Annotated in this window: 44 protein-coding genes and 2 pseudogenes (1 of these 46 only partly in view); 34 read left to right on the top strand and 12 right to left on the bottom strand. The window is 41.0% G+C overall.

Going from position 1 to position 51542, the window contains the following annotated elements; translation table 11 throughout:
• The 6 genes from I8748_RS07040 to I8748_RS07015 all read left to right on the top strand — a co-directional run.
• Nucleotides 1–1511 (top strand): RtcB family protein (locus I8748_RS07040; protein ID WP_318781197.1); only part of this gene is annotated, 1511 nt, incomplete at its 5' end.
• A 731-nt stretch (nucleotides 1512–2242) separates the two neighbouring features.
• The gene (locus tag I8748_RS07035) at nucleotides 2243–2434 is read left to right on the top strand and encodes a hypothetical protein (protein ID WP_096559289.1); all 192 of its coding nucleotides are present in this window, start codon (nucleotides 2243–2245) and stop codon (nucleotides 2432–2434) included.
• A 241-nt stretch (nucleotides 2435–2675) separates the two neighbouring features.
• Nucleotides 2676–3197, top strand: a complete 522-nt coding sequence (locus I8748_RS07030) for a hypothetical protein (protein WP_198123932.1) — start codon at nucleotides 2676–2678, stop codon at nucleotides 3195–3197.
• A 433-nt stretch (nucleotides 3198–3630) separates the two neighbouring features.
• Nucleotides 3631–5823: a metallophosphoesterase gene (locus I8748_RS07025; protein ID WP_198123931.1), complete on the top strand. Its 2193-nt coding sequence runs from the start codon at nucleotides 3631–3633 to the stop codon at nucleotides 5821–5823.
• Between the two features lie 14 nt (nucleotides 5824–5837).
• A complete protein-coding gene (locus I8748_RS07020; protein ID WP_198123930.1) occupies nucleotides 5838–9878 on the top strand; it encodes an NACHT and WD repeat domain-containing protein in 4041 nt (1346 codons plus the stop codon).
• 189 nt (nucleotides 9879–10067) lie between these two features.
• The gene (locus I8748_RS07015; RefSeq protein ID WP_198123929.1) at nucleotides 10068–11222 is read left to right on the top strand and encodes a tRNA-dependent cyclodipeptide synthase; all 1155 of its coding nucleotides are present in this window, start codon (nucleotides 10068–10070) and stop codon (nucleotides 11220–11222) included.
• Nucleotides 11223–11297: 75 nt separating this feature from the next.
• Here the strand turns inward: I8748_RS07015 and I8748_RS07010 are convergent, their stop codons facing one another.
• The 5 genes from I8748_RS07010 to I8748_RS06990 form a co-directional block, all read right to left on the bottom strand.
• The gene (locus I8748_RS07010; RefSeq protein ID WP_198123928.1) at nucleotides 11298–14042 is read right to left on the bottom strand and encodes a UPF0182 family membrane protein; all 2745 of its coding nucleotides are present in this window, start codon (nucleotides 14040–14042) and stop codon (nucleotides 11298–11300) included.
• Between the two features lie 24 nt (nucleotides 14043–14066).
• Nucleotides 14067–15083 carry a CapA family protein gene (locus tag I8748_RS07005; protein WP_198123927.1) on the bottom strand — a complete coding sequence of 339 codons (1017 nt, stop codon included), beginning with the start codon at nucleotides 15081–15083 and terminating at the stop codon, nucleotides 14067–14069.
• Between the two features lie 129 nt (nucleotides 15084–15212).
• Entirely contained in the window at nucleotides 15213–15683 is a 471-nt protein-coding gene (locus I8748_RS07000; RefSeq protein WP_198123926.1) for an Hsp20/alpha crystallin family protein, read from the bottom strand.
• 239 nt (nucleotides 15684–15922) lie between these two features.
• Nucleotides 15923–16489, bottom strand: a complete 567-nt coding sequence (locus tag I8748_RS06995) for an HPF/RaiA family ribosome-associated protein (protein ID WP_198123925.1) — start codon at nucleotides 16487–16489, stop codon at nucleotides 15923–15925.
• A 63-nt stretch (nucleotides 16490–16552) separates the two neighbouring features.
• Entirely contained in the window at nucleotides 16553–16717 is a 165-nt protein-coding gene (locus I8748_RS06990) for a hypothetical protein (RefSeq protein WP_198123924.1), read from the bottom strand.
• Between the two features lie 368 nt (nucleotides 16718–17085).
• Between I8748_RS06990 and I8748_RS06985 the strand changes: the two genes are divergently transcribed.
• Together I8748_RS06985 and I8748_RS06980 are read left to right on the top strand one after the other, a co-directional pair.
• Nucleotides 17086–17421, top strand: coding sequence for a peptidase dimerization domain-containing protein (locus I8748_RS06985; RefSeq protein WP_225896341.1), 336 nt, complete (start codon nucleotides 17086–17088; stop codon nucleotides 17419–17421).
• Nucleotides 17422–17423: 2 nt separating this feature from the next.
• A complete protein-coding gene (locus I8748_RS06980) occupies nucleotides 17424–17615 on the top strand; it encodes a hypothetical protein (protein WP_198123923.1) in 192 nt (63 codons plus the stop codon).
• A gap of 3 nt (nucleotides 17616–17618) precedes the next feature.
• Here I8748_RS06980 and I8748_RS06975 read toward each other — a convergent pair whose 3' ends face one another.
• The 6 genes from I8748_RS06975 to I8748_RS06950 all read right to left on the bottom strand — a co-directional run bounded on the left by I8748_RS06975 (nucleotide 17619) and on the right by I8748_RS06950 (nucleotide 21654).
• Nucleotides 17619–18203 (bottom strand): helicase HerA domain-containing protein, encoded by a 585-nt coding sequence (locus I8748_RS06975; RefSeq protein ID WP_225896340.1) that lies wholly within the window; start codon nucleotides 18201–18203, stop codon nucleotides 17619–17621.
• Nucleotides 18193–18798, bottom strand: coding sequence for a metal-dependent hydrolase (locus I8748_RS06970; protein WP_225896339.1), 606 nt, complete (start codon nucleotides 18796–18798; stop codon nucleotides 18193–18195). Before I8748_RS06970 ends, I8748_RS06975 begins: the two co-directional genes overlap by 11 nt.
• Nucleotides 18798–19775, bottom strand: coding sequence for an ATP-binding protein (locus tag I8748_RS06965; RefSeq protein WP_198123922.1), 978 nt, complete (start codon nucleotides 19773–19775; stop codon nucleotides 18798–18800). The genes I8748_RS06970 and I8748_RS06965 overlap by 1 nt, the downstream gene beginning before the upstream one ends.
• Nucleotides 19776–19786: 11 nt before the next feature.
• Nucleotides 19787–20377, bottom strand: coding sequence for a hypothetical protein (locus I8748_RS06960; protein ID WP_198123921.1), 591 nt, complete (start codon nucleotides 20375–20377; stop codon nucleotides 19787–19789).
• Nucleotides 20378–20568: 191 nt separating this feature from the next.
• Entirely contained in the window at nucleotides 20569–21177 is a 609-nt protein-coding gene (locus I8748_RS06955; protein WP_198123920.1) for a J domain-containing protein, read from the bottom strand.
• A gap of 114 nt (nucleotides 21178–21291) precedes the next feature.
• Entirely contained in the window at nucleotides 21292–21654 is a 363-nt protein-coding gene (locus I8748_RS06950; RefSeq protein ID WP_198123919.1) for a hypothetical protein, read from the bottom strand.
• A gap of 136 nt (nucleotides 21655–21790) precedes the next feature.
• On the opposite strand from I8748_RS06950, the pseudogene I8748_RS34985 reads away from it, so the two are divergent.
• Nucleotides 21791–21910: pseudogene (locus tag I8748_RS34985) on the top strand (IS701 family transposase); the annotation flags it as partial.
• Between the two features lie 588 nt (nucleotides 21911–22498).
• Complete coding sequence (locus I8748_RS06945; protein WP_198123918.1) at nucleotides 22499–24559, top strand: pentapeptide repeat-containing protein; 2061 nt, start codon at nucleotides 22499–22501, stop codon at nucleotides 24557–24559.
• A gap of 88 nt (nucleotides 24560–24647) precedes the next feature.
• Here the strand turns inward: I8748_RS06945 and I8748_RS35625 are convergent, their stop codons facing one another.
• Nucleotides 24648–24782, bottom strand: coding sequence for a hypothetical protein (locus I8748_RS35625; RefSeq protein ID WP_263975721.1), 135 nt, complete (start codon nucleotides 24780–24782; stop codon nucleotides 24648–24650).
• Between the two features lie 280 nt (nucleotides 24783–25062).
• On the opposite strand from I8748_RS35625, the gene I8748_RS06940 reads away from it, so the two are divergent.
• From I8748_RS06940 to I8748_RS06825, 24 genes and pseudogenes are all read left to right on the top strand, one after another.
• Nucleotides 25063–25368, top strand: a complete 306-nt coding sequence (locus I8748_RS06940; protein ID WP_198123938.1) for a hypothetical protein — start codon at nucleotides 25063–25065, stop codon at nucleotides 25366–25368.
• Nucleotides 25369–25480: 112 nt separating this feature from the next.
• Nucleotides 25481–26161: pseudogene (locus tag I8748_RS06935) on the top strand (group II intron reverse transcriptase); the annotation flags it as partial.
• A gap of 211 nt (nucleotides 26162–26372) precedes the next feature.
• Nucleotides 26373–27803 carry an aromatic ring-hydroxylating dioxygenase subunit alpha gene (locus I8748_RS06930; RefSeq protein WP_198123917.1) on the top strand — a complete coding sequence of 477 codons (1431 nt, stop codon included), beginning with the start codon at nucleotides 26373–26375 and terminating at the stop codon, nucleotides 27801–27803.
• A gap of 518 nt (nucleotides 27804–28321) precedes the next feature.
• On the top strand, nucleotides 28322–29137 hold the full coding sequence (locus I8748_RS06925) for a squalene/phytoene synthase family protein (RefSeq protein WP_198123916.1): 816 nt from the start codon (nucleotides 28322–28324) through the stop codon (nucleotides 29135–29137).
• Nucleotides 29138–29508: 371 nt separating this feature from the next.
• Nucleotides 29509–30825, top strand: coding sequence for an FAD-dependent oxidoreductase (locus tag I8748_RS06920; protein ID WP_198123915.1), 1317 nt, complete (start codon nucleotides 29509–29511; stop codon nucleotides 30823–30825).
• 12 nt (nucleotides 30826–30837) lie between these two features.
• A complete protein-coding gene (locus tag I8748_RS06915) occupies nucleotides 30838–32829 on the top strand; it encodes a prenyltransferase/squalene oxidase repeat-containing protein (protein WP_198123914.1) in 1992 nt (663 codons plus the stop codon).
• 100 nt (nucleotides 32830–32929) lie between these two features.
• The gene (locus I8748_RS06910) at nucleotides 32930–34321 is read left to right on the top strand and encodes a cytochrome P450 (RefSeq protein ID WP_198123913.1); all 1392 of its coding nucleotides are present in this window, start codon (nucleotides 32930–32932) and stop codon (nucleotides 34319–34321) included.
• A gap of 4 nt (nucleotides 34322–34325) precedes the next feature.
• A complete protein-coding gene (locus tag I8748_RS06905) occupies nucleotides 34326–34973 on the top strand; it encodes an ERG2 family protein (RefSeq protein WP_198123912.1) in 648 nt (215 codons plus the stop codon).
• A 67-nt stretch (nucleotides 34974–35040) separates the two neighbouring features.
• Nucleotides 35041–36054 carry a Rieske 2Fe-2S domain-containing protein gene (locus I8748_RS06900; protein ID WP_198123911.1) on the top strand — a complete coding sequence of 338 codons (1014 nt, stop codon included), beginning with the start codon at nucleotides 35041–35043 and terminating at the stop codon, nucleotides 36052–36054.
• A gap of 50 nt (nucleotides 36055–36104) precedes the next feature.
• Nucleotides 36105–37199 carry an NAD(P)/FAD-dependent oxidoreductase gene (locus I8748_RS06895; protein WP_198123910.1) on the top strand — a complete coding sequence of 365 codons (1095 nt, stop codon included), beginning with the start codon at nucleotides 36105–36107 and terminating at the stop codon, nucleotides 37197–37199.
• A gap of 17 nt (nucleotides 37200–37216) precedes the next feature.
• Nucleotides 37217–38269 (top strand): NAD-dependent epimerase/dehydratase family protein, encoded by a 1053-nt coding sequence (locus I8748_RS06890; protein WP_198123909.1) that lies wholly within the window; start codon nucleotides 37217–37219, stop codon nucleotides 38267–38269.
• A 37-nt stretch (nucleotides 38270–38306) separates the two neighbouring features.
• A complete protein-coding gene (locus I8748_RS06885) occupies nucleotides 38307–39413 on the top strand; it encodes an aromatic ring-hydroxylating oxygenase subunit alpha (RefSeq protein ID WP_198123908.1) in 1107 nt (368 codons plus the stop codon).
• A 97-nt stretch (nucleotides 39414–39510) separates the two neighbouring features.
• Nucleotides 39511–39687, top strand: a complete 177-nt coding sequence (locus tag I8748_RS06880) for a hypothetical protein (protein WP_198123907.1) — start codon at nucleotides 39511–39513, stop codon at nucleotides 39685–39687.
• Between the two features lie 245 nt (nucleotides 39688–39932).
• Complete coding sequence (locus I8748_RS06875) at nucleotides 39933–41315, top strand: cytochrome P450 (RefSeq protein ID WP_198123906.1); 1383 nt, start codon at nucleotides 39933–39935, stop codon at nucleotides 41313–41315.
• A 131-nt stretch (nucleotides 41316–41446) separates the two neighbouring features.
• Complete coding sequence (locus I8748_RS06870; protein WP_198123905.1) at nucleotides 41447–42514, top strand: SDR family oxidoreductase; 1068 nt, start codon at nucleotides 41447–41449, stop codon at nucleotides 42512–42514.
• Entirely contained in the window at nucleotides 42511–43566 is a 1056-nt protein-coding gene (locus I8748_RS06865) for an NAD-dependent epimerase/dehydratase family protein (protein WP_198123904.1), read from the top strand. Before I8748_RS06870 ends, I8748_RS06865 begins: the two co-directional genes overlap by 4 nt.
• A gap of 125 nt (nucleotides 43567–43691) precedes the next feature.
• A complete protein-coding gene (locus tag I8748_RS06860) occupies nucleotides 43692–44711 on the top strand; it encodes a Rieske 2Fe-2S domain-containing protein (RefSeq protein WP_198123903.1) in 1020 nt (339 codons plus the stop codon).
• Entirely contained in the window at nucleotides 44708–45718 is a 1011-nt protein-coding gene (locus I8748_RS06855) for a hypothetical protein (RefSeq protein WP_198123902.1), read from the top strand. Before I8748_RS06860 ends, I8748_RS06855 begins: the two co-directional genes overlap by 4 nt.
• A 118-nt stretch (nucleotides 45719–45836) precedes the next feature.
• The gene (locus I8748_RS06850) at nucleotides 45837–47039 is read left to right on the top strand and encodes a glycosyltransferase family 4 protein (protein ID WP_198123901.1); all 1203 of its coding nucleotides are present in this window, start codon (nucleotides 45837–45839) and stop codon (nucleotides 47037–47039) included.
• A gap of 2 nt (nucleotides 47040–47041) precedes the next feature.
• The gene (locus I8748_RS06845; RefSeq protein WP_198123900.1) at nucleotides 47042–47851 is read left to right on the top strand and encodes an SDR family NAD(P)-dependent oxidoreductase; all 810 of its coding nucleotides are present in this window, start codon (nucleotides 47042–47044) and stop codon (nucleotides 47849–47851) included.
• Nucleotides 47852–47867: 16 nt separating this feature from the next.
• Nucleotides 47868–48356: a GtrA family protein gene (locus I8748_RS06840; protein WP_198123899.1), complete on the top strand. Its 489-nt coding sequence runs from the start codon at nucleotides 47868–47870 to the stop codon at nucleotides 48354–48356.
• A gap of 82 nt (nucleotides 48357–48438) precedes the next feature.
• Complete coding sequence (locus I8748_RS06835; RefSeq protein WP_198123898.1) at nucleotides 48439–49245, top strand: polyprenol monophosphomannose synthase; 807 nt, start codon at nucleotides 48439–48441, stop codon at nucleotides 49243–49245.
• Nucleotides 49246–49251: 6 nt separating this feature from the next.
• Nucleotides 49252–50940: a glycosyltransferase family 39 protein gene (locus tag I8748_RS06830; RefSeq protein ID WP_198123897.1), complete on the top strand. Its 1689-nt coding sequence runs from the start codon at nucleotides 49252–49254 to the stop codon at nucleotides 50938–50940.
• Nucleotides 50941–50996: 56 nt separating this feature from the next.
• Nucleotides 50997–51542: the 5' portion of a radical SAM protein gene (locus tag I8748_RS06825; protein WP_198123896.1), read on the top strand. Its footprint extends 405 nt past the window's final position; 546 of the gene's 951 nt are visible here — the first part of the coding sequence; its start codon is at nucleotides 50997–50999; the stop codon falls past the right edge of the window.

Here is a 51542-nt window from a genome sequence, read left to right as displayed (position 1 = left end):
GAGTTCCCCTGCTCCCCATCCCCCAATCCCCAGTTCATTACCAAATCCTCAAATTAGGAGGGGATATGGTCAATAAACAAGATTTTCGTCGCATTAGTGATTATTTGTGGGAAATTCCTACCTCGTTTCATCCAGATATGAAAGTTCCCGTCTGGATTTTTGCTGATGAGGAAATCCTCGAAGATGCCTTGGGAGATTTATCAACAACTCAAGCAGTGAATGTTGCCCGTTTACCTGGGTTAGTAGGTCATGTAGTCGTTATGCCTGATGTTCACCAAGGTTACGGGATGCCCATTGGTGGGGTGATGGCAACACGAGTACCAGGGGGAATCATCTCACCGGGAGCAGTTGGTTATGATATCAACTGTGGTGTGCGTGTTTTGGCATCTACAATTGAGTATAAGAAGGCTAAACCTTATTTAAGTGATTTGGCAAGTGTCCTTTATCGTAATTGTCCTAGTGGTGTGGGAGAAAAAGGCAGCGTCCCCCTGAACAATGAAGAATTAGACCAGATATGTCTACAAGGCGCACGTTGGGCGCTAACTCAGGGATACGCAAAAGCGGAAGATTTGGAACGCACCGAGGAATTCGGCTGTCTAGAAGGGGCAGATCCAGATGCTGCTAGTAAGCGTGCAAAAGAGCGAGGTAAAGGTCAATTAGGAACCTTGGGCGCGGGTAATCACTTCCTAGAGGTGGATGTGGTGGAGGAAGTTTTTGACCGTGAGGCGGCAAAAGTGATGGGTTTGCATGAAGGTTGTTTGGCGGTGCAAATTCATTGCGGTTCTCGTGGCTTTGGGCATCAAATCTGCACTGATTATGTACAGGATTTGCAATTTGCAGTCATCCGCTATGGGATTGATTTACCTGACCGGGAATTAGTTTGTGCGCCAATTGAATCCCCAGAAGGACAAGCTTATCTAGCTGCGATGAAGTCAGCCGCCAACTATGCCTTTGCTAACCGTCAAGTTTTAGCATCGCATACGCGTCGGAGTTTTCACGAGGTGTTTGGTAGAAAAAACTCTACACTACGCCAAGTTTATGATATTGCTCACAACATGGCCAAAATTGAAACCCACGAAGTTGAAGGAGAAAATCTGACCGTCTGTGTGCATCGTAAGGGAGCAACACGAGCATTTGGGCCAGGATTTGCAGATTTACCTGGGGAATATCGTTCTTTAGGACAGCCTGTTTTAGTTCCTGGTTCCATGGGAACGCAGAGTTGGATTTTATTAGGGACACAAGCAAGCGATCGCCTGTCATTTGGTTCGAGTTGTCACGGTGCGGGACGGGTGATGAGTCGTCACAAAGCCAAGCGAGAAATTAAAGGCGATCGCCTCAAGGGTGAACTGGAACACGAAGGTATTAGCATCCGCGCTGGTTCTATGTCTGGTTTAGCTGAGGAAGCACCCCAAGCATATAAAGATGTCAGCAAAGTGGTAAATGTAGTCAGCCTTGCAGGAATTGCCCGTAAAGTAGCGCGTCTGCATCCCATTGCTGTGGTTAAAGGATAAATCATAAACTGAAGGGTCTAGTTGAATGCAACCAGACCCTTCAGTCATCACAGTCTATTCTATACAAAGGTTTCCTCCACAACAAACCTGGGTTTACACGTTTCGCAGTCTCCTCACTGTTTCGCAGTCTCCTCACTCGAACCTCCCATAGTCGCATCTTCCTAGATTCTGGTTTGGCTTTACTCTTACCTCAGCTTTTAGTAAAGGGTGTTGCCAGTTTTTTCATCTATGTTGGAAGTTCCCTGCGATCGATCTCATTTATATATTAACATATTTTTATAGCTGGAACGGGTATTTTTTGATTTTTCATCTGTCAAAAATAACTGCTTCAAGTTAGAATTTAAAATAGACTAGCTAGCTTGTTGATGCTAAAAAAAAACTTGATAGCAAAAGATTATTTTTTTCAATCTTTTTGACAGAAAATAGCCCATATTCAAAGAATATCATCCCGATTTCGGCTTGATGGTCAAGTACTTGTAAACAAAAGTACTTGGGGGTTATATCTTGTGATTACCCATATCATTTAAATCTCCCACTCCGTTACTATCCCGCTTGGTAATCAATTCCCAGGCTAATAGTTAAAGTCATCTCAAGAGGACTAAGCAGAAATTTGAGTCCACTTGAGTATACTTGAGTTGTTAGCCTAGAACTTTAGTTCTGGGGGAATGTCGGACTATTACAAAAATCTGCTAAAACCAGAAGATATTTAGAACTATCAGGAGATATTAGTTATGAACAAAGAATATATGGATATTTTAGAAACATTAATCGATAACTTGACATTAGCTGCAATCTTAGAAATGTTAGAGCGAATATGTCACAAAAAAGCAGAATATTTGCGAAATCATTGGCAAGATGAGACTTCAGCCAAGCTGTGGGATAAAGCTGCTCGACAAATAGAACAAATCAATGTTGATGTCTGATTAAATAGCCAAATTTAGTAATTGTACTTAGTTATAACTACAAACTGGTTATTGAGCGTGAGAATCACAATACATATTACTAGCCATTGTATAACTTTTGGCTTAAGACTTTGGGGAGATGTTTTTGGCAACTAAGATTCTATTTTAGTAGGTAAGCTGTACCATGAACTTAAAAAAATTATTCTGATCCAGAGTAATAAGTATAATTTTAAAATCTTCATTACTAACTTGTGCAATTCCAATGGCTGGAAATATAAATAATGAACACAATGAGCAAATATCATTGCAATTTGAGTTAGATTTACTCAAGCAAGAGTATTTCTTTTTAGAAAATATAATTGAAGACTACAACAAGCAAATTTGGGCAATTAAATCGTTAGGCTTAACAGCAACGGGTACTGTAATGATCTTATTGATTAAAAAAGAAGTGAGTATCCCAAATAACAGTGACTATCTCATTTTTGGCATTCCTATTTTATTTTGGGTTCTCGAAAGCCAGTGGAAACACTTTCAAAGAGGTTTTTATTATCGAGTAGCCGAAATCGAATCTATTTTTACTGAGAAATTTTATTTGCAAAGTCCTGGGATTTATGGTAGCTGGCGACATTCTTTCAATCGTTCTGCAAAGCCTTACCATGTCAACTATTGGAAGGACGGATTTTGGAATCTGAGCGTATCTGTAACTTATATCCTAGAAATACTTTTGCTTGGATTACTGATATTTATCCGACACGACTGCAAATTTATGTGTAAATTGTACTGATAAATTATAGGCATTAAATAAAGTTTTGCCAGTTTTTCTCTGATTCAAGCTACTGGAGGTCGGTTTGCAAATAATTGCTACTTTTTTAAAGCACTTTATATCAGTATTTATATTTGAAATCTATCTATATTGTTAAATGTTATTATTCCTAAAGTTGTAATCGCAAGTTTATTAACTCTATACTTAGTTGGATGATAGACTGTATGCTATTTTTTTAGCATTTTTTTAATTGCACTCATAGGAAAGTGTAAAATCTTAGAGATAACACAACAAATTGTGTTTTGAATAATAGGCTGTCTGGTATCTTGCAACAGTCGCAAAATGCGCCTAGTAATTTATTAGTTGGTGAGAGATTAAGTAGGTGCAAGATATAAGCTGTATCATCTAGTTAAAGCTTGAATATTCCTCGACTAGATATTGAGGAGAAATTACAATGGCAGGAATGACCTGGCTTCATCTTTCAGATTGGCATCAGAAAGGGAAAGAATTTGACAGGGAAGTTGTACGTGATGCATTAATTAGAGATATTGAGGAACGGGAGAAAATCAGTCCAGACTTGGCAAAGATTGATTTCATCATCTTTAGCGGTGATGTGGCTTACTCTGGTAAGAAAGAAGAATATGCAGCAGCGCGAGAAAACTTATTTGAGCCTGTGCTTCAAGCAACTGGACTATCTACCGAACGACTGTTTATTGTACCAGGGAACCACGACCTCGATCGCAGTGCCTTTGAGTTGCTGCCAAATTCTATCCTCAAGCCCTTTGAGTCTAATGAACAGGTCAAAGATTGGCTGACGAACGAAAAAAAACGCGATCGCCTGCGGGAACCCTTTGCAGCCTATAGGGAATTTGTTATTCAATATACGCATCAGACTCAACCTGACTACAGCAGTATCCACAGACTACAGATAGGAGGAAAGCGGGTAGCATTGCTTGGTCTAAACTCCGCTTTAATGGCTGGGCGCATAAATGAAAGAGGAGAAGTCAATGATGATGGAAAACTCATTGTTGGAGAACCCCAATTGTATGATGCCCTCCACAAGATAGCTAGTGATGAGGTTCGGATTGCGGTGCTACATCATCCGTTAGAATTGCTAACTGAATTTGAACGCGATCTAATCACAAAACGTCTCCAAGACAACGATGGGTGTCATTTTCTTCTATGTGGTCATCAGCATAAAGCTAAAGCTTATCAAGTAACTGGGACAACAGGAAACTGTGTAATTATTCCAGCTGGTTCCAGTTACAGCAACCGTAATTATCATAATGGTTACAATTTTGTACACCTTGATTTTGCAACTAGTGAAGGAATCGTATATTTGCGTCGCTGGGATTATGATGACAACTACTGGTGCAAACACACAGCAAAGTCCCATGAGGATGGGTCTATCACCTTTGAAATTCCGCAAAAAAAAATTAAAGCCCCACCTCCGGCTCCACCTGTGCCTCAACCACCACCACGAACATCTGTAGAAGACGCAAAACTCAACGAGCACTTAGAGACACTGGTTGCAAAGCTCAAATGTGGCTTAGTAGTTCCTTTTTTAGGTGCAGACATCAACTTATGCGATCGCTCAAAACACACTAATGGAATCCCATATCCCTGGGACTGGGAGCCTAGCGGCAATTATCCACCTACTAGCGTTGAACTAGCTGCTTACCTGGACAAGAGCCAAGAATACTTAAGAACTGTTCGCTGTCCGTTATGCGACACAGAAACTTTACCCCCAGAGTGTCCACTTATGGCAGCAATTGTGACTAAAGTTACTAGGTTGGATTTACAGCATGTATCGCAATACTTAAATGTTCGTCTTCAAGGTAAAGATACAATCAACCAAGCAATCAATGAAATTTCTCAACATAACTATACGCCTAACAGCTTGCATAGGTTTTTCGCACAACTTCCTCGCCTCATGGATAAGATGGGCTATTCTTCTCGGATCAAAACTGGAGTTGGAAGAGAAGCTACACGCTATCAGTTGTTAGTAACAACCAATTTTGACAGTACATTGGAACACGGCTTTTTAGAAGCCAAGCAACCGTTTGACTTAGTTTCCTATACCGTAGTAGAAGAAAATAATGAAGGCGAAATCTTCAAGCAGTTTATGCATCAAAAGTTTGAGCATGAAATTGATGGAGATCAGGATTCACCAATAGTTCCCAAAGGTGAAAGAAAAGCAATTCCACCAGGAACAGCCCCCGAAAATCTGGATTTTTCGCTCAACGAGCGTCCAGTCATCTTAAAACTTTATGGGCCTACGGAAGAGCAAAACAGCCATAGGAAAAGCTTTGCTATTACTGAAGACCATTTTATTGACTATTTAGCTTATGGTGATAGCAATAGCAACCCCATAAGCATCCTACCTATTTCTCTGTTAAATAAACTCAAGAATAGCCATATTTGGTTTTTAGGATACAGTCTTCGCTACTGGCATCAGCGTGTAATTTTGCACCGTATTTGGCCAGAAACAGAAGACAGACGCAGAAACTGGTGGGCAATTCACCCCAAACCTGGTGCTTTAGATAACGAACTTTGGCGTGCTAATCATGTGGAACTCATCAGTGAAATGCCCTTAGAAAATTATGTCGACGAACTGAATAAAGGGTTGTCGAAATCAGTATTTTAAAGTGAGAGGAAGTCATGTATTGTGATGGTATTGAGATTCCTACTCCTTATAGAGGACTAGTTCCTTATTCACAAACTGATAGTTTGTTCTTTTTTGGGCGAGAAAAAGAGCAACAAATTATCATTCAAAATTTGCGAGCTTCACGATTGACGGTTTTGTATGGCGATAGCGGAGTAGGTAAAACTTCTCTCCTGCGAGCAGGTGTTGCCTATCATTTACGTCAGTCAGCCCAGGAAGATCTAGAGAAAACTGGTAAACCAGGGTCGGCAGTGATCGTTTTTCCAGCATTAAAAGGCGAAATAAAAGATAGGTTATCTTGGGAAGATCCGATAACTGGGATTGAGGAACAGTTAGAATTAGAAATCACAAACTTGTTCAAAACTAAACCACCTAGTGAGATCAAAGAGCAGTTTGAACAAGCGATCGCAAGTATTCTCAAAAATAAATCCTTACCTCCGTCTGAGAAGCCATCTTTAACTGATATCTTAAAAGCTTGGATGGAAATCGTTCGTCAAGAAGATGATAAAGGTAGGCTATTTATTATTCTTGATCAGTTCGAGGACTACTTCGATTTATTAAGCGAAGGACTGCGGGACACCTTTGCTGGTGAATTTTCTCAAGCTGTCAATGACTCTAAATTGAATGTCCATTTCCTCATTTCCATTCGTGAAAATGCCCTGGCTAAACTTGACTATTTTAAAGGTCGCATTTTTCGTAATTTATTGGATAATCGTTTAGCCATCAAATACCTTAACTGGCAATCTGCCCAATATGCGATTGAGAAAGCAATTGATGAATATAACCGACAGCAAATTATTCTTAATAACCTGTCTACATCACGCTTGACTGTACTCTATGGTGACAGCAACGCTGGTAAGACTTCCGTATTACAAGATGGTATAGCTTATTACATAAGACAAGCAGCAAAACAGAACATAGAAAAATTTGGTAAGCCCAAGTTCGCAGTTACTGTCTTCAACTCCTGGCATAAAGAACAGCCATTAGTTAATTTATTGATGCAGATAGCAGCTGATATTCAGCATCTTGGTAATATTCAAGTTCCTCAATTAGATCTACCATTTACCGAGACTTTAAAAGAATGGATAAAGCTCATTGAACATGAAGGAAATGGCAAACTTTTTATCATTCTTGACCAGTTTGAAGAGTATTTCTCAAATCACTACCAAGAAGCAGCAACAAGCACATTCACTGATGAGTTATTCCGGGCAATTAATCATCCTGATTTAAAAGGAAATTTCCTCATTTGTATTCATGAGTGTAGCCTCGATCAACTGAATATTTTCCAAGAAAAAATTGCTAAGTGCTGTCAATATTATTTACATCTATCCCTAGAGTCTGTAAACATCCGAACCCTTGAGGGAGAAAGTACTGTTATTCCATCTTTTGATGACCAATTAGTTAGCATTGAGAAGCCAGATTTAGTTACAGCAGTTTTAAATGATATCAAGTCTAAACAAGCTCAATCAGAAGTGCTATCAGAAGAGAGAATTGAATCACCTTACCTCCAAATGATAATGCTTCGTTTGTGGAACCAGGAAATGACATCTGATCCCTCCTCGCGCCAGCTACAGAAAAAAACCTACACTGACTTAGGAGGAGCAAAGCAAATTGTTAGAGATCATCTCGATAAAAAACTGGAAGAGTCGGATCTTGATTTAAATATTGAAGAAAGTACTTCTTATCGCCTTTTTTACTATTTAGTTACACCTTCTGGAGACAAACTAGCTCTCAAGGCTGAAGATTTACTTCATTACGTCAACGAAGAATCAAACTTAACCGAAAAACTTAGTTTTGAAATCGTTCATCAATGGCTCACTAAGCTTAGTCAAGGAGAGTTCCGAATTCTCCGCCCTTTAGCTGCTCACCGCTATGAAATTTTCTTAGACGTTTTGGCTGAGGCCATCTTGGAGCGATTACAGTGTCAACGCAAAATCAAAGAAATTGAGCAGATAGCGAAAGATGCTTTGCTACAATTTGAGTCTTCTCAGTTAGACGCATTACTAACAGCAATGCAGACAGGGCAAAAATTTCAGGAGGATTTTGACAAGGGACTCCTCAAAGACTATTATGCTCCTCAATTAAAAACTATATTGCAGAATATTCTTGACAACATTAGAGAGGAGAATCAATTTAAAGCACACGAAAAACCCATCTATAGCGTTTGTTTTAGCCCTGATGGCAAGTGTTTTGCTACTGGTTGTGCTGATGGTACTGCCTGTTTGTGGGATTTACAAGGTAATCGGATTGGTGAGCCTTTCCACCACGGTGATGGTAACTGGGTCTGGAGCGTTTGTTTTAGTCCTGATGGTCAGCAATTGGCTACTGGTTCTACCGACGGTACAGTCCGCAGATGGGACTTACAAGGTAATCCGATTGGTAAGCCTTTCCAAGTTTGTCCTGCTTCCCAAAGTCATGATAACTGGGTTTTAAGTGTTAGGTTTAGCCCAGATGGTCAGCAGTTAGCTACTGGTTGTGCCAACGGTACAGTCCGCCTATGGGACTTACAGGGGAATCCAATTCGTGAGCCTTTCCTTGACCATCAAGGCTGGGTCTGGAGCGTTTGTTTTAGCCCTGATGGTCACCAGTTAGCTGCTGGTTGTGCCGATGGTAAAGTCCGCCGATGGGACTGGAAAAGCAATAAGCAAATGGAAAATCTTCCAGTCGAGCATGGAGTTGAAGGTACAGTCTATGACATCAGTTTTAGCCCTGATGAAAAGTACTTTGCAGCTGCCTCATCAAATGGTAAGGCTTACATATGGGACTTAGAAAGCAACTCAGATAAACCCATAGAATGTCAAGGTCATCAGTGTTGGGTATATAGTGTAAGTTTTAGCCATGATAGTAAGTATCTTGCTACTGGTTCCGCAGACGGTACAGTGCGTCTATGGGACTTAAAAGGCAATCAAATAGCTAAATTCAAAGATCACAAGGGCTGGGTTTGGAGTGTTAGTTTCAGCCATGATGGTCACCTCGTAACTTCCTCGACCGATGGTACAGTTCGCCTATGGCGTTTAACGGATAATCAGCAAGCGAAATTTTTAGGTCATAAAGGCTGGGTTTACAGCGTAAGTTTTAGTCCTGATAGTCAGCATTTAGCTACTGGTTGTGCTGATGGTACAGTCCGCCTATGGGACTTACAGGGTAATGCAATTCGTGAGCCTTTCTCAGTTAATCATCCTGTTTTGAGTGTTGCTTTCAGTCCCGATGGAAAGAAACTGGCCACTGGTTCAGAAGATAAAACTGCCCGTTTGTGTGACTTACAGGATACTCAGATTGATGAGTTCTCAGATCACAATGATTGGGTATGGAGCATCAGTTTTAGTCCCGATGGTAAATATCTTGCTACTGGTTGTGCTGATAGCTTTGTCCGTTTGTGGGACGTACATAGTCGCGATATCTTAACAACACTTAATTGCAATAAAAATGACAAAACTATAAATAGTGTATGGAGCGTTAGTTTTAGCCCTGATGGTCAGCAGTTAGCCACTGGTTCTGCTGATGGCTTTGTCCGTTTGTGGGACTTGCAAGGCAATTTACGACGAACATTCCCAGGTCGTCCAGATTTATCAGGTCATACACACTCAGTTTGGAGTGTCAGTTTTAGCCCTGATGGTGAACAGTTAGTTAGTGGCTCTGCTGATGGTACTGTCTGTTTGTGGAATTTAAAAGAGCAAGACTTAGAAAAGCAATTACTGCAAAAATTTCAAGGTCACAATGATTGGGTCTGGAGTGTCAGTTTTAGCCCTGATGGTAAGTACTTTGGTACTGGTTCTGCTGATGGTACTGCCCGTTTGTGGGACTTAAAAAGGCAATTAGTGCAAGAATTCAAAGATCATAAAGGAGCGGTTTATAGTGTTAGTTTTAGTTCTGATGGTAAGCAGTTAGCCACCGCTTCAATCAACGGAACTGTTAAGCTATGGTCAATTGAATATGACCTTAAGCCAATTCTGGCAAAGGGGTGCAATTGGCTCAAAGATTATTTTGTTAAGCATCCTGAGAAGAAAGATATTCTAACAATATGTTGCGATTCGTAATGATTCTTTCTAGCTTTGCTTGTTTTGGTTAGCTAAGCCAATAACCTAAATTACTTCTAAACTCTTACTGATTATAGCGTTTCTTACTCAGATGAAGTACATTCTCAAAGTGGCGATGATTTTTATCTATGAATTTAGCAATATTTTATTAACGTAAGAATGGCTATAAAAAATTACCTCATTTTTATTATGTCTATTCAGCAACTTCAAGAATTCCTAAACTTTCACCAAATTAAATACACAATAATTCATTATTCACCTGCTCATACATCACAAGAACTGACAATTTATAAACATACGTTAGGAATGGATTTAATTGAGCCTGTATTAGTGGAAATTGACGGACAAACAATAGCTGTGATTCTTTTACCAGCTAGTTTACAAGTCAATCTCGGCTCTCTCCAATCAGCTTTAGATAAAAATAAAGTTAGATTACTTAACCAGGAAGAATTTGAAAATTTATTTCCCTATTGTGAATTTGGTACACTGCCACCCTTCGGAGAACTTTATAATATGGAGGTTTTTTGGTGGCAAGATTTAGCTAAAAACCAAGAGGTGGCATTTTACGCTTATTCTTATGCTCATTTGGTCAGGATGAAGTATGCTGATTTTCAAAAACTAGTCAATCCTCAAAAGAGAATAAGATTTTTGACTAGACCAAAATATCGGGTAGAGATTGAAGAAGTTATACCACAATTTGCTAGGCACAAAATTGACAGATATGAACATTGTTTTTTAGGTATAAGCTTAGAAAATGAAAAATTTTCAATGCCAAAACTAGTAGGAATCTCAGATTGGATTAGTAAAAAATATAAAAAATGTACTGTTTTGATTGGTGATAGCATACATAGAATTACTCTACAAATCAATGAAGGTTTAAAGGAAGAACAGGCACTTAATAAGGCACTAATTCTAGGAAGAGAGTACGAATATCATGCAAGTTATGTTTTTAAGAATTACAGCAATACCTGTCCTTTTAGCGTAATATTTTGTTCAGAAATACAAAAATCAGAAGATTATTTTAAATATTATAATCAATTACAAAATCTTATTATACATAATGAAAGTTTTGCCAATTCAGTTAAATATTATGTGAAAGATTTTGTTCTTCGTCACTTGAGGAAAAATACTGAAAATTTGGATTTTTATGTAGAATTGTCATCCATGTATTTAATCGAAGAATTAGCAATTTTTAGTTGCCTTTTTAATGAGGACTTATCAATAATGATTTATCCAGGCTCTTTATTAAAAATTGTGGAAGAAATTGCCGAAGGTCATTATCCTGGTGTTCCCGATAGACTAAAAAAACTAGTCCATGTTTCTTTACATCTTAAACGTCGATAATCTGACTAAAATAATAAATTTACAATACCGTAAAAAAATTATGCCTAACAAATCTTGAAAAGATTGTATAACATTTCAAGGCTTACTACCCTGATTCAATTTCTGCAAAATCTCCTCCAATTCTTGCTGATAACGTCCATATTCAGCCCAATTTCCTTGCCGTAGTGCTTCCTGCGCTTTTTGATAAGTTGCCAACGCAGATTTAGCCAGGTTTGGAACCTCTCCAGTTACAGCACTAGGTACTGGCTTCTGTTCTTGAACGCCACCGAAAATTGCTGCTAGAGATTGTTCTAAAGTTTCTTCCATTACCACGGCTTTGTCATAGGCAACAATTACTCGTTTCAGTTCAGGTAACTCGCCCTGTTCTGCCCGCAGATATACTGGTTCAACGTAGAGTAAAGATTGGTCAATGGGAATCACTAACAGATCTCCGCGAATTACTTTAGAACCTGCTTGACTCCATAGAGTAAACTGCTGAGAAATTTGCGGTTCCTGGTCAATTCGCGCTTCAATTTGCCGAGGGCCAAAGATAAGTTTTTGTTTGGGAAATTCGTACAAAAGTAACTTACCATACTCCTTACTATTGGAACGCGCCGCCATCCAGGCAATCATGTTGTCTTTGTTGGCAGGAGTAAACGGTAAAATTTGGATAAATTCTTCCTGGGCTGTTCCTGGTAAGCGCATAATCATGTAGTAAGGCTGCATGATATGTTCATTGCCTTCATAGGTTTCGATGGGTAAACGCCACAAGTCTTCCCGGTTGTAGAACAATTCCGGGTCGTTCATGTGGTAGACAAGATACATTTGCGCCTGGATTTTGAATAGGTCTTGCGGATAACGAAAATGCGCTTTTACTTCAGATGGAATTGCAGAGTTGGGTGTAAATAGGTGAGGAAAAATCTTTTGGTAAGTACGCAGTACTGGGTCAGTTTCATCTATAACAAAAAACTGCATTGTGCCGTCGTAAGCATCAACTAATACTTTAACTGAGTTGCGGAGATAGTTGACATCACGGTGTAAAAATTGTTCAATATTTCCACTCTTGAGAATTTCGGCAGCGTTTTGAGTCTGTGCTACTGGTTCAGAATAGGGATAGCGATCGCTCGTTGTATACCCATCCGCAATCCACTGTAATCTACCATTAATTAATACTAAGTATGGATCACTATCCAAATGCAGAAATGGTGCAACATGACTCACCCTTTCCTGAAGCAAACGGTAGTAATGAATACGCGACTGTGGCGTAAAGTAATTGGAAATTAAAATCTGGAGGCTACCCAAGTCGTAAGCATAAGCTAGTCTATGCCACATCGTTGGTATGGATACACCGCCTTTGCCGTTGTAATTGGTAAAAGCATTACCATCCCCTAAAGGATAGTCAAACTCTTGGGTTTTCGTACCAGTAAAAATATAGTTATCGGTTTGTTCACCATAATAAATTGCCGGCTGACTCACCTGAAGATCCACCGCAGAGACGGGGGGAATATCTTTGATATATAGTTCCGGTAAACCATCCGAGGTGACTTGGTTAACTGGACTCATCACCAAACCGTAGCCGTGGGTATACTTCAAACGCTGGTTAACCCAAGTTTTAGCCTCTTGGGGTAACTGAGAATAAGCTAGTTCCCTTCCCGACAGCATTACCTGTTGATAATCACCATTCACGGTATAACGGTCTACATCCACGCTATGAAATTGGTAATAAAGTCGAATCTCTTGAATTTGGCGGTAAGTACTTAGAAGTGGACGGTAGTCCCATAAGCGAATGTTGCGGATAGTTGGCTGGTTTGCTTGCAAAACTTGGCGGTTTAATTGGGTTACAGCTGTATAGTTTTGCCTCTGCACGTCATGCAAATGATAGCCATTTTGGGTAAATTTGATATTGTTGGCGATGTATGGCTTTTCTTTAGTTAATTCGTTGGGTTCAACAATGAATTGTTGCACAAACCAAGGGTAAACACTGTTGAGCAAAACTAAAGCCCCGACAAATAATATAATCCCTAATATGGGTAAGGCAAAACTTCTCTGCCTCATGGAGAGAATTAACAGAACTGCTATTACTAAGGCAATAATACTTGTCACCCAGTAGGCAAACAACCGCGCATGAACATCGGTGTAACCAGCACCAAACACAACTCCGTTGGTTGAATAAAGGAGGCTGTAACGTTTTAGCCAGAAATCAACGGCAATTAATACAGCGATTCCTGCCAACAGCAAAGTTAAATGATTTTTGGCTTTGTAATTCAGGGTATTTTGTCCGTTACGTCTGAGTGTAAAACTGTCTTTGAGAAAATAAACCAGAAAAGATACTATTAGTCCCCAGACAAAGGCGAATAACAACCAGTTGCGAATAGTTTCGTAAAATGGTAGCCCGAAGACATAAAAGCCAATGTCTTGTTGAAATATGGGATCGCGATCGCCAAAACTAGTAGGATGCAGATACTTCAAAATAGTTTCCCATAAGGGAGTACTAGCACTTGCTGCACCAAACCCAATGAACAAAATCAACGCTAAAGCTAGGAAGTTGGCAAATTGATCAGCATAGTCTGCCAATGCGCTGTCTTCAAAAAAGCTAAAAGAACTATGCCGAGTATGGCGCATAGCAATCTGATAGTTTCCCCAGAGAAACAGGGTGTAGAAGGCAAAGCTGACAATCCAAATGAGAATTTGCCAGGTTAACCTTGTCCAAAATACTTCTGGAAACCCGACAGTATCAAACCACCATACCTCGGTCAGAATATGCACTAGTGTTTTAGATAGAGACAGACCAATAATCGCAATCAGGATGATTAATAGAATGCCTCTGTACTTCAGGTTCATAATTTATCCATTAGAAGATTCAGACTACAGAACTCGTATGAGCCTTTTTTCATTCCTCAATTTGACTTCCAATCCTTCTGCCGTTTTGAAAATATCGGTATTAAAAGCTGCACAAAGGGCTTGCATCCGGTGACAGATAGCGGTGAATTCTTCTCCCTTCGCTAGGTCAACCTGTGCGTATTGTAAAACAACAGGTATCAAACGCAACTTATATAAGCCGCGATCGCTCACTTCCACCAGAAACACAAAAGACCAATCGTTACGCAACACAGGATCAACTGCATAATCATCGAGAAAATCCCCTGTGTCATAAAGGATTAGCCCTTGTTTGTAGTTTTCTACACCTTGGAAGATATGAGCAGAATGACCATGAAATATATCGACACCACTATCTACCACTGCATGAGCAAACTGGCGAAAGTGAAGGGGCGGTGAGATGACCATATTCGGCCCCCAGTGAGCAGAAAGGACAACTAACTTAGCCCCAGCTTGCCGTAACTGCACCACCGCAGATTCAATCAGTGACAAAGTTAACGGATTGGGAATGATTTCTAGATAGTTAATACCTGGAGAATCCTTAGTTGCTGCAAAATCAGGCTCGTTATCTGTGAGGGCAATCATACCAACACGAAGACCAGCAATATCCATGATCATGGGAGTTGTTGCTTCACTGATATCCCGACCTGCCCCAACATGGTGAATCCCCGCAGCATTAAGGTATTTCAGTGTATCTAGTAACCCCTGGTCATTGAAGTCGAGGATGTGGTTGTTGGCCAGACTCACACATTGAATATTTGCAGTCCGAAGTACCTCTACTGCGGTAGGGTCGGCGCGGAAGTAAAACATTTTTGGTGTTCTACTCCACTCCTGAGTCTGTTGAGTAATAGCACATTCCAAATTAGCGATGACGGCATCTGCACCTCGCAATATCGGCAAGACATCTCCCCACAAAGACTCTGGTGATTTCCTCTTCATCTGTTCGTTGACTCCCCGACCCAGCATGACATCGCCAATAAATGCTAAAGTGACGAACTTTGTCATAGGTTCCTCCAGGTAAAGGGGAAGGGGGAAAGGGGCAAATGGATTTCAAGCTTTTTGGTATTATGGGTGGCCTTTTGATCCCTTTTCCCCTGTTTTTCATCCCTTTCCCCCTGCTTTTAGAGCAACAAACTAACCAAGGTTAATCTTGACGGCTTTTTTCTTCTCTCCTTCAACTTTCGGTAGGGTGAGGGTAAGAATGCCGTTTTTGTATTCAGCTTGCGCTTTGTCTTTTTGAACGTGAGCAGGTAGCGGAATGATTCGCTCAAATTTGCCATAACGGAATTCAGAGCGTGTCACGCCTTTTTCTTCCGTCTTGGTTTCAGACTTGCGTTCACCACTGATTAAAACAGAGTCTTCAGTAACTTCCACATTCAAATCTTTAGATTCCAATCCCGGAATTTCTAGTCTGAGGTGAACTTCGTCAGCAGTTTCTTGCATTTCGGCGGAGGGTATAAAGGTGAGTGCAGATATTTCTCCTCCATCTCCACCGGGTATCATCCGCTCAAACAGGCGGTTCATGCGTTGTTGTAAATGCTCAATCTCCCGCCAAGGCTCCCAACGTTCAATTTCTTGGAAAGGTTCCCAACGAGTAATCGGCATAACATTGCCTCCAATATTTGTGATTTCAAACTTGATATTTCAACTTGATTGCTACCTTTGCAGCTTTCACTTCAGTGTGGGCTGGATGTAGCAAGTTACTGGAGTGATAGTGGTAAAACCTTTTTGCAAACAACAGAGATTCTGCCACTATCTTTAAGTTAAAAGGAAAATTTGAGGAACTTGTGAGGAAGTGGTTGATGCTATCTGGACTATGAAGAAAATGTCTGAAGTCAACAGCTTCAACCTTGCAAGTGATGCTTACCAATCAGTCTGACAGTGCTAGCTTGGAGTCCTTGATCACCTTCTTCTTGGGCAAAACGGACTTCATCTCCCACCTGCAACTGCTCGAAATCACCATTGAATAGACTGTTACGGTGAAAATAAACTTCGCTACCTTCAGATGTCTCAATGAAGCCGTAGCCCTCATCTGAGAATAATGTGGCAATTCGTCCATGAGGTTGCTGTTCATGAGTCTTGGTTTCTTGACGCAGTAGACTGGTATGGTCTTGCAGTTTACGCTTGGCTGCATCAAAGGCATCACGAATTGCTACATAAATATCCTCGTGACTTTGACGTTCAGGTGGGTCACGTTTCACAACTATTTCCCCCGTTGGCACAGTGATGTCAATTCGCACCTGATAAAGTTTACCGTTACGGTGATGCCGATGTGGAGCATCAACTATGACTCGGCAGCTCGTAATCCGGTTATAAAAATGCTCTAGCTTATCAACTAAGGAGCGAATTTTTGCTTCTACAGCTTCTGAGGGTGGAATGTTATGAAAGGTGATTTGTAGTGGAATTCTCATGATTTCTCCTATTTCTCAAGTATCTCTTGCCTTGATTGATAGGTTGTTCAGACAAGATGCTAATTAAGATGCGTTTTCCCAATCACAAAGCAACTCATGCTCTTGCTTTGCTACAAGTTGATGTAGAGGAACTTGAGGAGTACCGATATCTATTGAACGTTTAGATAACTGTTTTTTCTTAATTTGCTTTTTGACCTGCAAATTTGGTTTAGTGGCTGTGATGGTCATTTGAGTCACCTCCCACACTAAATCTGGAAGGAGCAATTTGTTGCATCTGCAAAATGTGCCGCAGCAATTACAACTCAGTAGTCAATATTAGGATGTTGAACTTTCTTTTTAATAGTCTACCTGCAATTTCTATTATGACTCTCAAAGCCAATGTCAGGGAAGAAACGATAAAAATATATACAAACAAAATTTAATAATTTGACAACCAGAAGTTAAAAATCAGGAAGTGAGGAAATTGTGAGGAAACTAAAACTACTTCACAAGTTCTTCAAATTCTTCTCTTAGCATCAAATTAAAGCCATAAAAATTAAGCCACATTGTACTTGAACGTTACATACTCTCAACCTGTAAAAACTGGTAAATTTACTATGCAAAACCTATCTAATGGACACGGAGCTAGACCCCATGAAGCTGTTGATGCTGTGGTTGTTGCTGGACTGTTGATTATGGCTGTGCAAACCCTGGTTTCACGGGAAATTAACCCAGCCTATCCTTCGGTAGTTACCATTGGCAAAGTAGAAGCAGGTAGTGCTGGTAACGTCATCGCTGAAGAAGCAACTTTGCAAGGCACGATCCACACAACTAACTTAGAGGTGCAAAACTATCTGCTCGATGGACTCAAGCGCATAGCCACAGCTGTAGGAGAACTACACAATGCTAGGGGGGAGCAACGCGATTTTCTGAAGTCGGGTAAAAACGAGTGAAAATGCTCCACCCCAAGGTCAGGCGATCGCTAAAATATATCGAGCATTGGTGGTCACAATTAAAAGCTTTTCTCAAACAATTTTCACCTAAGAATGCGTCTGTAGTTGATGGTTTAATTAAAATTGCACTGAAATTAGTCAATCCAAAGCATCTAAAAAATTGGTTTACTAATTGTTGTTACTGTACCTCATAAACCTCAAAAACGCTGTAAGTCAAACCTAACAATAGGAAAATTCATTGATGGTTGAGGCTTGCTGAATATTCCGTATTTAAAGGTAGCAGCCATTTTTAATAATAATTTCTGGGAATCTTTACAACCATCCTCAACGCGGCTTTGCAGTTCACTTTCTAAGTCAGCAAATGTAGGGGGTTGAAGCTTCCAACTTGATTGGTTATCTTGAGAAATACCTTTATGGTGGTAGCAACTTATTAAAGCATTTAACACTAAACCTTCTTGGTTATCTCCCATTTTTAAGGATTTTCTGAGAATGGAAGAGACAGCGATCGCTTGCAAATCCGGCCCACCACCTTTTGGATCTAAATCAATAACCAGTGGGTTTAACCCATAAGGTGACTCAGCGTTAAGAGGGTAACAAACTTCTCCAGGTAGTTCTAAATCTCCGTGAAAATCAGAAATTACTATTTTAATGCCTGGAAATAGTAGTGGTAACTCATAACCAAGAGCCTTAAGAGTCTGAGTTTTACCACTTCCAGAAGTACCCAGAATGACAACGTGACCGTTGCGAAGCTTGGCAGGGTTCCAATAGACCTTATCCCCCAACAGAATGCCGTCTATTGGCCATAATCAGGTGGGTTGAGCCGCTTTCGTTGTAAAGCTTTTGAACCCCCGAAGGGGCAGCGATCAGTCTGTTGAATTGGGTTAGTAAGCCGCCAGAACTGTTGATAGAAAAGACTGCGAGAGCGATCGCAATCAAAATAATCAGCACGAAGTACTCAGCATTGCTCCCAGTCCTCAGCCTCAAATTCCGATTACCAGGACAAACACAACGCACCGGGGAAGGCCAGAACATTTCCACACCGCCGCGAGTGAACACGTCACTAAACCAACCGAAGAAATAACCGATGCTCAAAGCGTGGACTAAATTAATAAACTGAGGGTGAAACAACGCTACTCCATACCCGACTATAGCGATCGCAGCACTGGCAACTAAACTGTGTGTACAACTGCGATGAGGCATTCTGCTTTCAAAAAACGCACTCACCCACGGAAGGACACGCCCAGCTGGGGAGGTGGATACATCGATGTCGGGCAATAAGCCAGCGATCGCACCCACAGCAATAACAGCAGGGTTAGCAGTCCCTAATAATAATGATGTCGCTGTACCACTAATTAATAGGTGACTAATCCCTAACATTACCGTATCCTCTGGCTTTCACGCGGTAGGTTGTACAGCAGCCGAGATAGTCCCAGGAAGATGGCCGCGGCGATACCTCCAAAAATGTAGAGTGCTTGGTCTGACGTTCCCAACCCAATAAACCGCATAATTACAAAGGCGATACCCGCCAACAATATTAATGGTGTGATGTCAAAATAGCGGCGGTGGTCGCCCTCCTCAACTTCCAAACCTAGATACTCCTCCTCAACTGAACGTATAGCCAATGTTGGATTTCCCCCGGCGCGGCTTTGAATTTTAGCCATTTCCGCAGGCTTTAAGGTAATTCCTCTCTCAAGGGCAGCAGCAATCATAATTTCTCTAATTGCGGATTCTGGCAATGGTTTTAATTCAATGCGCGGGATATTTATAAAGATGTCGGTGCGCGGTGGGTCAGTTGCAAGTAATAGCATTGGTACGGGCGATTTCCCCCGGCGCAACTGCTTTAGCCACATCCTGAATTTTGCATCACAGGAATGGGCATCATCTATTACTAAGAATGCTGTACTTTCCTCTAAGAAAGTTGCGATCGCCCGTTTTAGCTTGTCAGCTGTCAGCGATTTCCCCTCTAAATCCTCAGTAGGAATATCAAACTGATGTGCTATTTCTAGCAACATTTGTTTAGGGGTTGCAGGCTCGATAAACGCCACAGTGAAGCCATCATTTTGTAGTTTCTCCACCACCGCGTTAGCTAGTACAGATTTACCACTCCCATCTTCCCCAGCAATCAAAATTGCACCATTAGCTAGTAATGATGCTGCCGTCCGGCTTAACTCGGCTTGCCTGTAGATTTTGAACTCACCCGGCGCTGGTATGTCGTTAGTGCTGAGTGCTGAGTTGTCAGTCTCGTTCTTAGAGGAAAATTTTGGGAGAATGGCGATCGCCCCTCCCGCAACCAAAGCTAGTAATGATAGTGGGTTTAAGCCGTTGAGTGCGATCGCTAACCCGGCACTCAGCATTCCCAGAAACTTTAAGCCGCGTTGATAGAACCCATTGCGATACTGATCAATGAGTCCGCGTATCCGAAAGGGTCAACACTAGGCATTTGTGCAGACTCTTGGATTTTGGCTTTTAGATGGTCTGGCAAGAGTTGAGGATTTTGAATGAAGTGTTGAGCCAGTACATTTTCAGCAATGAGTGTACCGGCTGCTTTATTCTGTGCGCTGGTAATAATGGCTGTTGTGTCGTCTACTTGGGAGGACTGCGATCGCTGCTGCTTAGGTGCGTAGCTTGGTGCTGTTGTCACTTGCTGAGTTTCTGCAACAGTCAAAGTAGTTGTTGGTGCTGGCTGCTCGTCTTCAATTGGCCCAGATGGTTCCGGTACTGGGTAATTTTCCATGCGTCCGGTAGCTTTAATATGCTCGTGCAGCGCGTCCATATATTCAACTTGCTGAGCATCCAGATGAGCTTTACCCGACACCTTATGAGTTGTAATCCGCAGGTATTTTAACCTTGCATAGAAACTATCCCTTTGAATCCCATATTTTTTTTGTAATTCTAATATGGAAATTTTGGAATTTTCTGCCTCGTTCTGTAGGGTGTCGGGTTGGATGTCTGTCATGGTCTGCGTGTTGTATGCCAGTTATTAAGCTTATTGTCGAGCATATAGTCCGGCAGACTGTACGGTGAAATTACGAGTTGTAGGGTAAAGATTTTATGAGGATGACCCTACACTTTTTCTTAGAGGAAAATTCAGAGCATCATGGCAAGGTGCGATCGCACCCCTTCAACCCTGCACCCCCGCACCCCTGCTCACCAGTTATAGTTACCACACTTGTAACCAGCCTGCTTTGCCTGCTCATAGGCAGCATTGATTTCTGTCATCTTGTCATTATTGGGTGAAGTACCGCCATCTGGATGATATTTTTTGGCTAATTCTCTGTAAGCTGCCCTCACTTCATCATCACTTGCACGGACATCAACACCAAGAATTTGCCACCACTTCTTTTCTATAGATGGTGGTAGCGCTTGGTATCCTGCGAAAGCTTGCTCTACACTCCCCACTCCCCACCTTTCCATGCCGCGCATAGCTGCAATGTGCAGTCCGATGGCTCTCATGTTGTCCTTGACTTTGAGCCACTTGTCGCAGCATAAAGCATAGTTCTTATCCTTAATTTGAAAGTAAACTGCAACGCCCGAATCGTCCGGCTCTCTAAAATTGGCATACGGTAGACCATCTCGCCGGAGTGGTACGTTACTGGAAATAACTAAATTTTTTGCACCCAGTAGTCTAAGCTCGTTGAGTAGGTCATCACGAGCGACTGAAAAACCAACCTCAAACCGTGCAGTTTGTCGCTTGTGTTGCGAGGTTCTTGGGTAGATTGTCGCCCAAGTGAGGGGATAGGCTGAGATATCATTCATTGTTAAGTTTTGTATAAAGCGATCGCCTTAAATCTTGTTACGCCTTTCTAACCATTCCTCAATAATTTGGCGGCTTTTTGATTTTTTGCGTACTCAAATACTCAAGTATTTAAATTATCTGAATCTTCTAGTCTTAAAGAATTCTGTCAAATGCTTCCTGACAACTGCTTCTCCTACCTCAGTTAAATAATACTTATCCCCTTTTTGACGAATTAGCTCTTGGTTTAGCAGAGTATCTAAAGCTGGGCGGTAAAATGACGAATTTTTGTAAATGTTTAAACTACGTCCTTCAACTTCAGTAACCAAGGCTCGTAAAATTCGTAGTTCGTCTTTGTCGGTAACAGTGGGTAATCTTTTTGAGTCTCTGTATTGTTGAAATGATATCCACGTCTGAAACACTGCAATAGGTATTCCTACTATTGCAACTATTGCTCCAATTAAGCCCCAGTCCATAGGCTGTTGTACTTTTAATTCCATAATGTTAGGACTTACGCATTGACAAATTAGACAAATAATGCGGTAAGAGAAATTAGAAACAATAGGCGATCGCTAATCATTCTTGGGCTGGAAAGACGGATAATTTACGTCGAAAGCGTATTCAGGGGTTCAGGCCATCAGAGCGACTACCAAACCATCTACCGCCAAGTGTGATCTCAACACTTACACTCTGTTCTTGCTGGCAGAAGCGAAATATGCAGGCTGTAGACGTTTGGCAAACATCATGGAAGATTTAGTCAAGGGGATTTACAAATTGAAAAAACTGATTCTGTAGGCTTAGTCCAGGCTTAGTCCAAGGTTAGTTCAGACTTAGTATAAGAAATTGTAATTTGGTATAAAATTTAGCAATTTAACATCCACTAATTACATAGATTTAGTGGTAATTATGACTGAGTTTGTAAAAGAAATGCTGCTGTAATTCTTCATCCCGAAAGAGCTAGCCATCCGCTTTAGTTCTCGGATTGTCAGCACTTGGAAAGTGCAGGGATGGGAGCGAACTGTGAAGTTTTGACAACTGTAATTTCTGAAGCGATCGCCCCCCAGTTTTGAGTCCAAGATAAGCTTCTTGAAAAATTTTTCATAAAGCAAGGGCGATCGCAACGACTCGATCAACTTAAATCATATCCGGCAACAGGGGAATGTCCACCTGATGAATTCCTGCTTGAATACCAAAGTGACCCAGTGTTGAAGATTCAACTGAAACGAATGGCATTGCAAAAACTTTGGTAAATATTCTTATGCAAAAATAAGTAATATCTGAATCATTCTTAAATTTAAAGCGGTGAGCGTGTAGTAAAATTTGCTCACCTCCATCAAATGGAATATGGCTTTAGATTTCTCTGGTCAAAATCTCCGAGGACGCAACTTCAAAGGACTTGACCTTGCGGGTGCAAACTTTGGCTATGCCGATATCCGAGGGGCAAACTTCACCAACGCTAATTTAATAGGTGCAAACTTTAGCCATGCCAAAGCAGGACTGCAACCCCGGTGGGTAATTTTCCTAGTCTTTGTCGGGTGGTTGTTGTCGGTATTTTCAGGATTGTTATGGGCTTTCAATGGTTACTTCGTGTCACAAATATTTAATTCCAGATTAGAAACTGATATTAGGGGCTGGACTGTCCTAATCCTATTAATTGCCTTTTTCTTGATCACAATTCGCCAAGGAGTAGTAGCTGGCTTAGGAGCCTTGACCTTCGTCGTCGCCATCGCCGGAGCCGGAGCCGGAGCCTTAGCCTTCGCCGGAGCCGGAGCTGGAGCTGGAGCTGGAGCCATCGCCTTCGCCGGAGCCTTCGCCGGAGCCGGAGCCTTTGCCGGAGCCTTCACTGTCGCTATCGCTATCGCCATCGCCTTCGTCGGAGCCGGAGCCTTAGCCAGAGCCAGAGCCATTGCCATCACCGTCGCCGTCGCCTTCGCCTTCGCCGGAGCCGGAGCCGGAGCCTTAGCCTTTGCCGGAGCCTTCGCCTTCGCCTTCGCCGTCGTCGGAGTGTTGTTTAGTATTTACATTGGTTGGCAAGCAATGAAAGGAAACGAAAAATATTCCTTAGTTCGCAATATTGCTGTTGCTTTTGCAGCTGCAAGAGGTACAAGTTTTCGTGGCGCTAACTTAACCAATGCTGATTTTTCCCAAGCTACGCTCAAAAGTACAGATTTACGAAACACTATCCTTATTTGTAGCCGTTGGTATCAAGCCAAAATGTTTGACCGTGTTCGTCCTGGTTTGACTTATCTGCAAAACTCACAAGTACGTCAACTGCTGGTTACAGGACAGGGACAGGACAAAAACTTTGACCACGAAAACCTACGAGGTATCAACTTAAAAGCAGCTAACTTAGCTGATGCCAGCTTTATCGGTGCTGACCTTAGTGAAGCTAATTTACAAGATGCCGATTTATCAAGAGCAAAGCTGAAGCAAACGCAACTAGAGGGCACAGATTTAACAGGTGCAACACTCACCGGAGCCTACATCGAAGATTGGGGGATTACAAATACGACTAAATTGCATGGGGTGAAGTGTGAATATGTCTTTATGCGCTTACCCACCAAAGAAGACCCTGACCCCCTTCGCAAACCTGATAATAAACAAGAGGTATTTGCAGATGGAGACTTTGCCGACTTTATCCAGCCAATTTTTGATACCCTTGACCTTTATCACAATCAAGGCGTTGACCCCCGCGCTGTTGCCATAGCTTTCAAAAACCTCGCTGAAAAACATCCCGAAGCCGAGTTAGAAATTGTGGCAATGGAGAAACGCGGCGATGATAAATTCTTACTCAGAGCCAAAACCGCAGTAGGTAGCGATAAATCTCAACTAAGTGCAGAATATTTTGATGATTATAATCAACTCAAAGCTTTATTGCAGAGTCAGCAATTATTGCTGGTAGAAAGAAGCGATCGCATTCGTAATTTAGAAATTATGTTAAATACTGCACTTGGGCAGCCTAAATCTTATACACAAGGAAATACCATCATGTCTGATATCAGTGGCATCAATATTCAAGGTAGCAGTAATGTTAGCGGTATCGCTGGTAATAGTTCTATTGCTAATCTAGGAACCATTAGCGGTAATGTGAGTATTGCCCTCAATCAATTGCCTGATGCACCAGAAGCAGATAAACCAGGAATTAAAGAACTATTGACGCAGTTGCACTCTTGCATTTCACAGTCGGCAGATTTGCCAGAAGAAGACAAAGCCGAAGCGCTAGAACAGGTGAAGACTTTAGCAGAAGCGGGGAAAAGTCCCCAAGAATCCACCAAGCAAAAGACGGCAAAAACGGCTATCACCATGTTGAAAGGGATATTTTCTGGCTTACCTGCGATTGCCTCGGTGGTGGAAGCGGCTAATAAATTATTGCCTGCGATTTCTAAATTATTCGGGTTGGGATAATTTAACGTCACTTCGATATCTCCGATTGTGACCAATACGGTTCGGTTAACATCTCCCGCCCCCACAACTTGACCTCATGAAAAATTTTTCATAACCCTTGAGCCGCTACTTGACCGCGTGAGAAACTATTCAGAACTTTGGCTGCATCGTCAATTGGATTGAGAGATTGCACTGTTAAACTGCGCGGCGTGTTAGCAACCACGGACATTGAACCGTAACTCACATCTTGCACCTAACCGAATAAACCCGCAACAGGGAAATAAAAAGCGCAAAATATCACAGTATGTCAAGAACATTTATTAAGTACAATAAGGTTAAGTATGTAACTGTAATAAACAGTGATGCTACATAAAAAGCTTCAAAAACGGCTTGATGCTAGGATGCCGCACAATGCGTCATCCGCTCTCGTGCGATCGCTCTATGGAGCAAATGTTGGAATTGCTTAGTTGACTCAAAATATGAGAAAAAGGGCGTGAAATATATTCGTAAATAAGCACTTTTCAATGCTTGCCCACGCCCAAGAACTAGTTTACACCTTGAAAGAATTAATGCCGACGCAGTATCAGAAAGATAATTTAGAAGCGATGCTGACTTTGTTTTTGGAGGCACAGGGACACCCGTTACCCGAACACAGTCAGACAAAATCTCCAAGTGCAATTAGCAGATTCTTAAACATAAACCCTTGGTCAACAAGGAAAATGATTAGGGCAATTCGTCACCACGCGCTCTTAACAGTATTAAAGATATTATCGTCATCAACTCCAGGAAGAAAACCTTTTTTACAAGTCATTATTGACTTAACAACGTGAGAAAAGCGAGGGAAATTCTCAGAATTTGGAGACTTAATTAGAGTTTACAATGGCAAGCGTGGTCTACATATAGTTGTTGTTTATTTAGTTATAGGAAGATGCCGTATTCCTTATACTAGCCAAAATCAGCCAATTCCTAGCAGACAGGGGGATGAATATCAGCCAGAACAAGACCAAGCTAACCGCTACGACTTCGGGCTTTGACTTCCTTGGCTAGCACTTCAAGGTGCAGAACAACGGAAAATTTAGATGTGTCCCTTCAGAGGACAACTTTAAAACATTCCGTCAGAAAGTAAAGCGCATTGTCAACAACTCGAATATTGGTGCTACAACAAAGGCTCTCAAGTTAGCCCCTGTAGTTAGAGGATGGAGGAACTACCACTGCCACTGCAAGATGAACGGGTCACGATTCTCGTTGTACCACATCCAACGCAGAGCATTTCAGGTGTTCAATAAGGAAACCAAACTAAACCGCCAAACCAGCAAGATTTTGCTGGACAAAGCGTTCCCCAAGGTTCCCTACTTCGAAAACAAGCACGTCAACGTTAAAGGTATAAAATCACCCTTTGATGGAGACATCACCTACTGGAGTCAACGTAACAGCAAACTCTACGACGGCAAAACCTCTTTTGCTTTAAAACGGCAAAACCATACTTGTGCAGCCTGTGGACTTAAACTCCTATCTGATGAGAAAGTTAACCTACATCACAAATATGGGAACCACTCCAACTGGAAAAAGAATAATCTGATAGCAGTCCATGAAAGCTGTCATGATTACCTGCACATGAGCAAACCAGAACATCGGGAGCCAGATGCACGCAAACGCGGCACGTCCGGTTCTAACTCAGAGGTGTGGGAGATAATACTCCCCATCGACTCAACCAAAAGGTGAGTCCACGTTGAGGCTATTGGCTGATTTTTCAACTCTTGGCTGTCAGTACCATTAAAAAATAGTTATATTTTGGTTGGAGTAAAAATCAAAATAATTGTTGACTATTCTCACCATGTTCAACAGCATTCTACAGTTAGAGGATTCTGCTGTTTCAGTCAGTTCCCAAACCAGAGTAACAGAAGACCTCGGTGCTGGTGGACTCGACCCAGATCGGTTTGATTGGCAAGAAGCTTGGTATCCTGTCCATTATGTTGAGGATCTAGATAAATCTCGGCCAACGCGCTTCACCTTGTTAGACCAGGATATTGTCCTGTGGTGGGACAAAAATGAACAGATGTGGCGAGCATTTGTAGATCAATGCCCACATAGGTTAGTGCCACTTTCGGAGGGAAGAATAAACTCGGATGGATTGCTCGAATGTCCTTATCATGGCTGGACGTTTTCAGGAACAGGAAAGTGCGTTCATATTCCGCAACAAGTCGAAGGAGGAAAGGCAGAAGTTTCACAGCGTGCCTGCTGCCGTTCACTACCAACCACAGTTCGTACTGGACTGTTGTTTGTTTATCCTGGTTGTGCGGAGAATGCAGCTAAAACTAAAGTTCCGGTTGTTGACATCTTGGAAGAAACAGACGGTTGGATCTGCCTGAAAACATTTCGAGACTTGCCCTATGATGCCCTGACTTTGATGGAGAACGTTCTAGACAGTAGTCACATACCTTACACACACCATGGCACTGTTGGCAATCGAGCAAATGTAAGTGCTGTTGAATTAGAGGTTGTGGAATCGGGGAAATGGGGATTCAAAGGAAGTTGGGCACAAGGCCCGCGTAAAGGAACCCTTGGGCGACAGGATACAACTTTCATTGCTCCAGGATTAATGTGGCACGACTTGACCTCCAAGCAGTTTGGCAGGACACTAACAGTAGTATATGCAACTCCGATTCGTAAAGGAGAATGTCGGCTATTTGCCTTATTCCCATTCAAATTTTCTTCAAAATTGCCTGGATTTTTGATGAAGCTGACTCCGCGTTGGTACTCCCATATCGGGCAAAATGGCGTATTAGAAGATGATCAGATTTTTCTGCATTATCAAGAACGCTATTTTGAAAAACGAGGTGGCAGTGCCAACTTTACAAAGGCATTTTATTTGCCGACCAAAGCAGATCTTTTTATCTACCAATTGCGTTCGTGGGTCAAGCAATACAGTGCTGAGCCATTTCCAGGGAAGACTCTGCCACCACTACTGCAATTAGAAGCACTACTGGATAGATATCATTCCCACACGGAAAAATGCACCAGTTGCAGCACTGCCCTAACTAACTTGCAACGGTTAAAGCTAGGGATAGCTGTGGTGGGGGTGCTGACTTGGGCGCTACTACCTATGAGTATGTTCATTTCCACCCACACACAGATCATCTCTATTTCGATTTCGACCTTAGTTGTGATTATCGCTGCGGGGATTTGGTTTGGTTTGGGCAACTTAGAACGAAAATTTTACCAAGGGCGGAAAGTCCCGCCTAGAAATCTCCCTGACAAAAACTAGTGGTGCGCCACAGAAACTTTGGATGGTGGTGAGCTGGGGAGGCTGGGGGGAAAGAGCAATACAGTTCAGTTAAGGCTAGCATTCTTTGTCAAAGTCATTTTTTGAAGGTTTTCACTCCTCCTGCTCCCCCCGCTCCAAATGCTTGCCCCCAATGCTGATGCCCTTTTCAGGTTTGTACACAGCATTCACTTTCTATAACCCAAAGCATTTTTGTTGAAGTCCTGTTAATCTACATACTTATCATACTTTTTAAATACTTTTGTATAAAGTAATCATCATACTTTTACCATACTTTATAGACAAATATGACTAGATTTACAGAGTAGAATTTATGTTAATAAATTTCCAAAATCGAAGTTTATTGTCATGGAATCACTAATAATTCTAGTAGTTTCAGGTTACTAAAACTTAATAATTATTGCTGTATCTGTTCAATTTAAATCCAAGAAAAACAGATAAATTAGGCAACATAATTATTAGTGATTCCCTGTTATTACTCGAACTAAAAAGGTGCAAAAATGGAAATACGTAGAGATGCTTTAGAAATTCTCCAAGAAACGAGTAGAACTTTCTACATCCCAATTATTCGCCTGCCAAAACAGCTTCAAGAAGCTGTTGCTTCTGCATATTTATGTATGCGTGCAATTGATGAAATTGAAGACCATGCTGAACTCGATAACTCTACCAAATCTTCACTGTTACGAACAATTAGTTTAAGTCTACAAGCGATGGGTGGTGATTCATCTATTGATAAACTTTCTTTAGTTTTAAGTGAAAACAAAGCACTTCCAGAAGTAACAACTCGTCTGGCGGAGTGGGCAATTCTTGCACCAGAAACTATTGCACCTCGTATTTGGGAAGCAACAGCGGCAATGGCTGATAGAATGGCTCATTGGGCTGAGTGTGATTGGCAAATTCATACAGAAAATGATTTAGATAGCTATACTTTTAGCGTTGCTGGATCTGTGGGATTATTACTTTCTGATTTGTGGGCTTGGTATGACGGAACGAAAACAAATCGTAGTCATGCTATCGGTTTTGGTCGAGGATTACAAGCAGTCAATATTCTACGTAACCGTTCTGAAGATATGACAAGGCAAGTAAATTTCTTTCCTAATAATTGGAATGAGAAAAATATGCACGCCTATGCACGACGCAATCTTTCTTTAGCCGATGCGTATACCCAACCTCTGCAAAAAAGTCCAGCTAAAGATTTTTGCCAAATTCCCCTCACCTTAGCTCATGCAACACTTGATGTGTTAGTTCTGGGACAGCCCAAACTTACCCGCAATGCTGTTGTTGGGATAATTGAGCAATTAACAGCTAGTAAATAGAAAATCAAAATCTTCCAATCTTACATTATGGTCAATCAGGTCGCAAAAGGTATTATGCCAAGGTAAAAGTAGGATTTACAGTATCAGTTATTCACGATATGTGAGGATACCTAATGTAAAAATTTAATTTTGACATGGTGTCCTTTCTATAATTAGACAAAAAAGCATAAATTGAGAAATCATCCACATTGAATAGTAGGGTTATATGCTCAAATTTTGACAGTTTTGATTACATACAGCGTTATTAGCCTCATAGTTGATAAGTAGGAGGCAGGAAGCAGGAGGGAAAAGCCTTGTAATCAGAGAGACTCTCTGATTGACATTTTCAATTTAATTATGTCCACCTACTTAACTATGAGAAACAAACAACTATGAAAACAAGTTCAACTATCCCCATAAAATCTCCTTCAATTTTTCCTGATGTTGCTGTCATTGGTGCAGGGCCTGTTGGTTGTGTCACGGCTCTAGCTTTTGCTCATAATGGTGCCAAAGTTCTTCTATTAGAAGCACAGCCTCAAAATACTAAACGTTTAGCAGGGGAATGGTTACATCCTCCGGGTGTAGAAATTTTACAGCATTTGAGTATAAAACTAGATATAAATTCATCAGAGTATTTCAGTGGACAAGGCTTTGTCGTCTTTCCAGATGACGGCAGCGAACCAATTAAACTCAGCTATCCTGATGGTGCTGTAGCAATTAGTTGCGAGCATAACAAACTTGTATTTGCACTGCGGAAAGTTGCAGCTTCCCATCCAAATATTCAGTTTTTGGGTGGTGCTAAAGTCATTCATATTGAAGGACAAAAACTCACTTTTGAGCATATTCAACAAAGATACAATCAGACAATTACAGTAGGTCAAATTGTTGGTGCTGATGGTCGCTCATCTTTTACGAGAAAAGCTCTTGGTATTGCCAATAACCAAATCCTCATTTCTTATATGGCAGGAGTGCTGCTAGAAGATGTAGAGTTACCTTTTGAGGGATTTGGTCATGTATTTCTGGGTGGGCCAGGCCCAGCGTTGATGTATCGTATTGGGACAAATCAAATCCGTATCTGTTTGGATGTGCCAATTCATTCTCAAAAAAAAGTTGCTTATCTTTGGGATGCTTACAGTTCAGTATTTCCGAAAGTTTTATTACCTGCATTTCGCCAAGCTTTACAAAATAATTTAGTTGTTTGGGTAGCTAACCAATTTAGTTCTCGGACTCACTATGGCCGTCCTGGTTTGTCATTAGTAGGCGATGCTACTGGACATTTTCATCCTATGACAGCAACGGGGATGACAATGGGATTTTTGGATGGTGAGTGTCTGGTGCGGAGTCGAAATTTTGCAACTTATCAGCGTCAGCGTAAACTCGGTACTTATGTACCAGAAATGTTAGCAACCACCCTCCACGAAGCATTTTCTCGTGATGATGATAGTGCAGTGGCTATCCGCAAAGCTATTTACCAGATGTGGCGACAAAATCCCAGCTACTGTGTACGCACTATGCGCTTATTATCGGGGGCAGAAGCCAATTTGTTGTCCTTCAGTGGGTCTTTTCTCAAAGGAGTGATGACAGCGATGAACTATGTTCTCATAGATGCTGCATCTAATCACCAATGGCAACACGGTACTCAAGTTTTGCAATCTTTTGGTCAATGGCTGAAATCTCCAGCCACATTAGCTTTATCACGTCTTCGCTAAGGATGAAAAAAGATGAAAACTGAACATTATTCATATTTACCATCTGCGATTTTTTCCTCCTCTGAATCTGATAGCATCAAAGCCTTGGGGCGTGGTGTGGATGCTTTGGTACAAGCCCAAGCAGAAGATGGTGCTTGGGAAGGTGAGGTGGTATGGTGTGCGATGCTGGCTGCTCAATATACGCTGATGTGCTATATCACTGGCACACCGATATCGCCACAGCGACGGGAAATGATCAAGCTACAGTTTGCCACAACTCGTTTACCTAACGGCTTGTGGGGAATGCATTCTCAATCTCAGCCTTACTTGTTTGTAACCACGTTAGTATATGTTGCGGCGCGGCTTTTAGGGGTCAACAAGGATGATCCGCTGTTAGTCCCTGCATGGGAATTTATCCAAGCACAAGGCGGAGTGATTGGGATTCCCAGTTGGGGTAAATTTTGGCTAGCAATGTTGAATTTGTATGATTGGCGGGGTGTAAATCCAGTCTTACCAGAAGTATGGCGTATTCCTACTTGGCTACCGCTACACCCCAAAAATTATTATTGCCATACTCGCCTGATTTATATGCCCATGGGGTTTATTTATGGTCGCAAGTTTCAAACTCCACTTACCCCATTGCTTGAAGAATTGCGTCAGGAATTGTATGTTGGTGATTATGATGCGATCGCCTGGAATAAAGCCAAAAATACTCTCAGAAAAGCAGAAGTTTATAACCCACCTAGCCTGATTCTCCGCATCGGCTATCAAATCAGCGCCATTTATGAACGTTGGCACTCGAAAAAGTTACGCGCCAGTGTCAGCGATGAAATGATCGAGATGATTCATTATGAACTGCGGACAACCGACTATACCAGTCTATCCCCAGTCAGTGGTTTGTTGAATATCATTGCCCTATGGTTGCATAATCCCGATGATGCAGACTTGCATCAAGCGATCAATCGGATGCAAGGATGGATTTGGGAAGATGAGCAAAAAGGACTGCGAGTTACAGGCGCACGCAGCAGCACATGGGATACAGCCTTTGCCATTCAAGCTTTAGCAGCAGCCAAACCCCATATAGAAGTATCTGATAGTTTGGCTAAAGCGCAGACATTCCTAGCTACACAACAAATTCCAGAACCCTTTCCCGATTTTGCCCGGTTTCATCGCATCAATCCCCAAGGAGGATTTTGCTTTGCTGGGGTTTGGCATGGCTGGCCTGTGAGTGATTGTACAGCTGAGGCATTGGTAGCACTGCTAAATGCACCTTCTACCGCCCTGAAAAATTGCGATTTGTCCGATTCTGTGCGGTTTCTCTTGCAATGTCAAAACTCAGATGGCGGTTTTGGCAGTTACGAACGGCGGAAAATTGCCTCAAAATTAGAATGGATGAATCCAGCGGAAATGTTTGCTAACTCCATGACAGAGCATTCTTACATTGAGTGTACAGCTTCATCTTTAGAGGCACTGCAAGAATTTCGCTCTCATCATCCAGAAGTGATGGCAGAAGAAATTGACACAGCAATTAAGCAAGCAGGCTTATGGTTGCGTAAACAGCAACAACCCGATGGTTCCTGGCTGGGTTTTTGGGGTGTGAACTTTATTTATGGCACAATGTTCGGGATTCGGGGATTATTAGCAGCAGGTGAAAGCCCCAACTCGCCAGCGATTCGTAAAGCATCCCGTTGGTTAGTTAGCAAACAAAAAGCCGATGGTGGCTGGGGAGAACATTTTCAAGGATGTTTAACAAATCAATATGTTGAACATAGCGAAAGCCAAGTCATTCAAACAGCTTGGGCAATGATGGGATTGTTAGCTGTGGGAACTAATCATTGGCAAACGATCGCTCAAGGAGCCAATTTTCTGGTAAAAATGCAGCTAGAAAATGGTGAATGGCCTGAACAAGATTGGGCAGGGGTATTTTTCCATACTGCTTTATTGGACTATACCCTTTATCGTAGCTATTTTCCGGTGTGGGCATTAGGAATGTATGAATCACGTCGGTTAGAAAGACTTGAATAAAAATTCAAAATTCAATAATTACTGATACCGATTTTCTGTGAAGTTAAGTTTAGAAACTTCCAAATAAAAAATATCTCACTGTTCACAGTCATCAGTCATCATGAAAAACCAAAAACAATACAAAACAGTTCCAGGCGATCGCGGTAATTTCCTTTTGGGTAATGTATCAGAAATACAGCGTCACGGAATTCTACAATTTTATCTAGATTCTTGGCAGAAATTTGGTGATCTATTTCGTTTCTACATCGGCCCTAAAGCTTTATATGTAGTTACTAATCCCTATTATGTGCAACACATTTTAGTAGACAGTCATCAGAGTTATGGTAAAGGTGCTGCCTATGATGGACTAAAACTTTTACTGGGAGAAGGCTTATTTACCAGTGATGGGGAATTGTGGCAACGTCAAAGAAGGTTAATGCAACCATTCTTTACAGAAAACAAAATTAAAAAGTTTGGTGCGGCGATGAGTGAAGCCACTCTACAAATGTTAGAACGCTGGCAGCCTTACGTCGAAAATGGTGAAAGCTTAGAAATTACCGCCGAAATGGAACGTTTGACAATGAGCATCATTGGTCAAACAATGTTGAGTGTAGATACAGGCGATCGTAATACAGAAATCGGTCAAGCACTCAAAACTGGCTTAACTTATATAGCGCAAAGAGCAACCAAACTCTTTAACGTTCCTCTATTTATTCCTACCGCTTCCAACTGTCCTTTTAAACAAGCCAGAAATTCAATTGATAAATTCATTTATAACCTGATTGCTGAACGTCGAAACGACAGTCAACAACAACCAAAAGATCTGCTTTCAGAATTATTACAAGCGCGAGATGATGAATCAGGTAAAGGTATTAGTGAGAAGCAATTGCGCGATGAAATCCTAACAATTTTCGTTGCAGGTAGCGATACCACTACCACAGCACTCACCTGGACTTGGTATTTGTTATCTCAACACCCAGAGGTAAAACATAAACTGTACGCTGAACTAGAAACAGTCTTAGGTGGACGCACACCAACAGTTGAAGATATGCCGCGTCTCAAATATACCAAAATGGTAATTTTAGAATCATTGCGGCTTTATCCTCCAGTGTGGACAATACCGCGCAGTAGCGTTAAAGAAGATGTAGTTGATGGTTATCATATTCCCGCAAATTCTACAGTTTTGATTAGCCAATACATTGCACACCGTCACCCGGACTTTTGGCCAGAACCAGAAAAATTTGAGCCGGAACGTTTTACACCAGAAAAGTCTAAAGAACGTCCAACTTATGCTTATTTTCCTTTTGGTGGCGGGCCGCGTACCTGTTTAGGAATTCACTTTTCTATGTTGGAAGCTCAGTTAATTTTAGCAACAGTAGCCCAACGTTATGAATTGAATTTAGTACCAGGCCATGTTGTGGAAGCAGAAACTGTTGCCCAACTGCGTCCTAAATATGGCTTAAAGATGACTTTGCAAAATCGGATTCCTTCGACATTAGTCATTAGTCATTAGTCATTTGTCAGTAGTTTTTCTTTCCCTACCACCAATTATGCGTTATTTATTTGAACCAGAGATTTTACATGAAACTGCTAAAAAAGGCATAGGTTTACCTAACACACAAATGTTAGAAGTTGTCAGGGCGGAATTAGCAGCAAAATATCCCGATCATATTTCTCATGAGATTAAGTGGATAATTAATAATGCTGGGGGATGTATGTATGCTGTTGCGGTTCTCCATGCTTCCCTTAGCGAATATCTAGTATTTTTTGGCTCATCAATTGGTACATCAGGACATACAGGACGACACCTAGTAGAAATTTATGATTTCGTCATTGATGGCGAATTATGGTATTTCCAAGAAGAAAACCCTCTTGCACGCGATATTCGCAAAGCTGGAGATCAATATTATTTACCAAAAGGTAAAAGTGAAGGTTTAGCTATTAAAGATTATGCGTGGGTATTGGAATATGGACGCGGGCCAATTCCCTTAATTTTACCCTTTGGTTTTGCTGATGCTTTCTTTAGCACCCTAGATTTTAAATCTGTACTGCAAACTCTTTGGATTTACGGAACCATGGTGTTGAAAGAGCTAATCAATCAATTTAAAATATCCAATTTTAACTTAAAAATCAAACCTAAAAATTACAAATTAAATAAATCATAAACAAACGCTAAATATACCCATACCCTATTCCCTATTCCCTATTCCCCATTCCCCATTCCCTCAGTATATGAACAACCGCTATCCTTTTTCTCCCTTTCCTAATGGTTGGTTTCGCATTGCTTATAGCAATGAATTGACTGTAAAAAAAGTTATACCATTGCATTATTTTGGCAAAGATTTAGTTTTATTCCGCACAGAAGATGGTATAGCTCATGTATTTGATGCTCACTGTCCACACTTGGGCGCTCATTTAGGATATGGCGGTTGTATTAAGGGGAATAATATTCATTGTCCTTTTCATGGCTGGGGTTTTAATTCCCAAGGTGATTGTATTAATATTCCTTACGCTAATAAAATTCCCCCCAAGTCGCAAATTTATGCTTGGCCAGTTCGGGAATTTAATGGCATGATTATGGTATATCACCATGCTGAGAAAAAACCTCCTACTTGGGAAATGACTTCTGTTCCTAAGTGGGATGCAAATGAATGGACTCCTTTTAAAAGCCATCGTTGGAAAATTCGTATTCATCCGCAAGAAATGGCTGAGAATGCGATGGATAGCGCCCACATGACATTCTTACATCACCAAACATTTAGGGAGTTAAAAAACCCTTGTTCAGAAATAGAGGGGCCGCTATTTATTCGCCGTGTATCGCCAAAATATCATTTACCTTTTGTAGGGAAATTAGGTGCTGAAGCAGAAGGCTTGTTAGAAGTAGCTTGCTATGGTTTAGGATGCCAAATTGCTTATTCTTCTTTGAAGGTAATAGTTGATTTAAATGCTATTAGTGTGGTGATGCCGACACCAATTGATGAAGAATATCTGGAAGTACATATTGTCATTAGTGTTAAGAAACTTTTTAATCCTATATTAACTTGGGCATTTGCCAATAGGATAAATAAAGAAGTTGTGAGCAATATTGAGCAAGATATTCCGATTTGGGAAAATAAACTTTATCGTCCCCAGCCTTTGCTTTGTGATAGAGATGGCCCGATTATGCAATATCGTCAATGGGTACGTCAATTTTATTCAGATATGTCAGCTACAACTAGAGAAAAATTTAGGGTAAATATTGCATAAAAACGATAAGAAATACCAAAAATATACATTCTATTCATGGAGCTTTAATTATGAAAAAGGTGGTGGTAATAGGAGCAGGGCCAGCTGGTGCGGCGGCGGCAATGAACCTGACAAAATTTTCAGGAATTGAGGTACTGTTATTAGATAAAGCGACTTTTCCCCGTCGTAAAGTTTGTGGTAGCGGGTTATCTCCTTGGACTTTGGAATTACTAGATGAAATGGGACTCGGTGATAAAGTCCGTCAGGAAGCCTATCCCATTCGCGCTGGTATTATGGGAGGTGTCGGGGGTACAGCCGTAGAACTCAGAAGTAACTATGAAGCGGCGGTGTTGTTGCGATCGCGCTTTGATACAATACTTGCCTATGAAGCTGCACAACAGGGTGCAAAGCTGACTGAAGGTGTCCGCGTGGAAGAATTGGTGTATGAAAACGGTCGTTTAATTGGCGTCAAAACCAATCAGGGAGAAATAGAAGCAGATGCGGCCATCGTTTGCAATGGTGGTACAAGTAAGTTAACAACAGCCGAACGACCAGGAAACACCTTGCGATCGCTCATGGGATGGTATGAAGGTGTAGAAGATATTAACGATGCTGTAGAGATATACTTTGACCCAATGGTAAAACCTTACTATGGATGGGTATTTCCAGAAAGTAAAAATCGCGTCAATATTGGCATTTGTTACGATGCTTCTCACGGTGAACTGAATGCCAAACAACGTTTTCAAGCATTTATTGAAAATCGTCTCGCTAACCGATTGAAGTACGCCAGTCAAATTGATTATCTAGTGGGACATCCCATCGCCATTACCCACAAACCAACCGCCTTAGTACAGCCAGGAACTTTAATTGCAGGAGAAGCCGGAAATTTAGTAGATCCAGCTACCGCAGAAGGAATACATACAGCACTAGCCAGTGGACTATTAGCAGGTAACTTTTTGGGTTCTGTTCTAGAAAGAGGCGCTGAACCTTCCCTAAAAGAACTTTCACCTTATACAAAACTGATTCAGAAAAAAATCGGCCCCAGGTTAATGGCGGGGAATCTGTTTTTACAAGCCGCGAAAACACCAATTTTGGATTTAGCTTTGCGGTTCGGTTCATTTAAATCGGTGCAGAATACTTTGCTTTGGGTTTTAGCTGGGGCTTAAATCAGGAAATAAAATATATGAAAACCTTAGTTACTGGTGCAAGTGGTCATTTAGGAGCAAACTTAGTCCGGCGCTTACTTGAAGATGGTCATAATGTCCGGGTGCTGTTGCGCCAAGGAAGTAACAACACCGCCGTTGATAATTTGCAAGTAGAACGCAGCTATGGAGACTTGCGGGATTTTGATTCTACTTTAGCGGCTGTAGAGGGATGCGATCGCATTTATCATTGTGCTGCTAAGGTCTCAACTTTAGATGGCGATGCACATTTCCATCAGGAAATCTACGACTCTAACGTTTTAGGGACAATTCACCTTTTACGTGCAGCACTGAACGCTAAAGTTACCAAAGTTGTAGTTACAGGTTCCTTCAGCGCCGTCGGACATCATCCATCCCATCCCAGCGACGAAACCATCCCATTTTATCCATTTGGCAAACACTTACCTTATGAAGTCAGCAAGGCCTTCATGGAACAGGAATGTCTCAAAGCTTATGCTGATGGTCTTGATGTAGTAATTGCTGTTTCTTGTGCAATTCTTGGCCCCAATGACTTCAAACCCTCGCGTATGGGAAAGACACTCATAGATTTTGCACATGGTAAAATTCCCGCCTATGTCGGGGGTGGATTTGATTTTGTCGCCGCTAAAGATATTGTCGCCGGTCATATCTTAGCAATGGAAAAAGGTAGAGGTGGACAAAAGTATATTTTTAGCAGCCAATTTCTCACTATTGATGAAATCATGGCAATTTTCGAGGAAGTTACAGGCGTAGCCAAGCCGAAACTGTGCTTACCCAGTAAAGTCATGGCTGGAGTAGCTGGTATTGCAGACTTCATCTATCCCCGATTTTTCCCCAAAGCACCCCGACGCTTCACCTCTGGCGCAGTCAGGATTTTACAAATGCATCGCCATGCTGACACTAACAAAGCTCAAATTGAGTTGGGATACCAACCTACCTCCGTTAAACAAGCCATTTACGAAGCATACCAAGACTTTGTGCGTCGAGGTTTGATTGTCAAAGCTGACAAGGAACGGGGAACGGGGAACAGGGAACAGGTAATGGGTAATTCGTAATTCGTAATTCGTAATTCGTAATTCGTAATTTTGACTTATGAAACAATCTCTTTCTTCTCCTCCTACTTTTTTGGAAGCAAAAAACCGCCGTCAAAAGGTGCGATCGGCGGGTATGAACCCAGATTACTGGTATGCTGTTGAATATGACCATGCCATTAAACCTGGTCAAGTTGTTGAAGTTAAATTCTGGAATACTTCTATTGCACTGTATCGTGGGCAAGACGGTAAACTCAGAGCGGTAGAAAATAGATGCGCTCACCGTCAACTCAAGCTTTCTTTAGGTGAAGTTGATGGTTGCAATATCCGTTGTACTTATCACGGTTGGCAATATGACGACGAGGGAAAACTCGTAGATATGCCCCATGATAGCTTTGGTAATCGCTTCCCTGCTTGTAAAGTGGGGACTTATCCAGTCAAGGTGCGTTATGGGTTGATTTGGATTTTCCCCGGTGATGCAACACTCGCTGATGTCAGACAAATTCCAGAGATTCCCGAATTAGAAGGTAAAAACCGATGGGCTTGTGTACCACTAGATTTTACCTGGCGGGCGCACCATTCCATGATTATCGACAACGTGAGTGATTTTTCTCATGCTTATCTGCATCGTCAATATCGCCCCTTTGTCGATGCTAAATTAACTAAATTTGAAGAAATAGGCGATCACGTCACCCTCAGCTACGATACTCAAGTTGGTACAGGTAAAATTTCTGGTCTATTTGTCGATAGAACCAGAGTTAATACCAACTCTATGGATTTATGTTACGAATATCCTTATCAATGGTCAAATACAGGCGATAAAATTAAACATTGGTGTTTTGTCTTACCCATTGATGAGCGCACTACCCGCACATTTTTTCTCTTTTACTTTAATGCGCTGAAAATTCCTTTCACCAATATCAAAATTCCTCAATGGCTAATGAAATTAGTCTTAAAAATTGCCAATCCTCTATTAATTAGACCACTACTAAGTCAAGATGGCATCGCTGTAGAAGCTGAACAAGAGGGATATGAAAATCACTTTGAAGCCCCGATTATTGAACTCAATCCTGCTGTTCACTTGTTTCAACAATTAACAATTCGTAAGTGGGAAGAACACTTAAATAAAAAACAACATAAACAGCCAGCGATGAAGTCAATAGTATAGCAAAGTGCGCTCGTGCTGAGTATAAAGCCAGTTCTACCAATTCTCTGTGAAGATGCACTTAATCTTAGAAAACGAACCGCCCTTCGGGTTCGCCACTTTGCCATCGACGCAAGGCGCCAAGACGGCAAGTGGACTCACCAAGGACGCCAAGAACGCCAAGGAAGAAAGAGATAAATATTTAGTGCAAGTTTATAGAGATTTGGTATTACTACCCTACGGTAAGCCGCTAGCCTGCGGCAACGCTTCGCGAACGCGTCTACAAAACTTCGAGTAATCAACACTGTGCTAAACTATGGTCTACGGCTAAATCTATGACTTAATAAAGTTCAGTTAAGTATTTCTTTCTTCTCTCTGCGTCCTTGGCGTTCTTGGCGGTTCGTTCTAATAATATTAGCCTTAACTAAACCGTATTCATCTATAACTAATCCTTAATTTTTCTAGGAAGTTGTAGTTTTTCAAATATTGGATTTCATTATTGGGATACTTTTTATACACCTATTAGAAAAAGTGCGAATTACCATGAAACTACCCGATGGCCCTAAATCTCCACCAATAATGCAAGTAATTCAGTGGATGTTTAACCCACTGGATTATTTAGAAGAAGCGGTAAACCGCTATGGTGAAATTTTCACCGGGCGCATAGGTTTAAATGGTGCGCCGATAGTATTAGTGAGCAATCCTCAAGCAATACAGCAGATTTTTCAAGGAGAGTTCAAGGAGTTTGGTTTTGCTATTGAGCAAAAAAAGTTTCTCGAACCTTTAGTAGGGAAATACTCAGTAGTAATTTTAGATGGGCAGACTCATCGCCAGCATCGGCAATTATTAATGCCACCTTTTCATGGTAAAAGAATGCAAACTTACGGTCAATTGATTTGTGAGATTACTGCAAAAATAATGAATCAATTACCTCTTGTTCAGCCTTTTGTGACACGCCAAGTCATGAAAAAAATCTCTTTAGAAGTAATGTTACAGGCTGTATTTGGTTTACAAACTGGAGAAAGTGGAGAATATCTGAAAAAGTTGCTAATTTCCTGGTTAGATTTTTTAGGTTCGCCAATTCGAGCTAGTTTCTTATATTTCACTTTCTTGCAGAAAGATTTAGGTGCATGGAGTCCTTGGTCTTACTTCTGTCGTCTTAAACAAGACATTAAGCAAGTTCTCTATCGAGAAATTAATTACCGCCGCCAAAACTACGATCCTGAACGTTCTGATATTTTAACTTTATTGCTTTCGGCACGAGATGAAAATAATCAAGGCTTGACAGATGAAGAATTACATGATGAAGTTCTGGGACTATTAATTGCTGGTCATGAAATTACAGCCGCAGCCATGACTTGGGGTTTGTATTGGATACATCACCAGCCTCATGTCGGCGAGAAACTGTTGGCTGAACTGCACACTTTAGGAGACTTTCAAGACCCTGTTAGCATCTCTCAACTTCCCTACCTGACAGCAGTTTGTCAAGAAACTCTCCGCATCTATCCTACAGCGATCGCGGCTTCTGCTCGTGTAGTCAATTCACCAATAAATTTGAATGGCTATAAACTAGAACCTGGTACAATGGTGATGCCTTGTACTTATTTAGTGCATCATCGCCAAGACTTATACCCAAACTCTCATCAATTTCTCCCAGAGCGTTTTTTAGAAAGACAATTTTCGCCCTACGAATATTTACCATTTGGTGGTGGAAACCGTCGCTGTATTGGTGCAGCTTTAAGTATGTTTGAAATGAAATTAGTCATAGCAACTATTACATCAAAATATCAACTTAACTTAATTAACAAACAACCAATCAAACCACAATATCAAGGCTTTTTACTAGCTCCTACAGGTGGCGTAAAAATGCGAATAATTAGTCAACGTCAACCACTAAAACCTCTAGCGATCGCAATTCCAAATTAAAAGCACCACACTCTCGCACTCTCCTCTGCGCGACGGACACTTTGCTCAAGTCGGCAAAGCCGCCCACGCAAGTGTCCTCCTCTGCGTCTATGCGCGAAAAAAAATAATCTTAAAAACAAAAGCGAGTTGATATGACAATCTTAGTTACAGGTTCCAGCGGACATTTAGGTGCAAACCTAGTCAGACGCTTACTCAAAGATAATCACTCAGTGAGAGTGCTGCTACGTGAAGAAAGTAATAACAGTGCAGTTGATGGACTAGAAGTAGAAAAAGTTTACGGTGATTTGCGCGACTTATCATCTGTTGTAGCAGCGGTTAAAGGTTGCGATCGCATTTACCACACTGCTGCTAAAATCTCCACCATTTATGGTGATGCTAACTTTCAACAAGAACTTTACGACTGCAACGTTTTAGGCACACGTAATATTTTACGCGCCGCCCTAGAAACGGGTGTAAAAAGAGTTGTAGTCACCAGTTCTAGTGCAGCTTTAGGATACAAACCAGGTGAACCCAGCAACGAAAACACACCTTTTTATCCGTTTAACCCCACCTTACCCTACGAATTTACCAAAGTTTTCGTTGAACATGAAGCTTTAAAAGCCTTTGCTGATGGTCTAGATGTGGTGATTGTACAATCTTGGGCGATTATTGGCCCTAACGACTTTAAACCATCTCGCATGGGACAAATACTCTTAGATTTTGCTAACGGTAAACTCCCGGCTTACACTACTGGCGGTCGAGATTGGGTAGCAACAAAAGACCTAGTTAATGCACATATCCTGGCTATGGAAAAAGGACGTTCAGGACAAACTTACACCATTAGTAGCGAGTATTTAACTTTACCAGAGATGATGGTGATTTTTGAAAAAGTCACAGGACGTAAACGGCCTATGCTTTGTCTGCCTATCGGGCTAATGGCAAGTATCGGCAAAGTCTTAGATATGATTATCTCCCCCATCGCTCCCAATGCACCACGTTACATCACAGCCGGCGGATTGAAATTATTAGCCACAAATCAAACAGCAGATTGTAGCAAAGCTAAAACAGAATTGGGTTATCAACCAACCTCAATTGAACAGGCTGTAATTGAAGCATATCAAGACTTTGTGCATCGGGGTTTGATTAAAAATCCTAAAGGAGTGATTTCACTTAACCCCACACCTTCCCAACCAACAACCACACTAGTAGGTAGCAAATGACAACCTTAGTCACAGGTGCTAGTGGTCACTTAGGTGCAAACTTAGTCCGACGCTTGCTGAAAGATGGACAAGCTGTCAGGGTTTTGTTGCGTCAAGGTAGCAATAACGCCGCCGTTGCAGATTTAGACGTAGAAAGGGTTTACGGCGACCTACGCGATAAATCATCGATTGTCGCTGCTGTCAAGGGTTGTGAGTATGTTTATCACACTGCTGCTAAAATCTCCACCCTTTATGGTTATCCCCATCTGCAACAAGAACTGTACGACTGCAACGTTCTCGGTACACGTTATCTCCTACACGCAGCTATAGAGACTGGTGTTAACCGAGTGGTGGTGACTAGTTCCTGTGAAGCAATGGGGTACAAAGTCGGTGAACCTAGTCACGAAAACACCCCAGTTTATCCATTTGCTTCCATATTACCCTATGCCTTAACAAAAGTTTTTGCAGAGCATGAGTGTCTCAAAGCTTATGCAGATGGTCTTGATGTGGTAATTGTCCAACCTTGGCCTTATATAGGCCCTAACGATTTTAAACCTTCACGCATGGGTCAAACCTTATTAGATTTTGCCCACGGTAAATTATCAGCTTATATCCCAGGTGGACGCAGTTTTGTGGCGATGCAGGATATTGTCGAGGGACAAATATTAGCAATGGCTAAAGGACGCGCAGGACAAAAATATACCTTCAGCACAGAATTTTTAACTCTTGAATCTCTGCTCAAACTATTTGCTAAAGTAACTGGAAAAGAACTGCCAAAACTTTGTATTCCCACAGCAATAATTACAGGTATCGCCACCGTTACCGATGCGATTTTACCCCGATTTTTCCCTCACACCCCCCAAAATTTAACACTAGGAGCAGTCAATTTATTACGCATGAATCAAACAGCAGACTGTAGCAAAGCTCAAACCGAATTAGGGTTTAAACCCACATCAATTGAGCAGGCTGTTACTGATGCTTATCAAGATTTTGTGCATCGGGGTTTGATTATCAAAGGCAATAGGGAACAGGGAATGGGGAACAGGGAACAGATAATTAATAATTGTTTTTGAGCAAAAATAATATACATATCGTATTAATTAGATAATACCTAATAAACACTAGAATTATCTTTAAACTTTGCGTCTTTGCGTGAGCTTAAATTTTAATTGTAAATGCAGCGATGTAAATTTGAATTATGAAACAATTATTCTCTCCATTTTTATCATTTCCTCATGGCTGGTTTTGCATCGGCTACAGCCATGAATTGCCACCAAAAAAAGTAAAACCAGTTTATTACTTTGGCAAACACCTTGTACTATTCCGCACAGAAAATGGCGCTGTTAAACTATTTGACGCTCACTGTCCACACTTAGGCGCTCATCTTGGTTATGGCGGTAAAGTTACAGGAGAAAACATTCAATGTCCTTTTCATGGTTGGTGTTTTAATCAACATGGTGAATGTAATAATATACCTTATACTGACAAAATACCTGCGAGAGCCAGAATTCATACTTGGCCAGTCAAGGAAGTAAACGGATTAATTATGGTATATTACCATTCCCAAGGAAAACTACCTGATTGGGAAATACCAGAATTACCAGAATACACTTCTAAAAATTGGACACCATTATCACCAACAATTCGACGTAAAAGTACTACTTTAGCTCAAGAAATTGGTGAAGGCAGTATTGTAGATACTGCTCACTTTAGCTGTTTACATCCCTACACATTTCATAGTATCAAGGGTGAGGGACTAACAATTAATGGGCAAAGTTTGTCTTATAAAATGTATCCTGAATACAACTTATCTGGAGTTGCCAAAATACTCAATATAGAAGGTAAAACATCAATAGAATTTACCTCTTATGGCTTAGGTTGCATAGTAGTTCGTTCTTGTAGTCAAAGCCTAATGGAAATTAAAACACTAACAATGTTCTTGTTAACCCCAATTGATCAAAATTATATAGATTTTCATTTTCTTGTCAGTATTAAAAAAATTGTGAATCAACCCATCACGTTTTTGCTGGAACAGTTTACCAGAAACTCGGCAGTTCAAACTTTGCAAGAAGACATACAAATTTGGGAAAACAAAGTTTACCGTCCCCATCCTCTGCTTTGTGAGGGAGACGGCCCTATTGCTCAATATCGACGTTGGGCGAGTCAATTCTATGTCCAAGATTCTGCAACACTCAAAATTCCAGTTCAGCAGTCATGATTACTGCTATTCTTAGTATTCACAAAAATATGGAATCTCGGTTTCCCTTTACCTCTTTTCCGAATGGCTGGTTTCGCGTCGCCTACAGCGATGAGTTACCTGTCAATAAAGTTCAACCCCTGCATTATTTTGGTCAAGATTTAGTGCTATTTCGTAGTGAAGATGGTGTTGCTCATGTTATGGATGCTCATTTATTAGACAGCAGGGGAGCAGAGGAGCAGAGGAGCAGAGGAGAAAAAACTATATCAGTAATCTTACAGCGGCAAGGGAGTAATAAGATTGCTCCTAAAGCCCAGGTTAAACCTTGGGATGTGCGAGAAGTCAATGGTCTAATTTTAGTTTGGTATCACGCCCAAAAAGAGCTACCTACATGGGAAATTCCAGAGTTAGCAGAATACAATTCATCAGAATGGACTCCTTTTCAACTCGTGGGTAAATGGAAAATCCGATCGCATATCCAAGAGATCAATGAAAATGCCGTCGATACTGCCCATTTACAGTTCATTCATCAAGTTTATTCTGCCCAAGCCGTAGCTTTTGAACAAGACGGTGCAATCTTGCGTTGGCTTTGTCATACCAAGGACAAATTAACCTCTGATACAGGCGCGATCGCTGAAGTCATCAACGAACTAAAATTTACCTACTATGGTTTAGGCTATGTTTTACAACATTTCTATCCTGGCGCACCATTCCAACCAGGTGTAATGTTTAGGCAAGAATTTATCAACTTTAATTTCAGCACCCCAATTGATCAAGACTATGTAGAAACTCACCAACTAACATCTTTTAAAAAGCCAGTAAATCAAATATATACCTCTAAATTAGAAAGTCAAATGTTAGAAATACTGACCATTGAATCAGAAAAAGACATCCCGATTTTAGAAAACAAAATATATCGTAATTCTCCCTTGCTATGTAATGGTGATGGCCCAATTATGCAGTATAGACGTTGGGCGAGTCAGTTCTATACCTGTCAAACACTAACTAAAGTGCTGACTACAAAATAATCAAAAATATTGAAATTGTTATATCAATACTAATTACTTAATATTTAAGACTTAGTAAAAAACTCTTATTACTCTGTGTACTCTGCGCCTCTGCGGTTCGTTTTCTTAATTAATAATCATGAAAATTTTACTCACTCAAAATCTCCTTTATTTTCCAACCCTATCAGGTGGCACCAAAGCCAATCGAGCGATCGCCCAAGGCTTTGTCAACCAAGGTCATACCTGTAGAGTAGTAGTATCCTCAACCATCCCAGTTGGATTAGGCCCCAGAACAAGAAGCGAGTTTTTGCGTGAACTAGCATTACGAGGTATCAGCTTCACACCTGTTGCTGTAGAAGTTGATGTATTTCACCTAGAGGGCGTTGATGTTCATGCAGTAGCCGATCCTGCTTTATTACCTAGTTACTTAATTGACCAGATCCGCGAATTTGATCCTGATTGGGTGATCATCTCGGAAGATACAGGACAAAGCTTATCTAGAGCAGCGATGCAAGTCTGTCCATCACGAGTTGTTCACCTAGTCCACTCAACCGCAGAATTACCTTGTGGCCCTAATGCTTTGCTACCTAGTGCTGCTGGTACAGAATTATTCAAACAAACAACGGGAATTATCACCGTCAGTCACTATCTGAAAAACTATATCCAACAATGGCTAGGATTGGATGCAACTGTCATACCATCACCTGTCTATGGTTCTGGGCCGTTTCTCAATTTTGGCAAGTTTGATCGGGGCTTTGTCACCTTAATCAATCCCTGCGCTGTCAAAGGTATTTCTATCTTTTTACAACTGGCACAATTATTTCCTAATGTCGAATTTGCAGCAGTCTTAACTTGGGGGACAACTCCCACAGAAGTAGCAGCACTGAAGCAGTTACCCAATGTGCAAATTCTCCAACCAGTTGATGATATTGATGAAATTTTTGCTCAAACCGGTATTCTCTTAGTTCCCTCCCTGTGGGATGAAGCTTTTGGTTTGATTGTTGTGGAAGCCATGCTGCGGGGAATTCCCGTGTTAGCCAGTAACGTCGGTGGACTACCAGAGGCAAAGTTAGGTGTTGATTATTTGCTTCCGGTTGAGGTGTTCCAAGGTTACAACGGGATTGTGAACAATTATCACCAGCCAATTATTGGACAACAAGATATTGAGCCTTGGAAATTGGCACTTGCAGAGTTACTTTCTGACTATGGACGATACGAAAAAATCTCCCAGGAGTCCCGAAAACAAGCCTTCAAATTTGTGTCGGGATTAGGAATTGCCCCCTATGAGGATTTCTTGACAAATCTGGCTGCAACCAAGCTTGCTGCTGTGGGGAGGGGGTGATTATGGAACTCAAACTCGCAGGTAAACGGGCTTTGGTGACAGGTAGTAGCAGTGGGATTGGAGCGGCGATCGCTACCAGCTTAGCGCAAGAAGGGGTGACAGTGGTGATTCATGGACGCAACCGAGAACGCGCCCAAAGTGTTGCCGATCAAATTGCTACAGAGGGGGGCAAAGCTATGGTAGCGATCGCAGATTTATCTACCATAGAAGGTGCGACAGCAGTTGTTGATCAAACCCTGCAAACTTTCGGCGGAATTGACATTTTAGTTAACAATGCAGGCGGCACAGATTGGGAATTTTCTAATTGGAAAAGCGCCTCTTTGGAGGAATGGGAAGCATTATTTCAACAGAATTTTTTCTCAGCGTTGCGGTTAATTCATGCCTTCATTCCTCACATGCAAACATTAGGTTGGGGGCGAATTATTAATATTGCCACGATTTGGGCTATCCAACCCGGACTAGGAATGCCTCACTATGCCGCAGCTAAGGCAGCTTTGGTTAATTCAACAGTTAGTTTGGCGCAGGAATTAGCACATACAGGAATTACGGTGAATACTGTTACACCCGGCCCAATTCTCACCCCTCCAGTGGAACAAAATATACGCGATTTAGCCGTTCAGTATGATTGGGGCGATGATTGGGTTGATATTGAAAGAAATTACATTACCCAAATTTTACCGCTTTCAGTTAATCGCATTGGTTATGGCTCAGATATTGCCAACGCTGTCGCCTTTTTAGCAAGTCCATTAGCTGATTTTATCGATGGCATAAATCTGCGAGTAGATGGTGGTTATATCAAATCAATTCATTAAATTGGAATTACATACAATGTCCCAATCTTTAAATTTAGATAAATTAATTAAACGATTGAATCAATTAAGGTTTAACTCAATAGATATAAGTCGATTGAGCCGCTTTTTAGTAGTTGGCTTTGGTGGTGTTTTTGTAGATTTGGGTATTTTCTATTTACTCCATACCTCTTGGAATTTAGATTTAACTGCCAGTTCTATGTTGTCAACAGAAATAGCTATTATTAATAATTTTTACTGGAATAATGTTTGGACATTTGCAGATATATCTCAACAGCAACAATTAATTACTCAACGTTTACAACGATTTATCAAGTTTAATCTTATTTATCTTGTAGGACTAATCTTAAATAGTTTGATAGTTAGCTTGTTATTTTATCAATTTAGTATCAATGAATATATTGCTAAGTTAGTCGCAATTATTTGTATGACTATTTGGAATTTTTACCTCAATGCCACAAAAAATTGGCAAATAATTGAAAATGATTCAGAAGTAATTAGTCAGTAGCGTTATCACTCAAAAATCAGAAATTTTTCTGCCAAAAGTAATACAAATTCAAAATTACCAATCTCCAAGAGGATGCTTTTCTATGCATACAGCAATTATTATTCCGACGTACAACGAATGTGAAAATGTACCACTTCTAGTTGAGCATTTTAAATCATTAGATTTGAATCTAACTCTTTTGATTGTAGATGATAATAGCCCAGACGGAACAGGCGCGATCGCAGACGAATTGAGCCATATTTACCCGTGGGTTCATGTGATTCATCGTTCTGGCAAATTAGGACTAGGAACTGCTTATTTAGCTGGGTTCCAATATGCTATGAAACAAGGCGCTCAGTTGATTTGCACTATGGATGCAGACTTTTCGCACGATCCAAGCTACATTCCTCATTTGTTAGCAAAAAGTAATCAATATGATATTGTGATAGGTTCTAGATATGTATCCGGTGGAGGAACCAAAAATTGGCCTTGGCCACGCATATTGCTGAGTTGGGGAGCAAACACTTTTGCGCGGTTCATGCTCAATTTAAAATCCCATGACTGTACAGCTGGGTTTCGATGCTATCACCGCTATGTCCTAGAGTCACTAGCACTAGAAAGTATTGTTTCTAATGGTTACTCATTTCTATTAGAAATCCTTCATCAATGTGAATGTCGAGGATGGCAGATTGGTGAAATACCTATTTTGTTTATAGACAGGCAATATGGCAGTTCTAAGATTTCTCAACAAGAAATATATAAAGCCGCTAAAACTGTCTTACGTCTGTGTTTCCAAGGTACTTCTTTAAAGAACTTAGAGACAGAGCGATCGCAGAAAGTTTGGTGGTCAATGTTTTTCATTTTGTGTTTATTAGGCATAGGAATTTACTTGAATTTTCAGGGAGTTTAGAAAATTGTGAAAATTAGAGGTATTAGCTTGGAATTAACAGTTAAATCAATTCACCATCAAACCTCAATGAACACAACACCGCTACTTACCAAACAAGAGCCTCCTAGATGGTTAAAAATCCTGGTCATCAGCTTACTGATATTAGGAATTTTCTTTCGCTTTGCCCATTTAGGACACAAAGTTTACTGGGTTGATGCAGCTTTTACCTCTCTGGCAATTTCTGGCCATACCATTGACGAAGCACAACAGGAAATTATGAGTTATGAGGATGTAATTTCCATCGCCACATTGGATAAATTTCAGCAGATCAATCCTGACCGAGGTTTGAAAAGCACATTAAACTATTTAATTAACTCAGAACCCCAACTTCCGCCATTGTATTGTGTGATAGCACGGTTTTGGGCATCGATATTTGGCGATTCTATGGCAGTATTGAGAAGTTTATCAGCGGCCATTAGTTTGTTAATGTTTCCCGCTGTCTATTGGTTATGTCTAGAGTTATTTGAATCGCATTTAGTAGCGTGGCTAGCTATGGCGCTGGTGGCTATTTCTCCCTTAGAGTTATTCTTTGCTCAAGCTGCGCGATCCTATGGTCTTTGGATGGTGATGATTTTGTTAACATCAGCAGCTTTGTGGCGATCGCTGCACAAAAATACACCTGCTAGTTGGGCAATATATGGCTTGACATTAACATTGGGATTATATACCAATTTCCTGACTGGGTTAGTGGCGATCGCACATGGAATATATGTGCTAGTGCAGCAATCCTTTCATTTTAGTCAAATAGTACGCCGTTATTTACTGACTTCGTTCATAGCAATATTGTTATTTCTGCCTTGGATCATTGTCTTGCTCACCCATTTAGAAACGGCTATATTACTAACGGGATGGACATCATTAACAATCAACACCCCCATTGACTTAATAACTATTTACCTGAATCGCATCAGTCGAGTATTTTTTGATATTAATTTAACTTCCGAATCTCTAGATTCAGCCAAATATTTTATGGAAGGAGTACCATCGTATAATTTTTATACTATTTCGAGTGTAATGATGAGTTTAGGATTAATAATATTTTTAATATTCTTATTTAAAGATAAATCTGTTAAAAATCAGGCTTTATTTCTCGTAGTGATCGCCTCAGTTTGTAGTCTATCTTTACTCTTAGCTGACCTGTTATTAGGTGGCAATCGCTCCATAGTTTTTCGCTATCATTTACCATTCTATTTGTGCTTGCAAATTGCAGTTGCTTATGTTTTAATTCATTATATATTTGTCGATAAAACCTGGCAAAATAAAATTGCCCAAACCCTATTAATTGTATTAGTCATCTTTGGGATTTCCTCTGACGTTGCCTTTTTCCAGGCTAAGGATTGGTTGCCAACCAACGGCAGAATAATTACACAAGCCACACAAGTAATTAACGAATCTGCCAGTCCTTTACTACTCTATGGAGAAAACCTTTATGAGATGGGATTATTACTTACCCTAAGCCATTCATTAGAACCCAAGGTTAGTTTACTCTCCGTCCACCCTGAACAACCCCTGAATTTACCAACAGGGTACAGTCACATCTTCTATTGCGGCAGAGATGACAGCTTACTCCAGAAAATTCAACAAGACAACCGTTACTCCCTGAAATCTCTCAATGGTTTCGGCGATTTGTGGCAGATTAACAAAGTCCACACCTAATATCAAAAATCACGCACCAAATTAAACAATTAAATTTATCCAGGAATGTTATCACCATGCCTTACACTGTCAAAGATGGCATTATTTATACTAGTGCTTGTGAAATTGCCATAGTGCAGAACTGCAATATTTCATGCCGTAGCTGTGGTCACTTATCACCGCTTCTGGAGAAAGATTGTCTTAGTCCTGAACAAGTTTTTCAGGATTTGTCTGTATTGGCTAAATACTACCATTGCGAACATGTGCGCTTACTAGGGGGAGAACCCTTACTACATCCCCAATTGCTCGATATTGTGAATGCAGTGCGTCAAACGGGAATTTGCGATCGCATCCGACTAGTTACAAATGGCTTAATCCTCTGGAAAATGGCTGATCCACTTTGGGAAGCCTTAGACCAAGTTTATGTTTCAGTTTATCCTGGTCGAGCAATGACAAGCGCACACTTAGATATCTGCAAGCAGAAAGCAAAACAATACAATGTTGAGTTAGAATTTTTTAATTTTGACTATTTTCGTGAATCTTATAGTGAATTGGGAACGAATGATCAACAACTAATAGGGCGGATTTATAAAACTTGTCAAATGGCACAGCATTGGGGTTGC

Source organism: Amazonocrinis nigriterrae CENA67 (assembly GCF_016056305.1).
In the GTDB taxonomy this organism is placed as follows: Bacteria; Cyanobacteriota; Cyanobacteriia; order Cyanobacteriales; family Nostocaceae; genus Amazonocrinis; species Amazonocrinis nigriterrae.
This window is presented reverse-complemented; position numbering and strand designations above follow the sequence as displayed.

Bases quoted from the DNA above. Each gene is read 5' to 3' on its own strand.
- I8748_RS06955 (WP_198123920.1), bottom strand. From the start codon at position 21,177: ATGAATGATATCTCAGCCTATCCCCTCACTTGGGCGACAATCTACCCA.
- I8748_RS07020 (WP_198123930.1), top strand. From the start codon at position 5,838: ATGTATTGTGATGGTATTGAGATTCCTACTCCTTATAGAGGACTAGTT.
- I8748_RS06960 (WP_198123921.1), bottom strand. From the start codon at position 20,377: ATGACAGACATCCAACCCGACACCCTACAGAACGAGGCAGAAAATTCC.
- I8748_RS07010 (WP_198123928.1), bottom strand. From the start codon at position 14,042: ATGAACCTGAAGTACAGAGGCATTCTATTAATCATCCTGATTGCGATT.
- I8748_RS06985 (WP_225896341.1), top strand. From the start codon at position 17,086: ATGCAAAACCTATCTAATGGACACGGAGCTAGACCCCATGAAGCTGTT.
- I8748_RS06970 (WP_225896339.1), bottom strand. From the start codon at position 18,798: ATGTTAGGGATTAGTCACCTATTAATTAGTGGTACAGCGACATCATTA.
- I8748_RS06885 (WP_198123908.1), top strand. From the start codon at position 38,307: ATGAAACAATCTCTTTCTTCTCCTCCTACTTTTTTGGAAGCAAAAAAC.
- I8748_RS06940 (WP_198123938.1), top strand. From the start codon at position 25,063: ATGCTTGCCCACGCCCAAGAACTAGTTTACACCTTGAAAGAATTAATG.
- I8748_RS06870 (WP_198123905.1), top strand. From the start codon at position 41,447: ATGACAATCTTAGTTACAGGTTCCAGCGGACATTTAGGTGCAAACCTA.
- I8748_RS06860 (WP_198123903.1), top strand. From the start codon at position 43,692: ATGAAACAATTATTCTCTCCATTTTTATCATTTCCTCATGGCTGGTTT.
- I8748_RS06835 (WP_198123898.1), top strand. From the start codon at position 48,439: ATGCATACAGCAATTATTATTCCGACGTACAACGAATGTGAAAATGTA.
- I8748_RS06980 (WP_198123923.1), top strand. From the start codon at position 17,424: ATGCTCCACCCCAAGGTCAGGCGATCGCTAAAATATATCGAGCATTGG.
- I8748_RS06840 (WP_198123899.1), top strand. From the start codon at position 47,868: ATGTCCCAATCTTTAAATTTAGATAAATTAATTAAACGATTGAATCAA.
- I8748_RS06990 (WP_198123924.1), bottom strand. From the start codon at position 16,717: ATGACCATCACAGCCACTAAACCAAATTTGCAGGTCAAAAAGCAAATT.
- I8748_RS06945 (WP_198123918.1), top strand. From the start codon at position 22,499: ATGGCTTTAGATTTCTCTGGTCAAAATCTCCGAGGACGCAACTTCAAA.
- I8748_RS06875 (WP_198123906.1), top strand. From the start codon at position 39,933: ATGAAACTACCCGATGGCCCTAAATCTCCACCAATAATGCAAGTAATT.
- I8748_RS06845 (WP_198123900.1), top strand. From the start codon at position 47,042: ATGGAACTCAAACTCGCAGGTAAACGGGCTTTGGTGACAGGTAGTAGC.
- I8748_RS07025 (WP_198123931.1), top strand. From the start codon at position 3,631: ATGGCAGGAATGACCTGGCTTCATCTTTCAGATTGGCATCAGAAAGGG.
- I8748_RS06950 (WP_198123919.1), bottom strand. From the start codon at position 21,654: ATGGAATTAAAAGTACAACAGCCTATGGACTGGGGCTTAATTGGAGCA.
- I8748_RS06850 (WP_198123901.1), top strand. From the start codon at position 45,837: ATGAAAATTTTACTCACTCAAAATCTCCTTTATTTTCCAACCCTATCA.
- I8748_RS06995 (WP_198123925.1), bottom strand. From the start codon at position 16,489: ATGAGAATTCCACTACAAATCACCTTTCATAACATTCCACCCTCAGAA.
- I8748_RS06865 (WP_198123904.1), top strand. From the start codon at position 42,511: ATGACAACCTTAGTCACAGGTGCTAGTGGTCACTTAGGTGCAAACTTA.
- I8748_RS06895 (WP_198123910.1), top strand. From the start codon at position 36,105: ATGAAAAAGGTGGTGGTAATAGGAGCAGGGCCAGCTGGTGCGGCGGCG.
- I8748_RS07000 (WP_198123926.1), bottom strand. From the start codon at position 15,683: ATGCCGATTACTCGTTGGGAACCTTTCCAAGAAATTGAACGTTGGGAG.
- I8748_RS07005 (WP_198123927.1), bottom strand. From the start codon at position 15,083: ATGACAAAGTTCGTCACTTTAGCATTTATTGGCGATGTCATGCTGGGT.
- I8748_RS06920 (WP_198123915.1), top strand. From the start codon at position 29,509: ATGAAAACAAGTTCAACTATCCCCATAAAATCTCCTTCAATTTTTCCT.
- I8748_RS06855 (WP_198123902.1), top strand. From the start codon at position 44,708: ATGATTACTGCTATTCTTAGTATTCACAAAAATATGGAATCTCGGTTT.
- I8748_RS06965 (WP_198123922.1), bottom strand. From the start codon at position 19,775: ATGCTGAGTGCCGGGTTAGCGATCGCACTCAACGGCTTAAACCCACTA.
- I8748_RS06910 (WP_198123913.1), top strand. From the start codon at position 32,930: ATGAAAAACCAAAAACAATACAAAACAGTTCCAGGCGATCGCGGTAAT.
- I8748_RS07015 (WP_198123929.1), top strand. From the start codon at position 10,068: ATGTCTATTCAGCAACTTCAAGAATTCCTAAACTTTCACCAAATTAAA.
- I8748_RS06915 (WP_198123914.1), top strand. From the start codon at position 30,838: ATGAAAACTGAACATTATTCATATTTACCATCTGCGATTTTTTCCTCC.
- I8748_RS07030 (WP_198123932.1), top strand. From the start codon at position 2,676: ATGGCTGGAAATATAAATAATGAACACAATGAGCAAATATCATTGCAA.
- I8748_RS06900 (WP_198123911.1), top strand. From the start codon at position 35,041: ATGAACAACCGCTATCCTTTTTCTCCCTTTCCTAATGGTTGGTTTCGC.
- I8748_RS07035 (WP_096559289.1), top strand. From the start codon at position 2,243: ATGAACAAAGAATATATGGATATTTTAGAAACATTAATCGATAACTTG.
- I8748_RS06890 (WP_198123909.1), top strand. From the start codon at position 37,217: ATGAAAACCTTAGTTACTGGTGCAAGTGGTCATTTAGGAGCAAACTTA.
- I8748_RS06930 (WP_198123917.1), top strand. From the start codon at position 26,373: ATGTTCAACAGCATTCTACAGTTAGAGGATTCTGCTGTTTCAGTCAGT.
- I8748_RS06925 (WP_198123916.1), top strand. From the start codon at position 28,322: ATGGAAATACGTAGAGATGCTTTAGAAATTCTCCAAGAAACGAGTAGA.